General features: G+C 72.2%; 56 protein-coding genes (1 of these 56 cut by a window edge). 33 read left to right on the top strand and 23 right to left on the bottom strand.

Going from position 1 to position 55,147, the window contains the following annotated elements:
* Together ACFVU9_RS18815 and ACFVU9_RS18810 are read right to left on the bottom strand one after the other, a co-directional pair.
* Positions 1-585, bottom strand: partial view of a pyridoxal phosphate-dependent decarboxylase family protein gene (locus ACFVU9_RS18815; protein ID WP_380437659.1) — the beginning only. Its footprint begins 783 nt before the window's first position; 585 of the gene's 1,368 nt are visible here — the first part of the coding sequence; it begins with the start codon at positions 583-585; its stop codon lies beyond the left edge, outside the window.
* A gap of 195 nt (positions 586-780) precedes the next feature.
* Positions 781-1,245, bottom strand: a complete 465-nt coding sequence (locus tag ACFVU9_RS18810) for an Lrp/AsnC family transcriptional regulator (protein WP_359967830.1) — start codon at positions 1,243-1,245, stop codon at positions 781-783.
* Between the two features lie 389 nt (positions 1,246-1,634).
* On the opposite strand from ACFVU9_RS18810, the gene nadA reads away from it, so the two are divergent.
* Complete coding sequence (gene nadA / locus ACFVU9_RS18805) at positions 1,635-2,819, top strand: quinolinate synthase NadA (RefSeq protein WP_380437657.1); 1,185 nt, start codon at positions 1,635-1,637, stop codon at positions 2,817-2,819.
* Between the two features lie 98 nt (positions 2,820-2,917).
* Here the strand turns inward: nadA and ACFVU9_RS18800 are convergent, their stop codons facing one another.
* Together ACFVU9_RS18800 and ACFVU9_RS18795 are read right to left on the bottom strand one after the other, a co-directional pair.
* Entirely contained in the window at positions 2,918-3,211 is a 294-nt protein-coding gene (locus tag ACFVU9_RS18800; RefSeq protein ID WP_380502926.1) for a hypothetical protein, read from the bottom strand.
* A 36-nt stretch (positions 3,212-3,247) separates the two neighbouring features.
* Positions 3,248-4,054: a PspA/IM30 family protein gene (locus tag ACFVU9_RS18795; protein WP_380437655.1), complete on the bottom strand. Its 807-nt coding sequence runs from the start codon at positions 4,052-4,054 to the stop codon at positions 3,248-3,250.
* 300 nt (positions 4,055-4,354) lie between these two features.
* On the opposite strand from ACFVU9_RS18795, the gene ACFVU9_RS18790 reads away from it, so the two are divergent.
* Together ACFVU9_RS18790 and ACFVU9_RS18785 are read left to right on the top strand one after the other, a co-directional pair.
* Positions 4,355-4,951, top strand: a complete 597-nt coding sequence (locus ACFVU9_RS18790) for a DUF3043 domain-containing protein (RefSeq protein ID WP_380437654.1) — start codon at positions 4,355-4,357, stop codon at positions 4,949-4,951.
* A gap of 218 nt (positions 4,952-5,169) precedes the next feature.
* On the top strand, positions 5,170-5,880 hold the full coding sequence (locus ACFVU9_RS18785; RefSeq protein ID WP_380437764.1) for a class I SAM-dependent methyltransferase: 711 nt from the start codon (positions 5,170-5,172) through the stop codon (positions 5,878-5,880).
* Between the two features lie 26 nt (positions 5,881-5,906).
* Here the strand turns inward: ACFVU9_RS18785 and ACFVU9_RS18780 are convergent, their stop codons facing one another.
* Positions 5,907-6,107, bottom strand: coding sequence for a hypothetical protein (locus tag ACFVU9_RS18780; RefSeq protein ID WP_359967816.1), 201 nt, complete (start codon positions 6,105-6,107; stop codon positions 5,907-5,909).
* A gap of 96 nt (positions 6,108-6,203) precedes the next feature.
* Between ACFVU9_RS18780 and cobU the strand changes: the two genes are divergently transcribed.
* The 7 genes from cobU to ACFVU9_RS18745 all read left to right on the top strand — a co-directional run bounded on the left by cobU (position 6,204) and on the right by ACFVU9_RS18745 (position 14,861).
* The gene (gene cobU, locus ACFVU9_RS18775; protein ID WP_380437652.1) at positions 6,204-6,776 is read left to right on the top strand and encodes a bifunctional adenosylcobinamide kinase/adenosylcobinamide-phosphate guanylyltransferase; all 573 of its coding nucleotides are present in this window, start codon (positions 6,204-6,206) and stop codon (positions 6,774-6,776) included.
* A 28-nt stretch (positions 6,777-6,804) separates the two neighbouring features.
* Positions 6,805-7,920 (top strand): nicotinate-nucleotide--dimethylbenzimidazole phosphoribosyltransferase, encoded by a 1,116-nt coding sequence (locus tag ACFVU9_RS18770; RefSeq protein WP_380437650.1) that lies wholly within the window; start codon positions 6,805-6,807, stop codon positions 7,918-7,920.
* Positions 7,921-8,004: 84 nt separating this feature from the next.
* Complete coding sequence (locus tag ACFVU9_RS18765) at positions 8,005-8,784, top strand: adenosylcobinamide-GDP ribazoletransferase (protein ID WP_387594498.1); 780 nt, start codon at positions 8,005-8,007, stop codon at positions 8,782-8,784.
* 261 nt (positions 8,785-9,045) lie between these two features.
* On the top strand, positions 9,046-10,545 hold the full coding sequence (locus ACFVU9_RS18760) for a leucyl aminopeptidase (protein ID WP_380437646.1): 1,500 nt from the start codon (positions 9,046-9,048) through the stop codon (positions 10,543-10,545).
* A 401-nt stretch (positions 10,546-10,946) separates the two neighbouring features.
* Entirely contained in the window at positions 10,947-12,335 is a 1,389-nt protein-coding gene (gene lpdA, locus ACFVU9_RS18755) for a dihydrolipoyl dehydrogenase (protein WP_380437644.1), read from the top strand.
* Positions 12,336-12,414: 79 nt separating this feature from the next.
* Positions 12,415-14,187: a 2-oxoglutarate dehydrogenase, E2 component, dihydrolipoamide succinyltransferase gene (gene sucB / locus ACFVU9_RS18750; RefSeq protein ID WP_387594495.1), complete on the top strand. Its 1,773-nt coding sequence runs from the start codon at positions 12,415-12,417 to the stop codon at positions 14,185-14,187.
* A gap of 158 nt (positions 14,188-14,345) precedes the next feature.
* Entirely contained in the window at positions 14,346-14,861 is a 516-nt protein-coding gene (locus ACFVU9_RS18745) for a DUF4240 domain-containing protein (RefSeq protein ID WP_380437640.1), read from the top strand.
* A gap of 19 nt (positions 14,862-14,880) precedes the next feature.
* On the opposite strand, the gene ACFVU9_RS18740 is transcribed toward ACFVU9_RS18745, so the two are convergent.
* Positions 14,881-16,014 carry a DUF2510 domain-containing protein gene (locus ACFVU9_RS18740; RefSeq protein ID WP_387594493.1) on the bottom strand — a complete coding sequence of 378 codons (1,134 nt, stop codon included), beginning with the start codon at positions 16,012-16,014 and terminating at the stop codon, positions 14,881-14,883.
* Positions 16,015-16,133: 119 nt separating this feature from the next.
* Entirely contained in the window at positions 16,134-16,631 is a 498-nt protein-coding gene (locus tag ACFVU9_RS18735; RefSeq protein WP_380437636.1) for a GNAT family N-acetyltransferase, read from the bottom strand.
* Between the two features lie 55 nt (positions 16,632-16,686).
* On the opposite strand from ACFVU9_RS18735, the gene ACFVU9_RS18730 reads away from it, so the two are divergent.
* The 3 genes from ACFVU9_RS18730 to ACFVU9_RS18720 all read left to right on the top strand — a co-directional run bounded on the left by ACFVU9_RS18730 (position 16,687) and on the right by ACFVU9_RS18720 (position 20,795).
* Positions 16,687-17,601 carry a TIGR01777 family oxidoreductase gene (locus ACFVU9_RS18730; protein WP_380437634.1) on the top strand — a complete coding sequence of 305 codons (915 nt, stop codon included), beginning with the start codon at positions 16,687-16,689 and terminating at the stop codon, positions 17,599-17,601.
* Between the two features lie 484 nt (positions 17,602-18,085).
* On the top strand, positions 18,086-19,417 hold the full coding sequence (locus ACFVU9_RS18725) for an NAD(P)/FAD-dependent oxidoreductase (RefSeq protein WP_387594491.1): 1,332 nt from the start codon (positions 18,086-18,088) through the stop codon (positions 19,415-19,417).
* A 154-nt stretch (positions 19,418-19,571) separates the two neighbouring features.
* The gene (locus ACFVU9_RS18720; protein ID WP_387594489.1) at positions 19,572-20,795 is read left to right on the top strand and encodes a cation:proton antiporter; all 1,224 of its coding nucleotides are present in this window, start codon (positions 19,572-19,574) and stop codon (positions 20,793-20,795) included.
* 217 nt (positions 20,796-21,012) lie between these two features.
* Here ACFVU9_RS18720 and ACFVU9_RS18715 read toward each other — a convergent pair whose 3' ends face one another.
* On the bottom strand, positions 21,013-22,905 hold the full coding sequence (locus ACFVU9_RS18715) for a regulator (protein ID WP_387594487.1): 1,893 nt from the start codon (positions 22,903-22,905) through the stop codon (positions 21,013-21,015).
* A gap of 309 nt (positions 22,906-23,214) precedes the next feature.
* Between ACFVU9_RS18715 and ACFVU9_RS18710 the strand changes: the two genes are divergently transcribed.
* Entirely contained in the window at positions 23,215-23,976 is a 762-nt protein-coding gene (locus tag ACFVU9_RS18710; RefSeq protein WP_387594486.1) for a 3-hydroxybutyrate dehydrogenase, read from the top strand.
* Between the two features lie 478 nt (positions 23,977-24,454).
* Here the strand turns inward: ACFVU9_RS18710 and ACFVU9_RS18705 are convergent, their stop codons facing one another.
* From ACFVU9_RS18705 to ACFVU9_RS18690, 4 genes are all read right to left on the bottom strand, one after another.
* Positions 24,455-25,306, bottom strand: coding sequence for a hypothetical protein (locus tag ACFVU9_RS18705; protein WP_387594484.1), 852 nt, complete (start codon positions 25,304-25,306; stop codon positions 24,455-24,457).
* Between the two features lie 146 nt (positions 25,307-25,452).
* A complete protein-coding gene (locus ACFVU9_RS18700) occupies positions 25,453-25,686 on the bottom strand; it encodes a DUF397 domain-containing protein (protein ID WP_387594520.1) in 234 nt (77 codons plus the stop codon).
* A gap of 67 nt (positions 25,687-25,753) precedes the next feature.
* Positions 25,754-25,936: a DUF397 domain-containing protein gene (locus ACFVU9_RS18695; protein WP_387594518.1), complete on the bottom strand. Its 183-nt coding sequence runs from the start codon at positions 25,934-25,936 to the stop codon at positions 25,754-25,756.
* Between the two features lie 13 nt (positions 25,937-25,949).
* On the bottom strand, positions 25,950-26,783 hold the full coding sequence (locus ACFVU9_RS18690) for a Scr1 family TA system antitoxin-like transcriptional regulator (RefSeq protein WP_387594482.1): 834 nt from the start codon (positions 26,781-26,783) through the stop codon (positions 25,950-25,952).
* Between the two features lie 128 nt (positions 26,784-26,911).
* Here ACFVU9_RS18690 and ACFVU9_RS18685 point away from each other — a divergent pair, with 128 nt between their 5' ends.
* The 6 genes from ACFVU9_RS18685 to ACFVU9_RS18660 all read left to right on the top strand — a co-directional run bounded on the left by ACFVU9_RS18685 (position 26,912) and on the right by ACFVU9_RS18660 (position 30,348).
* Positions 26,912-27,151 (top strand): hypothetical protein, encoded by a 240-nt coding sequence (locus tag ACFVU9_RS18685; protein WP_387594480.1) that lies wholly within the window; start codon positions 26,912-26,914, stop codon positions 27,149-27,151.
* 202 nt (positions 27,152-27,353) lie between these two features.
* Complete coding sequence (locus ACFVU9_RS18680) at positions 27,354-27,857, top strand: NUDIX domain-containing protein (protein WP_387594478.1); 504 nt, start codon at positions 27,354-27,356, stop codon at positions 27,855-27,857.
* Between the two features lie 127 nt (positions 27,858-27,984).
* Positions 27,985-28,221 carry a DUF397 domain-containing protein gene (locus ACFVU9_RS18675; RefSeq protein ID WP_380437614.1) on the top strand — a complete coding sequence of 79 codons (237 nt, stop codon included), beginning with the start codon at positions 27,985-27,987 and terminating at the stop codon, positions 28,219-28,221.
* A gap of 294 nt (positions 28,222-28,515) precedes the next feature.
* Positions 28,516-28,821 carry a hypothetical protein gene (locus tag ACFVU9_RS18670; RefSeq protein WP_387594476.1) on the top strand — a complete coding sequence of 102 codons (306 nt, stop codon included), beginning with the start codon at positions 28,516-28,518 and terminating at the stop codon, positions 28,819-28,821.
* A gap of 10 nt (positions 28,822-28,831) precedes the next feature.
* Positions 28,832-29,713: a JmjC domain-containing protein gene (locus tag ACFVU9_RS18665; protein WP_387594474.1), complete on the top strand. Its 882-nt coding sequence runs from the start codon at positions 28,832-28,834 to the stop codon at positions 29,711-29,713.
* Positions 29,714-30,051: 338 nt separating this feature from the next.
* Positions 30,052-30,348: a putative quinol monooxygenase gene (locus tag ACFVU9_RS18660; protein WP_387594472.1), complete on the top strand. Its 297-nt coding sequence runs from the start codon at positions 30,052-30,054 to the stop codon at positions 30,346-30,348.
* Between the two features lie 492 nt (positions 30,349-30,840).
* Here ACFVU9_RS18660 and ACFVU9_RS18655 read toward each other — a convergent pair whose 3' ends face one another.
* Positions 30,841-31,056: an e9imm peptide gene (locus ACFVU9_RS18655; protein WP_387594517.1), complete on the bottom strand. Its 216-nt coding sequence runs from the start codon at positions 31,054-31,056 to the stop codon at positions 30,841-30,843.
* Positions 31,057-32,052: 996 nt separating this feature from the next.
* Here ACFVU9_RS18655 and ACFVU9_RS18650 point away from each other — a divergent pair.
* The 6 genes from ACFVU9_RS18650 to ACFVU9_RS18625 all read left to right on the top strand — a co-directional run bounded on the left by ACFVU9_RS18650 (position 32,053) and on the right by ACFVU9_RS18625 (position 38,649).
* A complete protein-coding gene (locus ACFVU9_RS18650; RefSeq protein WP_387594470.1) occupies positions 32,053-33,420 on the top strand; it encodes an MFS transporter in 1,368 nt (455 codons plus the stop codon).
* A gap of 55 nt (positions 33,421-33,475) precedes the next feature.
* Positions 33,476-35,404, top strand: a complete 1,929-nt coding sequence (locus ACFVU9_RS18645; RefSeq protein ID WP_387594468.1) for a helix-turn-helix domain-containing protein — start codon at positions 33,476-33,478, stop codon at positions 35,402-35,404.
* A gap of 102 nt (positions 35,405-35,506) precedes the next feature.
* On the top strand, positions 35,507-36,304 hold the full coding sequence (gene lipB, locus ACFVU9_RS18640; protein ID WP_380446950.1) for a lipoyl(octanoyl) transferase LipB: 798 nt from the start codon (positions 35,507-35,509) through the stop codon (positions 36,302-36,304).
* Positions 36,305-36,469: 165 nt separating this feature from the next.
* Positions 36,470-37,423 carry a lipoyl synthase gene (lipA, locus tag ACFVU9_RS18635; protein WP_363655648.1) on the top strand — a complete coding sequence of 318 codons (954 nt, stop codon included), beginning with the start codon at positions 36,470-36,472 and terminating at the stop codon, positions 37,421-37,423.
* A 227-nt stretch (positions 37,424-37,650) separates the two neighbouring features.
* Positions 37,651-37,842, top strand: a complete 192-nt coding sequence (locus ACFVU9_RS18630; protein WP_380446952.1) for a hypothetical protein — start codon at positions 37,651-37,653, stop codon at positions 37,840-37,842.
* 108 nt (positions 37,843-37,950) lie between these two features.
* Positions 37,951-38,649: a DUF4191 domain-containing protein gene (locus ACFVU9_RS18625; protein WP_380446955.1), complete on the top strand. Its 699-nt coding sequence runs from the start codon at positions 37,951-37,953 to the stop codon at positions 38,647-38,649.
* Between the two features lie 127 nt (positions 38,650-38,776).
* On the opposite strand, the gene ACFVU9_RS18620 is transcribed toward ACFVU9_RS18625, so the two are convergent.
* On the bottom strand, positions 38,777-39,244 hold the full coding sequence (locus ACFVU9_RS18620; protein ID WP_380446957.1) for an RDD family protein: 468 nt from the start codon (positions 39,242-39,244) through the stop codon (positions 38,777-38,779).
* Between the two features lie 275 nt (positions 39,245-39,519).
* On the opposite strand from ACFVU9_RS18620, the gene glnA reads away from it, so the two are divergent.
* Positions 39,520-40,932: a type I glutamate--ammonia ligase gene (gene glnA, locus ACFVU9_RS18615; RefSeq protein WP_380446960.1), complete on the top strand. Its 1,413-nt coding sequence runs from the start codon at positions 39,520-39,522 to the stop codon at positions 40,930-40,932.
* A gap of 108 nt (positions 40,933-41,040) precedes the next feature.
* Here glnA and ACFVU9_RS18610 read toward each other — a convergent pair whose 3' ends face one another.
* From ACFVU9_RS18610 to ACFVU9_RS18600, 3 genes are all read right to left on the bottom strand, one after another.
* Positions 41,041-42,405 carry a hypothetical protein gene (locus tag ACFVU9_RS18610; protein ID WP_387594465.1) on the bottom strand — a complete coding sequence of 455 codons (1,365 nt, stop codon included), beginning with the start codon at positions 42,403-42,405 and terminating at the stop codon, positions 41,041-41,043.
* 265 nt (positions 42,406-42,670) lie between these two features.
* On the bottom strand, positions 42,671-43,708 hold the full coding sequence (locus ACFVU9_RS18605; RefSeq protein ID WP_387594463.1) for a PP2C family protein-serine/threonine phosphatase: 1,038 nt from the start codon (positions 43,706-43,708) through the stop codon (positions 42,671-42,673).
* Positions 43,709-43,945: 237 nt separating this feature from the next.
* Positions 43,946-45,163, bottom strand: coding sequence for a cytochrome P450 (locus ACFVU9_RS18600; RefSeq protein ID WP_387594461.1), 1,218 nt, complete (start codon positions 45,161-45,163; stop codon positions 43,946-43,948).
* A gap of 229 nt (positions 45,164-45,392) precedes the next feature.
* Here ACFVU9_RS18600 and ACFVU9_RS18595 point away from each other — a divergent pair, with 229 nt between their 5' ends.
* A complete protein-coding gene (locus ACFVU9_RS18595; RefSeq protein WP_380446968.1) occupies positions 45,393-45,749 on the top strand; it encodes an arsenate reductase family protein in 357 nt (118 codons plus the stop codon).
* Positions 45,750-45,771: 22 nt separating this feature from the next.
* Here ACFVU9_RS18595 and ACFVU9_RS18590 read toward each other — a convergent pair whose 3' ends face one another.
* Entirely contained in the window at positions 45,772-46,242 is a 471-nt protein-coding gene (locus ACFVU9_RS18590) for a pyridoxamine 5'-phosphate oxidase family protein (protein WP_380446970.1), read from the bottom strand.
* 95 nt (positions 46,243-46,337) lie between these two features.
* Between ACFVU9_RS18590 and ACFVU9_RS18585 the strand changes: the two genes are divergently transcribed.
* The 3 genes from ACFVU9_RS18585 (at position 46,338) to ACFVU9_RS18575 (ending at position 47,754) form a co-directional block, all read left to right on the top strand.
* The gene (locus tag ACFVU9_RS18585) at positions 46,338-46,886 is read left to right on the top strand and encodes a DUF1697 domain-containing protein (protein ID WP_380446972.1); all 549 of its coding nucleotides are present in this window, start codon (positions 46,338-46,340) and stop codon (positions 46,884-46,886) included.
* A 120-nt stretch (positions 46,887-47,006) separates the two neighbouring features.
* On the top strand, positions 47,007-47,552 hold the full coding sequence (locus tag ACFVU9_RS18580; protein ID WP_380446975.1) for an FHA domain-containing protein: 546 nt from the start codon (positions 47,007-47,009) through the stop codon (positions 47,550-47,552).
* Positions 47,485-47,754, top strand: coding sequence for a PT domain-containing protein (locus ACFVU9_RS18575; protein WP_387594458.1), 270 nt, complete (start codon positions 47,485-47,487; stop codon positions 47,752-47,754). Before ACFVU9_RS18580 ends, ACFVU9_RS18575 begins: the two co-directional genes overlap by 68 nt.
* Here ACFVU9_RS18575 and ACFVU9_RS18570 read toward each other — a convergent pair.
* Positions 47,643-48,605, bottom strand: a complete 963-nt coding sequence (locus ACFVU9_RS18570; protein WP_387594456.1) for a DUF1152 domain-containing protein — start codon at positions 48,603-48,605, stop codon at positions 47,643-47,645. The genes ACFVU9_RS18575 and ACFVU9_RS18570 overlap by 112 nt on opposite strands.
* A 64-nt stretch (positions 48,606-48,669) precedes the next feature.
* Here ACFVU9_RS18570 and ACFVU9_RS18565 point away from each other — a divergent pair, with 64 nt between their 5' ends.
* Entirely contained in the window at positions 48,670-49,287 is a 618-nt protein-coding gene (locus ACFVU9_RS18565) for a DUF6891 domain-containing protein (protein ID WP_380496949.1), read from the top strand.
* A gap of 183 nt (positions 49,288-49,470) precedes the next feature.
* Here the strand turns inward: ACFVU9_RS18565 and ACFVU9_RS18560 are convergent, their stop codons facing one another.
* Both ACFVU9_RS18560 and ACFVU9_RS18555 read right to left on the bottom strand, forming a co-directional pair.
* On the bottom strand, positions 49,471-50,205 hold the full coding sequence (locus tag ACFVU9_RS18560) for a hemerythrin domain-containing protein (RefSeq protein WP_387594454.1): 735 nt from the start codon (positions 50,203-50,205) through the stop codon (positions 49,471-49,473).
* 241 nt (positions 50,206-50,446) lie between these two features.
* The gene (locus ACFVU9_RS18555) at positions 50,447-51,505 is read right to left on the bottom strand and encodes an alpha/beta hydrolase (protein ID WP_380446984.1); all 1,059 of its coding nucleotides are present in this window, start codon (positions 51,503-51,505) and stop codon (positions 50,447-50,449) included.
* A 379-nt stretch (positions 51,506-51,884) separates the two neighbouring features.
* Here ACFVU9_RS18555 and ACFVU9_RS18550 point away from each other — a divergent pair, with 379 nt between their 5' ends.
* Positions 51,885-52,700: an SDR family oxidoreductase gene (locus ACFVU9_RS18550; RefSeq protein WP_387594452.1), complete on the top strand. Its 816-nt coding sequence runs from the start codon at positions 51,885-51,887 to the stop codon at positions 52,698-52,700.
* Positions 52,701-52,729: 29 nt separating this feature from the next.
* On the opposite strand, the gene ACFVU9_RS18545 is transcribed toward ACFVU9_RS18550, so the two are convergent.
* Together ACFVU9_RS18545 and ACFVU9_RS18540 are read right to left on the bottom strand one after the other, a co-directional pair.
* Positions 52,730-52,951 (bottom strand): hypothetical protein, encoded by a 222-nt coding sequence (locus ACFVU9_RS18545; RefSeq protein WP_380446987.1) that lies wholly within the window; start codon positions 52,949-52,951, stop codon positions 52,730-52,732.
* 114 nt (positions 52,952-53,065) lie between these two features.
* Positions 53,066-54,829 carry a carbohydrate-binding module family 20 domain-containing protein gene (locus ACFVU9_RS18540; protein WP_387594450.1) on the bottom strand — a complete coding sequence of 588 codons (1,764 nt, stop codon included), beginning with the start codon at positions 54,827-54,829 and terminating at the stop codon, positions 53,066-53,068.
* Positions 54,830-55,147 lie beyond the last annotated feature (318 nt).

Here is a 55,147-nt window from a genome sequence, read left to right as displayed (position 1 = left end):
GGCCTCGACGCCGATGATGTTGAAGGTGTTCTTGACCGAGGAGTGCACCTGGTCGGCGACGGCTATGCGCAGGCGTGCCTCCGGCCCGACGCCCAGCTTGCGGCGCGCGGTGTCGCGGGCCACGACCAGGGCGGACAGGTTGCCCGCCGAGCCGCCGGAGACGAAGCAGCCGCCGGCCGTCTCGGGCAGGCCCGCGCGGTCGGCGATCAGCCGCAGCACCTGGTTCTCGGCGGCGATCGCGCCGGCCGCCTCCAGCCAGGAGATGCCCTGGAGGGAGGCGCAGGAGACGACCATGTCGAACAGCAGCGCGGCCTTGGTGGGGGCGCACGGGATGAAGGACAGGTAGCGCGGGCTGTCGGCGGAGATGACGGCGCGGGACAGCTCGTGGTCGTAGAGCTTGAGCACGTCGGCCGGGCTGTTGCCCTCGGGGTTCAGCAGGCCGGCCAGCTGGGCGCGCAGGTGCTCGCCGTCGCCGGGGTGGTCGAGCGGGACGGGGTCGTACTGCAGCCGCTCCCGCATGTAGTCGAATACCAGGTCGACCAGGTCGTTGTCGGGCCGGTGCATGCGGTCGGGTGCTGCGGACACGGCTGTCCCTCTCGGCTGTGGGGTCGGGGGATCCGGCCGGGCGGGGAGCGTTCACCGCGCTGACCGGACGTGATCAGCGTAGGCAGCGAAGGGGGTGGGCCGCGCGTCGGAACGCGGCTGGTCAGGCAGGTTTCGAGCGTCTTCGGGCCGGTCCGCGCAGGATTCCTGCGTACGCCCCGGAGAGGGCCGTCCGGGTCAGCCGATCAGCTGGGACAGGACGACGGAGGAGCGGCTGCGCTGGACCCCGGGCTCGCGGCGGATGCGCTCGATGACGGCCTCCAGGTGGCGCATGTCGGCGGCGCGCAGGTGGACCAGGGCGTCCGGGTCGCCGGTGACCGTCCAGGCGGCGACCACCTCGGGGAACTGGCGCAGGCTCGCGAGGATCTCCTCGGGGGCGGTCCGCTCGCGGCAGTACACCTCGACGAAGGCCTCGGTCTGCCAGCCGAGCACGGCCGGGTCGAGCACCACGGTGAAGCCGCGGACCACCCCGCGCGCCCGCAGCCGGTCGATCCGGCGGCGGACGGCGGTGGCGGAGAGGTTCACCTGGAGGCCGATCTCGGCGTAGGAGGCACGGCCGTCGCTGCCGAGCCGGGCGAGGAGCAGCCGGTCGGTCTCGTCCAGGTCCGCCCCGGTCACCTCGTGCGCTCGGCTGCTGCTCATCGGTGCGGGGCTCCACGGGTCGTGCGGGGATCGGCGGACGGGACGGCAGTGGCCGGTCTGCCGAAACGGTTCGGCATCCATTCTGGCGGATGACATGAGCGAGTTCACCGCTGACAGATGACCGGGAGGCGTACACCAGGGCGCCACTCGTGGTTCAGGTCACCGGCAGCACGATCTTCTCGCGAGTGCGGCCCCCGGCGCTCGGCGCACACCCGGAGCCGCCCGGATACCGATTCGGCCACGCCAGGAAGCATCCGATCCGGCAAGCGGTTCTCGTCACATCGACAGGATGGCCATCGTCACTCTGACGCTAACCGGTTATCATAGATAGTGTCAGATAGACGAAAAGGCTTCACCGCTTGATCGGCCGCACAGAAGGGCACCCGCCCGTGACCACCACCATCACCGAGACCTACGGCGTCGACCCCACTCCGACGCCGCTCGCTCTGCTGCTGCTCGGCCGGGAGGCCGACCCGAACAGCGAGCGCGGCGTCGAGTGCCCCGGTGACCTCCCCCCGGCCTCCGACCCGAACCTCGTCGAGCGCGCCCGGGCGGCCAAGGCCGCGCTGGGCGAGCGCGTCTTCATCCTCGGGCACCACTACCAGCGCGACGAGGTGATCGAGTTCGCCGACGTCACCGGCGACTCGTTCAAGCTCGCCCGGGACGCGGCGGCCCGCCCGGAGGCCGAGTTCATCGTCTTCTGCGGCGTGCACTTCATGGCCGAGTCCGCGGACATCCTCACCGGCGACGACCAGAAGGTCGTCCTGCCCGACCTCGCGGCCGGCTGCTCGATGGCCGACATGGCCACCGCCGAGCAGGTCGCCGAGTGCTGGGACGTGCTGACCGACGCCGGCATAGCCGACGTGACCGTCCCGGTCTCGTACATGAACTCCTCCGCCGACATCAAGGCCTTCACCGGCAAGCACGGCGGCACCATCTGCACCTCCTCCAACGCCAAGCGCGCCCTGGAGTGGGCCTTCGAGCAGGGGCAGAAGGTCCTGTTCCTGCCCGACCAGCACCTCGGCCGCAACACCGCGGTGCGCGACATGGGCTTCTCGCTGGACGACTGCGTCCTGTACAACCCCCACAAGCCGAACGGCGGCCTGACCGCCGAGCAGCTGCGCGACGCCAAGATGATCCTCTGGCGCGGCCACTGCTCGGTGCACGGCCGGTTCAGCCTGGACTCGGTGAACGACGTCCGCGAGCGCATCCCCGGCGTCACCGTCCTGGTGCACCCGGAGTGCAAGCACGAGGTCGTCGCCGCCGCGGACATGGTCGGCTCGACGGAGTACATCATCAAGGCGCTCGACGCCGCCGAGCCCGGCTCCAAGTGGGCCATCGGCACCGAGCTGAACCTCGTCCGCCGCCTCGCCAAGGCGCACCCGGACAAGGAGATCGTCTTCCTGGACCGCGCGGTCTGCTTCTGCTCCACCATGAACCGGATCGACCTGCCGCACCTCGTCTGGGCGCTGGAGTCGCTGGTCGAGGGCCGGGTGCCGAACGTGATCACCGTCGACCCGGAGACCGAGCGGTACGCCAAGGCGGCGCTGGACCGGATGCTCGCCCTGCCGTAACACTCGCCCTGCCGCAACAGCGGCGGACGCACGAAGGGCGGGCCCCCTCCGAGTGGAGGGGGCCCGCCCTTTCGTCTGGCGCCGAGCGGTGCGGAAGGCTACTCCGGGTACCCGGGGATGACGCCCTCGTCATCGGCCATCAGCAGCGCGCGGACCTCGTCGATCGTCGCCTCCGCGGCCGGCAGGATCAGCTCGGACGGCTCCAGCGAGTCGTCCGGCAGCCTGGTGCCGTACTGCTTCACGGCGTCCAGCAGCTTGCCGTACGCCGAGCGGAAGAGCTCCTCGTCGCCCGAGTCGACCGCGGTGACGAGCTCCGCGTCGAGCTCGTTGAGCAGGTTGAGGTGGGCCTCGCCGACCTCGTACTGCCCCTCACCCATGACCCTCATGATCATGCCGTGCGTCTCCCTGGTTCGTGGGTGGAGCTCAGCTCACTTGTTGTAGTTGATGCGCGGGGTGTCCTGCGGCGCATCGTGCGGCTGCTGCTGCGGCTTGCCCTGCTCGATCGCGGCCGGACCGGCAGCCGGACCGCCCGACAGCTCGGCCTTCATGCGGGCCAGCTCCAGCTCGACGTCCGAACCGCCGGCGACGCGCTCCAGCTCCGCCTCGATGTCGTCCTTGCGGCCGAGACCGCTCGCGTCGTCGAGCGCGCCGGAGGCCAGCAGCTCGTCGATCGCGCCGGCCCGCGCCTGCATCTGCGCGGTCTTGTCCTCGGCGCGCTGGATCGCCAGGCCGACGTCGCCCATCTCCTCCGAGATCCCGGAGAAGGACTCGGCGATGCGGGTCTGCGCCTGGGCCGCGGTGTAGGTGGCCTTGATGGTCTCCTTCTTGGTGCGGAAGGCGTCCACCTTCGCCTGCAGCCGCTGGGAGGCGAGCGTGAGCTTCTCCTCCTCGGCCTGGAGCGCCTGGTACTGCGCCTCCAGGTCGTTGATCTGGGACTGCATGTTGGCCTTGCGGGTCAGCGCCTCGCGCGCGAGGTCCTCGCGGCCGAGCGACAGCGCCTTGCGGCCCTGGTCCTCGTACTTCGCGGACTGCTGCTGGAGCTGGGTCAGCTGGAGTTCCAGGCGCTTGCGCGAGGTCGCGACGTCCGCGACGCCACGCCGTACCTTCTGCAGCAGTTCGAGCTGCTTCTGGTAGGAGTAGTCGAGCGTCTCACGGGGATCCTCCGCCCGGTCCAAGGCCTTGTTCGCCTTGGAGCGGAAGATCAACCCCATACGCTTCATGATTCCGTCGCTCATGGGCCTCGGGTGCCCCCTTCTCCGGCCTGCGGTCTCTATCTCGTTACCAGACACGACGAGTGTATGTGCAGCGAGCCCGTCGCCGCAGTGCACCTGCCTGCAACAAGACTGCTACAGCGCCGGGTGCCTCTTCCTCATCCCCCGGGTGGATCCCATTCTCATCCCCCCAATCCTCCACCCGACTGATCCCCTACGGGAAGGGGCCGGAAAACCCCGGGCGGGTTCCCACCTCGCGGATCGATACGCGTTTGCGTCCGAGGCCGCCCCGAGAAGCGCCGCCGCACCCCGTACGCTGGTGGTGTGTTCCGACGCCGTTCAGATGATGCCGCTGCCTCCACCGTGCTGGAGAAGCAGGACGAGACGACCCAGGCCCGCGACCCGCAGGCCAAGAAGGGCCGGCCCACGCCCAAGCGCAGTGAGGCCGAGGCCAACCGGCGTACCCGGGTGGTCGTGCCCAAGGACCGCAAGGAGGCCGCCAAGCAGGCCCGCGACCGGATGCGGGTCGAGCGCGAGAAGCAGCGCCAGGCGCTCATGGACGGTGACGAGCGCCACCTGCCCGCGCGCGACAAGGGCGCGGTGCGCAAGTTCGCCCGCGACTACGTGGACGCCCGCTGGTCGCTGGCCGAGTTCTTCCTCCCCGCGGCCGTGCTCATCCTGGTCCTCAGCATCGTCAAGGTGCCGGCCCTGCAGCTGCTGTCCACCCTGCTGTTCCTGCTGTTCTTCGTGCTGGTCGCGCTGGACTTCGTCCGCCTCGGCCTCGGCCTGCGCAAGCAGCTCGGCGAGCGCTTCGCGGGCCAGAACACCCGCGGAACGGTCGCCTACGGCCTGATGCGCATCCTGCAGATGCGCCGGCTGCGGCTGCCCAAGCCGCAGGTCCGTCGCGGGGAGCGGCCCTGACCGCCGAACCGGTGGACTCCGGCTGGGCCCCGCCGTCCTGGGAGGGGCCCGGCCTCTACGCGCTGCCGGGCCAGGGCGACGGCGGGCACGACCGGCTCGGCCAGGAGCGCGCGGGCCAGGAGCGGGCCGGCCAGGAGCGCCGGCTGCCCTCCCGCAGCGGCTCCTTCGCCGGCGGCACCGCCGCGTGGCTGGACCGGCTCGGCGGACTGCGCAACTTCGTGCGCCAGGAGCTCGTCAGCCGGCAGCTCGCCGACCAGCTGGCCGGCCGCACCGCGCAGCGCGTCCTCGACATCGGCTGCGGCCAGGGCACCCAGGCGCTGCGCCTGGCCCGGGCCGGCCACTACGTCACCGGCATCGACTCCGACCCGGTCGCGCTCGGCGTCGCCCAGGGGGCGCTCGCCGAGGAGGCGCCCGAGGTCCGCGGGCGGATCCAGCTGCTCAGCGGCGACGGCCACCAGTGCGGGCGCTGGTTCGGCCCGCGCAGCTTCGACGTCGTGCTCTGCCACGGCGTCCTGATGTACCTGCCCGACCCGGACCCGATGATCGCCTCGCTGGCCCGGCTGCTCGCGCCCGGCGGACTGCTCTCGCTGCTCGTCCGCAACCGCGACGCGCTCGCCCTGCGGCCCGCCGCCGCCGGGGACTGGCGGGCCGCCCTGCACGCGTTCGAGAGCGACCGCTACTACAACCGGCTCGGACTGGCCGCCCGCGCCGACCGGCTCGCCGACCTGTCCGTCACGCTCTCCGAGGTGTCGGTGCCGCTCAAGCACTGGTACGGCGTGCGGGTCTTCACCGACAACGCCCCCGACGACGCGGCCCCGCCGGTGGACGGGCGCCAGCTGGCCCAGCTGCTGGAGGCCGAGGACCGCGCCGGGCGCACCGACCCCTACCGGCAGGTGGCCGCGCTGCTGCACGTCATCGGGGCCAAGTAGCGCCCCCTGACGGGCGGTTGCGCCGGTCAGTCCTCGTGCAGGCTCATCGAGTAGACGACCCGGTCGTCGTCCAGCAGGACGGCGTTGTCGACACCGTCCTCGGCGAGCTGCTTCCAGGTCTCGCCGATCCAGGTCTCGGCGTCGCCCTGGCCGGCGAACTCCTCGTGCCCGACGCCCGGCGCCACCTCGGTGCCGTCCGCCTTCTCGTACCGCCACGTCCAGACCATGCCCGGCTCCTCCCGCCGACGACCCTGCCAGTGTGCTGCGCACCTTAGCCTGCCCGGCACGATCTTCCGTATGCCCGGTCCGGCAGGATGGGAACCATGGCGACCCACCCCGAACCCTCCCGCACGCTCCTCCTCGGCGGTGCGCGCTCCGGCAAGTCCACCAAGGCCGAACTGCTCCTCGCCGACCGGGCGGACGTCCTGTACGTCGCCACCGGCGGCACCCGGGACGGCGACGCCGAGTGGGCCCAGCGGGTCGCCCTGCACCGCGAGCGGCGCCCGGCGAGCTGGCGCACCGCCGAGACCTGCGACCTGGAGGCGGTCCTCGCGGACACCGCCGATCCGGCCCCGGTGCTCGTCGACTGCCTTGCGCTGTGGCTGACTTCGGTGATGGACGAGTGCGGCGCCTGGGACGACGCGGCCTGGGCCGGCGGCGCCGAGGCCGCCGTGCAGCGGCGGTGCGACGCCCTCGCACGGGCCTGGGCGGCGACCGGGCGGCACGTCGTCGCCGTGAGCAACGAGGTCGGCATGGGCGTCGTCCCGGCGACCGCGGCCGGCCGCCGCTTCCGCGACACCCTGGGACGGCTCAACATGGCCGTGGCGGACGCCTCGCAGCGTGTGCTGCTGGTCGTGGCCGGGCAGGTTCTGACGGTCAAGCCAGCCGCAGCGTGAACACCTGCGGCGTGTAGCCTCTCGGACGATGGACACGACCGTGGATCTCGATACGTTCTCCTCGCTCGTCGAGCGCCCCGACGAGAGCGCCCGGCGGGCCGCCGACGAACGCTGGCAGGCGGCCGACCGGCCGCGCGGCGGGCTCGGCAAGCTGGAGGAGCTGGGCAGCTGGCTGTCGTCCGTGCAGGGGCGCTCCCCGGTGCGGCCGGTCTCGGCGCCCAAGGTGCTGCTGTTCGCCGCCGACCACGGCGTGGCCGCGCTCGGGGTGTCCCGGCTGCCCGCCGCGGGCGGCACCGCGGCCCGGGTGCGGGCCGTGCTCGACGGCACCGCGCCGGTCGCCCGGCTGGCCTCCCGGTACGGCGCCGACGTACGGATCGTCGACGTCGCGGTGGACACCGACCCGGCGGACTTCCCGGACGAGGTGGTCGGCCACCGGATCCGGCGCGGCTCCGGGCGGATCGACATCGAGGACGCCCTCACGCCCGAGGAGACCGTCCGGGCCTTCCGGGCCGGCATGGCCGTCGCCGACGAGGAGGCCGACGCCGGGACGGACCTGGTGCTCCTCGGCGACCTCGGGGTCGGCTCGACGACCGTCGCCGGGGTGCTGATCGGCGCCCTGTGCGGGACGGACGCCGCCGCGGTGACCGGGCGCGGCTCGGGCATCGACGACCGCGTCTGGATGGTCAAGTGCGCGACCATCCGGGACTCGCTGCGGCGGGCCCGGCCGGTCCTCGGCGACCAGCTGGCGCTGCTCGGCGCCACCGGCGGCGCGGACTTCGCGGCCATCACCGGCTTCCTGCTCCAGGCCGCCGTGCGCAAGCTGCCGGTCGTGCTGGACGGGGTCGTCTCGGCGGCCTGCGCGCTGGTCGCGCAGCGGATCGCGTTCCGGGCGCCGGAGTGGTGGCGCGCCGGGCAGTCCAGCGGGGAGCCGGCCCAGGCCAAGGCGTACGACCGCCTGACGCTGACGCCGATGCAGGAGCAGGGGATCACGATGGGCGAGGGCGTCGGCGCGCTGCTGGCGCTGCCGCTGCTCCAGGCCGCCGGGGACGCGCTCGCGGACGAGGCGCCGCGCGCGTACGTGCCGGCGGCACCCAAGGAGCAGCCGAGGCTGCCGTCGGCGGCGGACCTGCTGCGGCGGCTGTAGGCGCGCACCGGTACGGACAACCGGCGGACGGCGGCTCGGGTTTCGGGCCGCCGTCCGCCGTCTCACACAGTTAGGAAGTGCGGCGTGGAGCGGGCCGGCTGGGGCGACGGGCTGCGGTTCGCGTTCGGGACGCTGTCGGTCCTGCGGGTGCGGGTCGAGCGGTGGGACCGGGCGGCCGGGGGGCGGGCCATGGTGCTGGCGCCGGCCGTGGGACTCGTGCTGGGCGGGATCGCGGCCGGGGCCGGGGCACTCGTCGCCTGGCGGGCGGGCGGGCTGCTCGGGGCGGTCACGGCGGTGGGCGTGCTCGCGGCGCTCACCCGGGGGCTGCACCTGGACGGGCTCGCGGACGTCGCGGACGGACTGGGCAGCGGGAAGCCCGCCGAGGACGCGCTGCGCATCATGAAGCAGTCCGATATCGGGCCCTTCGGCGTACTTGTGCTGCTTCTCGCCCTGTTCGCCCAGATCGCCGCATTGGCCGGACAGTTCGGGCACTCGCCGCTGCGCGGGGCGCTGGCGGTCCTGTGCTCCGCGGTGGCCGCGCGGTGCGCGCTCGCATGGGGCTGCCTGCGGTCGGTTCCGCCCGCGCGGCCGGGCGGACTCGGGGCGATGGTGGCGAGCACCGTCGCTCCCCCGGCCGCCCTGGCCGCGACGGCCGCGACGGCGCTCCTTCTGGCCATTCTCGGCCTGTTTGACGGCTCGTCATCCGTCCGCCTCCCCCTGGCCCTCGCCCTCGGGGTCGGCTGCGCGTGGCTGCTGCTCCGCCGCTGCGTACGGCGCTTCGGCGGCATCACCGGGGACGTGCTCGGCGCCGCGGCGGAGACCGCCGCGACCGGCTCGTTGTTCGCCCTGGCGTTGCTGGCCTGACACCGGGCGGCGCGTGATCCCACCATGCGGACTACCATGCGGGGAGCACCGCAGCCCTGCACCGTCGCAGGTCCTGCCCGCCCGGCGCCGAGCGTGGAGCCGGGGCCTCTGGTGTGCGTGTCCGCGAACGGCGGGTGCGCGTAGCCAGGGGACCCGGACCCGGACCGCGCCGGAGGGACACCCGCGACGCCCGCCGGGCTGCGCCGGTGCGGCAGCCTCGCCGCACCCGGCCGTGGACCGCGAAAGAACAGGACGCATTACGTGACTGCATTGTCTGTGAGCACCTCCGCCGCCGCCTCGCTGCGTGCGGACGCGCTGGTGGTCGGTGTCGCGAAGGGCCCCAAGGGCATCGTGCTGGCCGCCGGCACCGACGCCGTGAACGAGGCGTTCGAGGGCAAGCTGGCCGAGGTCCTCACCACCCTGGGCGCGACCGGCGCCGAGGGCGAGGCCGTCAAGGTCCCCGCTCCCGCCGGGCTGAAGGCCGCGCTCGTGCTCGCGGTCGGCCTCGGCGAGGCGGCCGAGGAGGGCTACGGCCTGGAGACGCTGCGCCGCGCCGCCGGTGTCGCCGCCCGCACCCTGGCCGGCGCCAAGAAGGCCGCGCTGGCCCTGCCCGCCGAGTCCGCGGACGAGGTCGAGGCCGTCGCCCTCGGCGGTCTGCTCGGCTCGTACGCCTTCGGCACCTACAAGGGCGAGGGCGGCAAGGAGCCGGTCGGCGAGCTCGTCGTGCTGGCCCCGCGCAAGGGCAGCAAGGACTCCAAGGCCGCCGTGGAGCGCGCCGCCGCGATCGGCGAGGAGATGAACCGGGCCCGCGACCTGGTCAACACCGCCCCGAACGACCTGAACCCGAAGAGCTTCGCCGCGATCGTCCAGGCCGCCGGCAAGGAGCACGGCCTCAAGGTCGAGGTGCTGGACGAGAAGGCGCTCACCAAGGGCGGCTTCGGCGGCCTGCTGGGCGTCGGCAACGGCTCGGCGAACCCGCCCCGGCTGGTGAAGGTGGCCTACACCCACCCGAAGGCCAAGGCCACGCTCGCCTTCGTCGGCAAGGGCATCACCTACGACTCGGGCGGCATCTCGCTGAAGCCGGCCGGCCACAACGAGACCATGAAGTGCGACATGGCCGGCGCCGCCGCCGTGTTCGCCACCGTGGTCGCGGCCAAGCGCCTCGGCCTGGCCGTCAACGTCACCGGCTGGCTCGCGCTGGCCGAGAACATGCCGTCCGGCTCCGCCACCCGCCCGGGCGACGTGCTGCGCATGTACGGCGGCAAGACCGTCGAGGTGCTGAACACCGACGCCGAGGGCCGCCTGGTGCTGGCCGACGCGATCGTGCGCGCCGGCGAGGAGAACCCGGACGCCATCGTCGACGTGGCCACCCTGACCGGCGCCATGGTGCTGGCCCTGGGCAACCGCACCTTCGGCGTGATGTCCAACAACGACGAGCTGCGCGAGACCCTGCACACCGTCGCGGGCGAGGTCGGCGAGCAGTCCTGGCCGATGCCGCTGCCGGCCGAGCTGCGCAAGGGCATGACCGAGTCGACCATCGCCGACCTGGCCAACATGGGCGAGCGCATGGGCGGCGGCCTGGTGGCCGGTCTGTTCCTGAAGGAGTTCGTGGCCGAGGGCACCGACTGGGCGCACCTGGACATCGCCGGCCCGGCGTTCCACGAGGGCGCGCCGTTCGGCTACACCCCGAAGGGCGGCACCGCGAGCGCGGTGCGCACCCTGCTCGCCTACGCCGAGCGGACGGCGGCGGCGAAGGCCTGACCCGGCCCACCCGTTCGGAGGGGGCCCGGCGCACGTGCGCCGGGCCCCCTCCGGCGTTCCGGACGGGTTACCCGCAGGTAGGCCGCCACCCGGCCCCGCACCCCTGTTCGCTGCGGGCGAAACTTTGTTCCGCAGTGCGGAAGCAGCGGCGCCCGAAGGCCGTCACAGCGCCCGCCCGGTGGCTGTCAACCCGGCGTTGAGCTGCAATGATGCCCTTCCGTCGGGGGTGTTCCCACCCCCGTGACCACCCGGTGGGACACCCGCGGGGCGGACCCGGACATCAGCCGCCGTGAACAAGTGCGAAGATGTATTTCCGGCACGACTGGGCGCCCCACAAAGGCTTCCGACCCACCGGACCGCGACCGGCCCGGCGACCCACCCCATTGCATGGAGGACGTGACGTGGCGAACGACGCCAGCACCGTTTTCGACGTAGTCATTCTCGGAGGCGGAAGCGGCGGTTACGCCGCGGCGCTCCGCGCCGCTCAGCTGGGCCTGAGCGTCGCCCTGGTCGAGAAGGGTGAGCTGGGCGGCACCTGCCTGCACCGCGGCTGCATTCCGACCAAGGCGCTGCTGCACGCGGCCGAGATCGCCGACGAGACGAAGGAGGCCGCCGAGTTCGGCGTGCTGGCCACCTTCCAGGGCATCGACATCAACGGCGTCCACAAGTACAAGGACGACGTCATCGCCGGCCTGTACAAGGGCCTCCAGGGCCTGGTCGCCTCCCGCAAGGTGACCTTCATCCAGGGCGCGGGCAAGCTCTCCTCGCAGACCTCGGTGGACGTCAACGGCCAGCGCATCGAGGGCCGCCACATCGTCCTCGCCACCGGCTCCGTGCCGCGCTCGATCCCGGGCCTGGAGATCGACGGCGACCGCGTCATCTCCTCCGACCACGCGCTCAAGCTCGACCGCATCCCGAAGTCGGCCGTCATCCTCGGCGGCGGCGTCATCGGCGTCGAGTTCGCCTCGGTCTGGAAGTCCTTCGGCGTCGAGGTCACCATCGTCGAGGCGCTGCCGCACCTCGTCCCGCTGGAGGACGAGAACTCCTCGAAGCTGCTGGAGCGCGCGTTCCGCAAGCGCGGCATCAAGTTCGAGCTGAAGGCCCGCTTCTCGGGCGTCGAGTACACCGAGGCCGGTGTCCGCGTCTCCACCGAGAACGGCAAGCAGATCGACGCCGACCTGCTGCTCGTCGCCATCGGCCGCGGCCCGGTCTCGGCCGGCCTCGGCTACGAGGAGAACGGCGTCGCGATGGACCGCGGCTACGTCCTCGTCGACGAGTACATGCGCACCAACGTGCCCACCATCTCGGCCGTCGGTGACCTCGCCCCGACCCTGCAGCTCGCCCACGTGGGCTTCGCCGAGGGCATCCTGGTCGCCGAGCGGCTGGCCGGCCTGAAGCCGATGCCGATCGACTACGACGGCGTCCCGCGCGTGACGTACTCCAACCCCGAGGTGGCCTCTGTCGGCATCTCCGAGGCCAAGGCCGTCGAGCTGTACGGCAAGGACAAGGTCGTCACCCTCAAGTACAACCTGGCCGGCAACGGCAAGAGCAAGATCCTGAAGACCGCCGGCGAGATCAAGCTCGTCCAGGTCAAGGACGGCGCCGTGGTCGGCGTCCACATGGTCGGCGCCCGCATGGGCGAGCAGGTCGGCGAAGCCCAGCTGATCTACAACTGGGAGGCCCTGCCGGCCGAGGTCGCGCAGCTGATCCACGCGCACCCGACCCAGTCCGAGGCCCTGGGCGAGGCGCACCTGGCGCTGGCCGGCAAGCCGCTGCACGCGCACGACTGATCACGCCCCCACCCCCGTTCCGGTACTTCCGTACTTCCCGTACTCCCGTACGCAAGACTTGATAGGAGTCGCTGAAACCATGGCGGTCTCAGTAACACTGCCCGCGCTGGGCGAGAGCGTTTCCGAGGGCACCGTCACCCGCTGGCTGAAGGCCGAGGGTGAGCGTGTCGAGGTCGACGAGCCGCTGCTCGAGGTCTCGACCGACAAGGTCGACACCGAGATCCCGGCGCCGGCCTCCGGCATCCTGGCCTCGATCAAGGTCGGCGAGGACGAGACCGTCGAGGTGGGCGCCGAGCTGGCGATCATCGACGACGGCTCCGGCGCCCCGGTCCCCGCCGCTGCTCCGGCCGCCGCGGCCGCGCCCGCCGCCGCCCCGGCCCCGGTCGCCGCTCCGGCTCCCGTCGCCGCTCCGGCTCCGGTTGCCGCTCCGGCCCCCGTTGCCGCTCCGGCCGCTCCGGCCGGCGACGCCACCCCGGTCGTGCTGCCCGCGCTGGGCGAGTCGGTCACCGAGGGCACCGTCACCCGCTGGCTGAAGGCCGAGGGTGAGACCGTCGAGGTCGACGAGCCGCTGCTCGAGGTCTCCACGGACAAGGTCGACACCGAGATCCCGTCGCCGGTCGCCGGCGTCGTCGTCAAGATCCTGGTCGGCGAGGACGAGACCGCCGAGGTCGGCGCTCAGCTCGCGCTGATCGGCGCCCCGGGTGCGGCTACTGCCGCCCCGGCTCCGGTTGCCGCCCCGGCTCCGGTCGCTGCTCCGGCTGCCCCGGCTCCGGTCGCCGCTCCGGCTGCTCCGGCCCCGGTCGCCGCCCCGGCTCCCGTTGCCGCTCCGGCTCCCGTTGCCGCTCCGGCTGCCCCGGCTCCGGTCGCCGCCCCGGCCCCCGTTGCCGCCCCGGCTCCGGTCGCCCCGGCCGCCCCGGTGGCCGACGCCGGTGACGCCTACGTCACCCCGCTGGTGCGCAAGCTCGCCGCCGAGCACGGTGTCGCGCTGTCCGCCGTCACCGGTACCGGTGTCGGCGGCCGCATCCGCAAGCAGGACGTCATCGCCGCCGCCGAGGCCGCCAAGGCCGCGCCGGCTCCGGTCGCCGCTGCCGCCCCGGCCGCCGCGCCGAAGGCCGCCGCCGCTCCGTCCGCCCTGCGCGGCCAGACGGTCAAGATGACCCGCATGCGCAAGGTCATCGGCGACAACATGCTGAAGGCCCTGCACGAGCAGGCCCAGCTGACCAGCGTGGTCGAGGTGGACGTCACCAAGATCATGTCGCTGCGCGGCAAGGCCAAGGACTCCTTCCTCGCCCGCGAGGGCGTCAAGCTGTCCCCGATGCCGTTCTTCGTCAAGGCCGCCGCCCAGGCGCTGAAGGCCCACGCGGCCATCAACGCCCGGATCAACGAGGCCGAGGGCACCATCACCTACTTCGACACCGAGAACATCGGTATCGCGGTGGACTCCGAGAAGGGTCTGATGACCCCGGTCATCAAGGGTGCGGGCGACCTCAACATCGCCGGCATCTCGAAGAAGACCGCCGAGCTGGCCACCAAGGTCCGCGACAGCAAGATCACCCCGGACGAGCTGTCCGGTGCGACCTTCACCATCAGCAACACCGGCTCGCGCGGTGCGCTGTTCGACACCGTGATCGTGCCGCCGAACCAGGTCGCCATCCTGGGCATCGGCGCCACCGTCAAGCGCCCGGTCGTCATCGAGGCCGACGGCGGCACCGCCATCGGCATCCGCGACATGACCTACCTGTCGCTCTCCTACGACCACCGCCTGGTGGACGGCGCCGACGCCGCCCGCTACCTGGTCGCGGTCAAGGAGATCCTGGAGGCCGGCGAGTTCGAGGTCGAGCTCGGCCTCTGACCCCCCGTGGTCCCCGCGGAACCCCGCACCGTCCCCGGACGGCGCGGGGTTCCGCCGTTCCCGGCCCGGCCGCCGACGAACGTTCCGCCGGGCGTCACCAGCGTTTCGCCGGGCCATGGCATGCGCGGAGGCGGGCGAACGGGGATGCTGGAGCGGTGATGGACGAGACCGACTTCTGGCAGATCATCGACGAGACCCGGGAGGCCGCCGACGGCGACCCCGACGAGCAGGCCGACCGGCTGGTGGAGCACCTCGTCCAGCTGACCCCGGACGACGTCATCGACTTCGGCCGGCTCTTCGAGGCCCGCTTCCAGCGCGCCTACCGGTACGACCTGTGGGGCGCCGCCCACCTGCTGCTCGACGGCGCCTCCGAGGACACCTTCGACTTCTTCCGCTGCTGGCTGATCGGCCAGGGCCGGGACGTCTTCGAGGGCGGGCTGCACGAGCCGGACGACCTGGCCGACCTCCTGCCCGAGTTCGACGAGGAGGAGGACGGCGAGGCCGAGGACCTCGGCTACGCCGCCGACGAGGCCTACGAGCAGCTCACCGGCCTGCCGCTGCCCGAGGTGGGCGGGCGGCAGGCGGGCCGCCCGGCGGGGACGCCGCTGGACTTCGAGGACCCGGACGCGATGGCGAAACGCTTTCCCAAGCTCTGGGAGCGCTACGGGGATTAGAGCGCCGTCCTCCGGGGGGTCAGGTGGTGCTGCCCGTGCCGGCGCTGCCGTCCTGCTTGATGCCCCGGAGGATCTGGTCCAGGACGGAGGCGTCCGGCGCGGCCGGGTCGTCGTCCACGCCGCCCTCGAACACGACGAACCCGCCACCCTTGGCCGGGACAGTGGCCAGCAGGACGTAGCCCTGGGTGCCGTCCGAGGTGCGCACGTGCCAGCGGGAGGCGTAGCCGAGCACCCCGGCGACGGTGACGTAGGCCGAGCCCGAGTCGGTGTGCGAGGTGATCCCGGTGAAGATCGCGGCCGCGTAGTCGGGCATCGCGGCCTCGGCGGCGGCCTTGGCGGTGGCGCCCTGGACGGTGTCCTTCTGGATCGCGAACTGGCCGCGGATGCAGGTGTTGTTCCCGTCCGGGCAGGTGTAGCGGCCGGAGCCGAGGTAGACCGTCGACTTGGTGTTGTTGGTCTGCGCCTCCCAGCCGTCGAACAGCGGGACGGTGATGGCGTGCTGGGCGTCCGGCACGGTGCCCTTGAGGACGGGCGCGGGCTTGGGCGCCTGCTGCGTCTGCGTCGGGGTCGGCACGGTGGTGGGGAGCGTGTAGGTCGGGCTGGGGGCCGGGTCCTGGCTCCGGGTGACGGTGACCGTCGGGTTCGGGGTCGGGTCGGCCGACGGGGAGCCGCCGGCGAGCGTCAGGCCGGCGATCACCGCACCGACGACGAGGACCGCGACGGCGATGCCGATGACGACGCCCGGCTTCACGCCTCCGCCGCGGGCCGGCGGCGGGTAGCCGTAGCCGGGCGGCTGGGCGCCGGGGTAGGCCGGGCCGTACTCCTGGTTCCCGTAGCCCTGGCCGTACTCGGGGGCGCCGTAGCCCTGGCCCGGGTAGCCGTAGCCGGGGGCCTGGCCGCCGGGGTAGCCGTAGCCGGGCGGCGGCGCGTCCTGCGGGGCCGGGGCTGGGGCGCCGTAGCCGTACCCGGCGGCCGGGGCCGAGGGCCCCGGCGGCTGCCAGCCCTGGGTCGGCGCGTCGGCGACCTGGGCGGCGCCGCCCTGGAGCGGGCGCACCTCGGAGGTCCAGGCGTTGCCGTCCCACCAGCGCTCCTGACCGGGCGCGCCGTCCGCACCGGGTACCGGGTACCACCCGGGAGGCGTCGAGTTGCTCACGGGCGTACCGTACCCGGCACGACGGCGGTCGAGACAGCGCGGGTCGGTCACGACTCTGCACCACTCGTTCACAACTGACACACCGTCAGGAGTGGTGGACGAACGACCGGCCGGGGCGCTCAGCCGGTGAGGCGGCGGGCCATCCAGATGTCGTCCACGTACGAGCCGTCGATCAGGAACTCCTCGGCGAGCGAGCCCTCGACGACGAAGCCGCAGCTCTCGTAGAGGCGCCGGGCCGGGGTGTTCCAGCCGAGGACGCGCAGCGTCATCTTGCGCGCGCCCTCGGCGTGCGCCGCGGCGCACGCGGCCTCGACCAGCTTCCGGCCGACGCCCCGGCCGCGCACGGAGGCGTCGACGGCCAGGCCCTGGATCTGCCGGACGTGCCGGTTGCTGGCGAGCGGGGTGGCCGGGACCGGGCGGATGTAGCCGACGATCCGGCCGTCGAGGAGGGCGAGCAGGTACTGCTCCGGGGCGTGCCGCTCGTCGAAGACGCCGTCCTCCTCGGGCGGCTGCGGGGCGACCTCGGACAGGGGGGACCACGCGGCGCGGTTGAGGGCGGCGAGTTCGCGCTCGTCCTCCGGCCTGGCCGGTCGGATGATCAGATCGTCATCGTGCATGCGTGTCAGCCTAATGAGGGGTGTCCAAACTTCCCACGGGTTAAGAGCTGGGAGGATGGGGCCCATGCGCATCGCTGTCACAGGCTCCACGGGTTTGATCGGTTCGGCGCTCGTCCGCTCCCTGACGGCGGACGGCCACGAGGTGGTCCGGCTGGTCCGGCACCGCTCCAGGACGGGTCCGCAGCCCGACGGCACCACGGCCATCGGCTGGAACCCGCTGCTCGGCCAGGTGGACCGGGACGGACTGGCCGGCGTCGACGCCGTCGTGCACCTGGCGGGCGCCGGGGTCGGCGACCACCGCTGGACGGACGCCTACAAGCGGGAGATCCGGGAGAGCCGGGTGCTCGGCACCGAGACGCTCGCCGTCGCGCTGGCCGAGCTCGAGGAAGCGCCGAAGGTCTTCGTCAGCGCCTCCGCGGTCGGCGTGTACGGGCAGACCGGCGACCGGGTGATCGACGAGGACTCCCCCCTCGGCGACGACTTCCTCGCCGAGGTGTGCGTGGAGTGGGAGGCCGCCGCGCGGCCCGCCGAGCGCGCCGGGATCCGGGTCGTCCACCCGCGCACCGGGCTCGTGCTGTCCGCGGCCGGCGGGGCCGGCGGGCGGCTGTTCCCGCTGTTCAAGCTCGGCCTGGGCGGGCGGCTCGGCGACGGGCGGCAGTACTGGAGCTACATCTCGCTGGCCGACGAGGTCGCCGCGCTGCGCTTCCTGATCGACCGGGAGGACCTGTCGGGTGCCTTCAACCTCACCGCACCGGAGCCGGTGACCAACGCCGAGCTGACCGCGGCCCTCGGGCGCGTGCTCAGCCGGCCGACGCTGTTCCCGGTGCCGGAGGCGGTGCTGAAGGCGGTGCTCGGGGAGCTCGCGATCGAGGTCGTCGGCAGCCACCGGGTGGTGCCCCGGCGACTGCTCGACGCCGGCTTCGAGTTCACGCACACGGACGTCGACGCGGCGGTGCGGGCGGCCCTCTGACGGCCCTCCGTCCCGGGGCCGGGCGTGCGTGCCCGGGGCCGGGAAACGTACCGGGGCCCGGCGTGCGTGCCCGGGGCCCGGAAACGTACCGGGGCCCGGCGTGCGTGCCCGGGGCCCGGAAACGTACCGGGGCCGGGCGTGCGTTCCCGGGGCCCGGAAACGTACCGGGCGTACGGCATTCGTGCTGGCCACGGGCATATGCCGAGCGGGGGTCGGACGGGGCTCCGGCAGGGGGCGCACGGGAGCACGCGGTGGGCGCGTTGCACGCCCCCGGTGACCGTGCGCGCCCGCCGACCCCCGAACCCGGCCGCCACGGCGCACAGTCCGTGACCGCGCCCCCGCCCACGCCCTTCCCGGCACCCGATCCGGCCCGATGCGCTTGTCTGACGCTCACACTGACTGGGCATCACATCGTCGGACCGTGTCCCGGCACCCCGCTGCCTGCGTCGGCCGGAGCCCCGGGAACCAGGGAGGGAGCACGCCCGTGCCCACGTACGACTTCACCCGCCGCGCCCGCCGACCGTCCGACCCGGACGTCGTCGTGGTGGGCGGCGGCCTCGCGGGCCTGACCGCCGCCCGCGCGCTCACCGGCCAGGGCCTCACCGTTCAGCTCCTCGAACGCGCCGACCGGATCGGCGGCCGCATGGCCACCCGCGAGCTGGACGGATTCCGGCTCGACGACGGCAGCCACCTGCTCAACACCGCGTTCCCCGAACTGCGCCGCGCGCTCGACGTCGACCGCCTGGAACTGCGCCCGCTCGCGCCCGGCGTACTCGTGCACAGCGCCGGCCGCCGCTACCGCGCCGGGGACCCTCAGCTCACCGCCGCCCGGCAGGCCGCCGTCCGGGCCCCGCTCGGCAGCCCGTTGGACAAGGCCCGCCTCGGCAGCTACCTGGCCCGGCTCGCCGCCACCCCGGCCGGGCGGATCCACGCCCGCCCCGAGACCACCGCCGCCCGCGCGTTCACCGGCCACGGGCTCGCCCCGCGCACCGTCGACGGCTTCCTGCGGCCGCTGCTCAGCGCCCTGCTCAGCGACCCGGCGCTCGGGACCAGCAGCCGGATCGCCGAACTGGTCCTGCGCTCCTACGCCCGCGGGCGGCTCTGTCTGCCCGCCGGCGGCATCGCGACCGTGCCGGCCCAGCTGGCCGCCGCGCTGCCCGCCGGCACCGTGCGCACCGGGATCGAGGTCACCGGGATCGCGGCCGACGGCGTCGAGACCGCCGCGCACGGCCGGATCGGCGCGCAGGCCGTCGTCATCGCCACCGACGCCCGCTCCGCCGTCGAGCTCATGCCCGGACTGCGGCTGCCGGACTTCCACCCCGTCACGACCTTCTTCCACGCCGCCGACCGGTCCCCGGTGAACGAACCCGTCCTCCTCCTGGACGCCGACCGGCCCGGCGGCCAGCCGCCGCTCGTCTCGCACTCGCTGGTGCTCAGCGAACTGGACCCCTCGTACGCCCCGGCCGGTCAGGCGCTCGTCGCGACCACCGTGCTCGGGCGGCGCGCCTTCGACGCGGGCGGCCCGGCCGGGCTCGAACCGGCCGTCCGGGCCCGGCTCGCGGAGCTGTACGGGACGTCGACCCGGGGCTGGCAGTTCCTCAGCGTCCGGCACCTGCCCGACGCGCTGCCCGCCATGCCGCCGCCGCACAACCCGCAGCGGCCGGTCCGGGTGCTCGCCGGGCTGTACGTCGCCGGGGACCACCGGGACACCAGCTCCGTGCAGGGCGCCCTGGTCTCCGGACGGCGGGCGGCGCGGGCCGTGCTGCGCGACCTCGGGCTGCCGGCCTCGGCGCGGGAGGCGGAGGCCGCGGCCTGACGGCGGTCACGGCTGCCCGGAACACGCGGACAGCCTGCCGGGACGGCGGACCGGCATCGTGCCAGGATGCCGCTATGCCCGCTATGACTGCTATTCGTGGGGTTTCGCCCGTTGCGGCGCCCGCCGCCGCCCGGGCCCTGCGGCCGGTCGCGCGGTGAGCGCCGCCGTCCACCCGCTCACGCTGATCCTGATCCCCGCCGCCGCGGTGGCCGCGCCGCTGCTCGCCGACCGGCTGCTGCGGTGGATCGCCGTCCCGACCGTCGTGTTCGAGATCGTGCTCGGCGTCCTGATCGGACCGGACGTCCTGGACTGGGCGCGCGTCGACGACCTCGTCACCGCGCTCTCCCAGTTCGGCCTCGCGATGCTGATGTTCCTGGCCGGGTACGAGATCGACTTCGCCAAGCTGCGCGGCGGCCCGCTGAAACGGGCGGGCACCGCGTGGCTGGCGACGGTCGTCCTCGGCCTCGGGGTGGGCGCGCTGGTCAACCCGAACCCGCTGGACGGCGCCTTCGCCGGGTTGGTGCTCACCACCACCGCACTCGGCACGATCCTGCCGATCCTCCGCGACTCGGGCGAACTCCCCACCCCCTTCGGCTCGTTGGTGATGGCCACCGGCGCCGTCGGCGAGTTCGGGCCGATCATCGCGATCGCGGTCCTGCTCAGCGGCAACTCCCCCGCCCGGACCGCCGTCATCCTCGGCGCCTTCGCCGTCATCACCGCCTTCGCGGTCCTCGGCGCGCAGCGGCCCCGGCCGGACTGGGTCACCCGGCTGATCGAGCGCACCCTGCGCACGTCCGGGCAGTTCGCGATCCGCGCGGTGATCCTGGTGCTCGCGGTGATGGTCGCCGCGGCGATCTGGCTCGACCTCGACATGCTGCTCGGCGCGTTCACCGCCGGGATCGTCTCCCGAATGCTGCTCTCCGGCGTCCGGGCGCACGAGGAGGAGGTGATCGAGGCGAAGCTGGAGAGCATCGGCTTCGGCTTCCTGGTACCGGTGTTCTTCGTGGTCAGCGGGATGAACTTCGACCTGGACGCGCTGCTGGACGACCCCGGCACGCTGCTGCTCGTCCCGGTGTTCCTGGTGCTGCTGCTCGCGGTGCGCGGGGCGCCTGCCGCGCTGCTCGCCCCGGCCGGGCTCGGGCAGCGCGACCGCGGCGCGCTCGGGCTGTACGCCGCGACGGCGCTGCCGCTGGTCGTGGTGATCACGACGATCGAGGTCGAGGCCGGGCACATGCCGTCCTCGACGGCCGCCGCGCTGGTCGGCGCGGGGATGCTCTCGGTGCTCGTCTTCCCGCTCGCCGCGCAGCGACTGCGCGGCGACGTCCGGCCGCTGGCGCCGGAGGCGGGGCGACCGCGGGTGCGCGCCGAGAGCTGGTGAGGCTGGGGCGTCTTTCGTCTTTGGAGTCGGGCCGGGTCAGGCGTCTTTCGGGTCGGGCCGGGTCAGGCGTCTTTGGGGCCGGGCCGGGTCAGGCGTCTTTCGGGTCGGGCCGGGTCAGGCGTCTTTCGGGTCGGGCCGGGCCGGGCCGGTGCGGGCCGGGCGTCGTCGTGCGCCCGGCCCTAGCATCCGTCGGCCTCCGTTGTCCGGCCTGCTGGGGTCAGATCACCCCCGCCTGGCGGGCCGTCTCCTCGAACGCCCGCGCCACCGGGCTGCCCCGGTAGGGCGTGAGGCGGCGGTGGAAGTCCCGGACGTACTCCAGCGAGCGGGCCGAGCGCATCTCCCCCGCCGCCCGCAGCGCGTCGGTGGCCATCGTGCAGGCCTCGTCGAGGTCGCCCATGCCGAGCCGCGCGGTGGCGAGCACCAGCCGGCAGAAGATCCGGCTGCGGGCGTACGCGGGCGAGCGCAGCCGCAGCGACTTCTCGGCGTGCTGCGCGGAGGTGCGCCACTGCTGGAGGTCGCGGTAGCAGTGGGCGAACTCGTCGGAGAGCTGAGCCTCGTCGAAGTACCGTGCCCAGGAGGGCAGTTCATCGCCGGGCCGGGCCGCGGCCAGCGAGCGCTCGGACCGTACGAGCGCCGTGGTGCACGCCCGGACGTCGCCCAGCAGGCCGTGCCCGCGCGCCTCGGCGGCGTGCAGCAGCGACTGGACGACGGGCGGCACCGCGGTGCCCACGCCCTGCTGGGCGACCCGGGCCAGCTGGACCGCCTCCCGGCCGTGGCCGAGGTGGACGGCCTGCTGGCTCATCGTCACCAGCACGTAGCCGCCGAGGGCGCGGTCGCCCGCGGCCTGGGACAGGCGCAGCGCCTGGACGAAGTAGCGCTGGGCGAGGCCGTGGGCGGCGATGTCGAAGGACGTCCAGCCGGCCAGCCTGGTGAGGTCGGCGACCGCGCCGAACAGGGCGCGGCCGATCTGCTCGCCGTAGCGGCCGCGCAGCATCGGCTCGGCCTCGCTCTCCAGGTAGCGCACCAGCGCCTGGCGGGCGTGGCCGCCGCCGTAGGCGTGGTCGAGCGCGCGGAAGAGGTCGCCGACGGCCCGGATGGCGGCGATGTCGCCGCGGCCGACGCGCAGGGCGGGGCGCTGCTCGCGGGCCGGGTCGGCGTACGGGGGCTCGACGGCCGCGGGCGGGCGGCGGCTCTGGGTGGGGACGCGGCTGAGCGCGGCGGCCGTGGCAGCCGGGCGCGGGCCTGGGCCGCCGGGGACCGGTCCGCGTGCCGGGCCCAGGGCCGCCGCACCGGGCGCGTTGGCCGTCGGCGGGCCCGCGGGCGGTGGGCCGGTGGCGGCGTCCGGGCGGGCCAGCGTGGAGCCGTCCCGGGCGACGCGCTCGTCGGTGCGGCCGATCAGCCAGTCCCGGCTGGGGACGACCAGGCCGGCCGGGGTGAAGGCGATCCGGCGCAGCTCGGACTGCGGGCCGTTGTCCTTGCGCCACATGCTCGCCACGATGTCCACCGCCTCCTGCGGTGTCTCGGCGAACTCCAGGCCCGCGTAGACCGGGGCGCAGGCGTCCAGACCGAGGTCCTGGGCGGTCAGGCGGCGGCCGAGGCGGCGGGTGAAGACCTCGGCGATCAACGCGGGCGTGGCGCCGCGCGGCTGCTGGCCGCGCAGCCAGCGGGTGACCGAGGTCTTGTCATAGCGCAGGTCGAGGCCGTGCTCCAGGCCGAGCTGGTCGACCCGGCGGGCCAGGCCGGCGTGCGAGAAGCCGGCCTCCTCGATCAGCGCCGCCAGGTGGCCGTTCTGCGGGGCCGGACCGGAGTGGCCCGCGTGGCCGCCAGGGTGGCCGGCGGCGGGTGCCGGGGGCGCGGCGGTCGCGGTGGCCGTGGCGGCCGCGGTGGCCGTGGCGGTCGCCGTCGCGGTGCCCGCGACGGCCGTGGGTGTCGCGGGCTGGTGCCGGTCGGGCATGGCCTGCTCGGGCAGCCGCAGCTCGTCGGCGGCCGGGGCGTGGGCGGTCAGGGCGTCAGGGGCGTCCGGAAGGGCCCGGCCGACCGGACCGCGGTGCTGGTCGAGCGGGTCGAGCGGTCCGTACGCCGGGCTGTCGGTTGCAGGCCGTTGGGGCATATCAGTCAACACCTCTCGGACGCCGCACCGGGCTCTACCAGCGCTTCGGCTGCCTGTGGCGGCGCCCCCTGTCGGGAATCGGCGTGAATGTAGCGAGCATTCGGGCGCTATGGGTGGATCTGACCGAGCAATCCTCCGAACGGGTGAAGCAACCGCGCCCATTGTGGGGAAGCCGGGACAGGATGGGTTTGGACTTCCAGGGTCGAACCGTCGATCGACCGTCATAGTGGTGACCACCACCGTCCATCAGCATGCTGTAGTGCCCCGGCACATGGGAGGCGAGCCGCCGGATTCCTACCGTTCTGGCCCATGGACACCACTACAGCCCGCCCGCTCGACGGCCGCACGGCCCTGGTCACCGGCGCCGCCTCGGGCATCGGCCGGGCCTGCGCCGAGGCCCTCGCCGGGGCCGGCGCCCGGGTCTACGTCGTCGACCTGGCGGCCGAACCGGCCCGGGAGCTCGCGGCCCGGATCGGCGGACACGCCGTCGTCGCGGACCTCGCCGACCCGCAGGCGGTCGACGCCCTGCCGGCCGACGCCGACATCGTGGTCAACAACGCCGGCCTCCAACACGTCGCCCCCGTCCACGAGTTCCCGCCCGAGCGCTTCTCCCTCATCCAACGCGTGATGGTGGAGGCCCCGTTCCGCATCCTGCGGCGCACCCTGCCCCACATGTACGAGCGGGGGTGGGGCCGCGTCGTGAACGTGTCGTCCGTCCACGGCCTGCGGGCCAGCGCGTTCAAGTCCGCGTACGTGACGGCGAAGCACGGGTTGGAGGGGCTCAGCAAGACGGTCGCGCTGGAGGCGGCGTCGTACGGGGTCACGAGCAACTGCATCAACCCGGGGTACGTCCGGACTCCGTTGGTGGAGAAGCAGATCGCGGCCCAGGCAGAGGCACATGGCATCCCGGAGGAGGAGGTGGTCGAGCGGATCATGCTCGACCGCACGGCCGTCAAGCGGCTCATCGAGCCCTCCGAAGTAGCCGCGCTGGCCCTCTGGCTCTGCACGCCGGCTGCTTCCTACATCACGGGCGCGAGCCTGCCGGTGGACGGCGGCTGGACGGCGCACTGAGCGCGGCGGCGCTCCCGCTGCACAGGAAGTCCAGAAACGAAGGCCAGTCCTCGCCCTCCCACCCGCCACCTCCACCACAGACGCGAGCCCGCCGGCCGACGGAAGCTGGGCGGGACACTGAACGCAGCGGCACCCCCACAGCACAGGAAGTCGATCGGACCGACTTCCTGCGCGGAAGGGAACTCAGCGGCCGCCCGCCACCCCCGCCTCCATCACGCACGCGAGCCCGCCCGCCGACAGCGGCCGGACGGCGCACTGAGCGCGGCCGCACCCCCACAGCACAGGAAGTCGACCGAGCCGACTTCCCACGCAGAAACGAAGGCCAGTCCTCGCCCTCCCACCCGCCACCTCCATCACGCACGCGAGCCCGCCCGCCAACAACGGCCGGACGGCGCACTGAGCGCGGCCGCACCCCCACAGCACAGGAAGTCGACCGAGCCGACTTCCCACGCAGAAACGGAGTCGGCGGTCGCCCGCATCACGGACGCGAGCCCGCCGGCCGACGGGGGCTGGGCGGCGCGCTGGGGGCGCTTCTCGGTGCCGTACGGGCACGAGTGGCGCCGACGCTATGGCTGACGGCGACCGCTCGAAGGCCGCTACAGGTGCGGCAGAGGCCCGGGCGGGGGACGGGGTCGCGGCATTCCGCGCACTCGGCGTACCGGGGTGCTGGCGGGCGTTCCGGGGCGCGGCAGGGCGGCATCTTGTGCTCCAGGCGGTAGCGGAGCACGGCTGCGGCGGAGTGGATCGGGTTCGGCAGGCCGGGGAGGAGGGCTTGGGCGAGGTCGCTCGGAGTGCTGCCGCACTCCAGCCACTGGGCGACGAGGGGTGCGAGCATCTCCGCTTCGGCCTGGCCGAGGCGCAGGCGAGGCTCGGGGCGGATCGCCCGGAACAGGGCGGCCACTGCCTGTCGGGTCTGCTCGTCGGCAGCCGGGCTCGCGGGGAGGGTGGGTTCTTGCTGCCGGTCCTTTACGGGAGGGCTGCCTGTGCGACCGACAACCGGGCCACCGGGCGCCGGACGGGTGGCACCCGGACGGGAAGGCCAGGGGGTGTCGTAGACGTGGGACTCGCTGCGGAGGGTGCCGTCGGGCAGGCGGATCGTCTCGACGCGGTAGAAGCCGGCGTCGGTGAGCTCCTTGAGGGCTTTGCGGACGGCGCCGCGGCCTTGGGGACTGGTGGCGGCCATGTGGCGGCCGTCCTCGCGCCAGCCGTCGGGGCGGGAGAGGAGGTCCGCGAGGAGGCCGCGGGCGGTGTAGCTGAGCTTGCGGTACTGGAGGACGGCGTTGGGAAGCACGGTGAAGTGCCGTACCTGTTCGGTACGATGGATGCGCATGGGAGCTTCGACTCCTGGTGCCGGACCCCGGAGCGTTGGCGCGCTGCCGGGGTCACCTGTTTGCTGTTTGGTTCGGAACGTAACACGCGGGGTGGTCGGTCAACTGCCCATCACCGGAAGGGTGCTTATCGCACTAACCCTCCGCATCAGACCTCGCCGAACTCCCCCGAGTGGAGAGCGATGAGGAAGGCCGACCAGGCCTCGGCAGGGAAGGCCAGCACGGGACCGTCAGGGTCCTTGGAGTCACGAACGGGAACAGTGCGAACGCAGTTGGCCGCGACCTCGATGCACTCGCCGCCGTTGCTGCTGTAGCTGGACTTGAACCATTCGAGGGGCGTCACAGTTGCCTCCGTAGCTCGCGGATCACCACCAACAAGCATCAGGCTGCAGCAGCCAAGCAGCAAGAAGCCCCTACCCGATTAGGTAGGGGCTCGGCAACGCGGAGCGTCAGACCTCGCCGAACTCGCCAGAGCGAACGGCAGCGACGAAGGCAGCCCAGGCCTCGGCTGGGAAAGCCAGTGCAGGCCCCTCGGGGTCCTTGGAGTCACGGACGGGGATGGCGCCATGGAGGCCACGGGCCACCTCAACGCAATTTCCTGCCTGGGCGCTGTAGCTACTCGTATGCCACATGGCACTGCGCAGGTCATCCATGCTCAAAACCCTTCCGCACTTCTCGGATGAACTCGATGCTCTCCGCCCGGGACAACGCCTCAACCTGGAGATAATCGTACTCGCGAGTCAACGCGGCCAGCGTCTCCGGATCGCGCTCGAGGAAGCCGCGTTGCTCCGTCTCGCCGTATCCCACGACGGACCCGTTCGGCATGGTCAGCAACGTCAGCGGATGCTGGAACGGTCGAGTGGCTCCGAGGGAGAACGGGCTGACCTGCAGGAGGATCCGGGGCTGAGCTGCGAGAGCTTCCAGGTACTGCAGTTGTTCAACCATGACGGCGCGATCACCCATGGTCCGCCGCAGCGCTCCTTCATCTATGACCGCATGAACATGCGGCGCCGGATCGCGAGTTAGGCACCGCTGCCTGCGTTGGCGCAGTTCGGCTCGCTCATCAGCCTGCTGTGGCGTCGCGAACCCGCGAAGCACTGGCGCCTCCTGGTGAACACGGATGTACGCAGGCGTTTGGAACAAGCTCGGAACGATGTTGACCTCGAACAACCGAATGAGTACGGCCTTCGATTCGCAGCGCACGTACTCGTCGAACCCCTCGAACAAAGTGCGCTGGCCCGTGCCGTCCCATTCCCGAAGAAACTGGTCACCGGAGCCAAACACCCTGTCAAGTCGAGCAACAAACGGTTGACTTGGTTTCCTTCGGCCGCATTCGATGGCCGAGATGTACGACGACGTGCAGCCAAGCAGCTCCGCCAGGTGCTCCTGCGTCCAGCCGCGCTGCTCCCGTGACGTGCGAAGTAGCACCCCGAACTCGGCGGCGGGTGAGGACTCGGGGTCAAGTTCCTTTTTGTTCAAGGCGATTCATCCCACCAAACGAACGGCGCTGGACAAGTTGAACTACTCCAGAGCGTAGAGGACATTGAGCACTCCCGGTAGTCGTCGCACTACGAATCGGAGCCATCGCCATGAACAAGAGCACCCCCATGTCCGAAGTCCCCCTCCCCCACGAAGTGGTCATCGACCGCGGGCACCTCGACGACGGCCGGCCTCGCGAGGGGGTCTTCATGGAGCAGTGCGGCGGCATCATGTACCTCCGTCCGGTCGGCGGCGGCATCGAATGGACCACCCGGGCCGACCAGGTCAGCGTCCTCAACCCCCGCCAGATCGCCCCCGGCTCCGGTGCCCGCTCCCACCGTCGACTGCTCCAGGAAGAGCCGCCGTGAGCCCGAGCAGCCTCCTACTGCTCGCCACGCTCCACCTAACTTCCCTGGCCGCCGCCGGATTTGCTGCCGCAGAACGCGCAGCGCGAAGACGGCTCCAAGGGCGCGTTGGCGTACAGCCCTTGTCGAGCCGAACCGCTCCCCGCCGGCAGCCTCCTCCGGCGGGGAGCACCCAACTCCTCAACTCCTCTCCCAAGGAGCAACGTTGAACGACGACATCATGCGGAAGCCGCCCGCCCGACGCCTGGGCCAGCAGGCCTTCGTCCTCCGCCACAGCCCCGACGGACAGGACGAACTCCACGTCCTCCTCGTCGACCCCGTCTACCGGGACGGCTACACGCTCCCCGGCGGCAGCGCCGAGGCCGACGAGCTACCTCACCTCGCCGCCCGCCGCCACCTGGAGACCGAGACCGGGCTCGCCCTGCCCCTGCGAACGATCCTCACCGTCGACTACATGGCCCGGCACCAATACCCCGAGGGAATCAACTTCGTCTACGCGGGCGGCGTCGTAACCCCCAGGCAAGCCAAAGCCGTCAACCTGCACCGCCCGCCGCCGAACATCCGTGCCCTGCACTGGATCCCCCGCCACCTCCTGGACACCGTGATGCCCTCCAACCAGGCCCTCCGCGTCCACGACGCCTGGGACGCCTGGGAACACGGCGCCGGCCGCCCCCTCCTCCTCCGCGGCACCCCCGTCCCGGTCCGCTGATCACACACCACCGGCCTCCCGCCCAAGACTTCCGGGCAGCCTCAGCGGCCCGGCAGCGGGTGGCCGCGCGCTCTCTGCGTGGCTACTCGACATCATCCCGAGGGAACCTCAACGATATGGAGGAACCATGACCAAGAACCTCTACGAGCTGGCGCTGGGCGGCGAGTTGGCCGCCCAGTGCGGCGGCAACCTCGACAGCGAGGCCGAGTCGTGCGTCAGCGTCGCGCCGCTCACGGGCGTCGCCGATGCGTTCGCGCTCGGCGACACCAAGCCCGAGGGCGCCGGCCTCCAGCTGCGCTACACCGGCACCGAGCTCGACACCTTCGTCGTCCAGTGGGCGCAGAGCCGAGGCCTCACCATCTGATCGATCCGATCGCCTGGACGATCAACTCGCAACGCACAGCCGGGTGGCCGTTCCCACCCTAATTGGGAGCGGCCACCCAGTCCTTGGAGGATACCCATGACTCCCGAGGCATTCGCCGAACGCGATGGACACTGGCACGGCTATGGCCCATGGGTCGGATCCCGCAGGCTCATGGAGCTGGAATACCTGCGCCGACCCGCATCACTGGACATGAATCTCCTGCGCGTCCCCAGCGGAATGAACGCACACCCGCAGGAGACCTTTCTGCCCTTCGCCCAACGCACCATTCCGCCCATGATGACCGGCCACTACCTCCTGCGCCGTCCCGAAGGCCTCGACCAGCGCACCTGGACCACCGCGCCCCCGGCCGTCGACTGGCTCACCAGCGTCTACAAGCAATTCCCGCCCCTGCGGCGCTCCGATGGAAAACAGGCCTACGCGTCGCTGGAGTGGTACCAGGAGTGCGCTCACCGCACCCTGCTCCACGGCTCGGACGTCGTGTGGTCGCACTACCTCGAAGACCTGCGGTTCATGAGCTCCGCCGTGATCTGCTGCCCGTCCCTGCCGTTCCACCCCGACATCAAGTGCCCATTGTCCTGAGGAGACGACGTTGTCTCTGCACGAGCTTCTCGGCACCCACGCCGGTGACCTGCTCGCCGCCTGCCCCACTGAACCACGCCTCTACCGTCGCCAACACACGGCACTCGACCAGGCCATCACCTTGGACCTGATGAACTCGTACATCGACCACGGTCTCACCGCCCCCTCGCGTACTGCGGCAGTCAAGAACGGCCGGGCCGTTCACCCCGGACGCTTCTCCGAGAACGGCCAGATGCGTCGCGGAAAGCTGCGCGGCCTCATCGAGGAGGGGCACACGGTGAACCTCCGCGAACTTCAGCGGAACGCACCGTTCCTGGCCGAGTTCTGTGCCCGGGTCCAGGCCGAGACCGGTTACACCCTGTACGTCTCCGCGATCATCACGCCCGCCGGGGAGACCGGCCTGACCCACCACTGGGACCAGGCCACCGTCCTGGTCGCCCAAATGTCCGGGCGAAAGCGCTGGCCGCTGTGGGCTCCGACCGTGCAGCACCCGATGGACGACCACCTCGGCTCCCCGACCCGATGGACGCGGGAGATGCAGCGGATCTGGGACACCACCGACCCGTTCGCCACCTACACCCTGGAGCCCGGCTCCACCCTCGTGATCCCAAGGGGATGGGTCCACGCCCCCGTCTGCGCCGGCGAGGAGCCGAGCTTCCACCTGACCTTCGCCCTACGCGAGCGGACCCCGCTCGACCTCGCCCACCAACTGATCGCCTCCGCACTCGACCACGACACCTTCCGCGAGGGCCTCGCCCCGGCTCAGCTGCGCGCCGACAACCTCGGCAGCACCTTGGGCAACGTGCGCGAGATGGTCACCGACTACCTGGCCGGCCTCGACCTGGACCGCCTCGCCGACCGCATCGCCCCGCAACTGACCGGCACGCCCTGACCATCCCGCCGAAACGCTCTCCTCCCCCCTGCGCAGGAAGTCGGCCTGCCCGACTTCCTGCGACTACGCCATGGCGGATCTCTGCCCCCTGCCGCGAGCGTCGGCAGGGGACAGAGGCACATGTCCGCGTAGGAAGTCGGCCTGGCCGATTTCCCACGCGCAGCGCACCCCATCGGCCCACGCCATGAACGCCGCGAGTGAAGCGAATTGGAGCCGGGCCGGCCATGGACACGGCCGCGTCGCCGATGGTGCGCAGCCGGGAACAATCCGGGTGGAGCCGATGTTCGGCGATCTTGGAAGTCAGCGGCAGTGCGACTGCAGAGAACGGGTGGACGGTCATGTCGAGCAGCATCAGCGTCATAGTGACGATGAAGGCCAAGCCCGGTCAGGAGGCCGAGATGCGCGCACAGGCACGCTCGATGATCGAGCCGAGCCGGGCCGAGCCCGGGTGTCTCTCGTACAACAACTACGTGGACCCGGAGGATCCGTACTCCTGGGTGGTCATCGAGGAGTGGGCCTCCCACGCGGCGTTCGAGACGCACATGGCCAGCCCGCACCTGGCGGACTCGCTGGCGAAGGTCGGCGATCTGCTGGCCGAGCCCCCGTCGGTTCGGATCCTCAGCACGGCGAACTGAACGAGTCCGGCGCCCCCGCGCAACTGCGGGCCGACAACCTCGGCAACATCCCGGGCGCCGCGCGCGAGATGGTCACCGGCTACCCGGCCACCGACTACATCACCCCGCACAGGAAGTCGGCGTGGTCGACTTCCTGTGCGGCTGAGCGATGACGGATCTCTGCCCCCGGCCGCGTTCGCCGGCAGGGGGTAGACGCGTATGTCCGCGTGGGAAGTCGGCGTGACCGACTTCCCACGCAGAGAGACACTGAGGGCGGACACCACCCTGGTGCCGCTTCGGCCCTGCCGAAGCGGCACCGGAACGAATTTCTCGCCGCTTTGGGGCTTCCCCTCAACGCGCAACCTCTTCTTCCACATGGGAAGTCGGCTCCGCCGACTTCCTGCGCAGAAGGGGCGAACACCACCCGGTGCCGAGGTAGATGTATCCGCGTTTCTTGTATCGCGCTGAGACCGCTCCGGCGCGCGCTTGCGCTCGGCGGAGCGGTCGTCATTCTCACAGTGCGAACGGCCTGTAGGCGAGGGCTAATTCGACAACCTCAGCCGCTGTCGGCTCCGGCACGTCGGGCCAGTAGATCAAGTTGCTGACATAGCCACTCGGACAGCCAAGACCCCTGTCCAGCGCCTCAAGTGCGCGGTCGATCTCGGCGTCGTCGGCGCAGTCCCCATCCATGATCTTCTGCACCATCGCAACGGCCGACTCACGAGTCATCACCGCTCCAGCCACCCCCTCCAGGATAGTGAGACCTTAGCGAGCTATGTGATCGACCGGACAAGCCCCGAACCATGCTCGCCGCCTCCCCCAAGTGCGCAACTCCCCATTCCGCGCAGGAAGTCGGCTGGGCCGACTTCCTGCGCAGAGCGCGAGGCATCGACGTGAACGTCTACTTGAGGCTGGGCCTGCGCTTCACGCGCGGGCCCAGATCGTTTTTGGCCAGCAACGGCGCTGCTTCGGTCCTGCCGAAGCGGCGCCGAGACAAGGCGACAGAAGTAGGAAGACGGGCTGGTGAGCTCAAGTCCGAACCTCTGCGCAGGAAGTCGACCAGTCCGACCTCCTACGCAGAAAGGGCGGACACCCACCGGTGCCACTTCGGCGAAGCGACACTGGCACGAACCGCGCCTCGCCCGTCTGAGGCTTCCCTTCAACGCGCAGCCTCTTCTTCCGCATGGGAAGTCGGCTCCGCCGACTTCTTGCGCAACATCATGAGTAGATCGAAAACGGTCTGGGCCTACGCGGGAAGCGCAGGCCCAGACCGTTTCTGGTCGGCAACGAGACAAGGCAGCCGGGCAGGAGTAGCGGGAAGGCTGGTGAACGTCCTCTTGGCGGACAGCACTAAGCCAGCACCGCCCTTCGGGCTCAGACCCCTTTCTGCATGGGAAGTCGGCTGGGCCGACTTCCTGCGCGCAGCGTGGGCCGTCGGCCCGGCCCGATCTTCGTCGGCAACCTCGCTGGAACGTTTCTTCTCCTCCCGGCCCTGCGACTTCCGGTGCTGCTTCGGCGGGCACCGAAGCAGCACCGGAACGGGCAACAGGAGCGGGAGCAGGGGGTGGGGCGAGGGGTGGGCAGCGGTCCTCTCGGGCTGGGCTGGTTATGGGGTGGAGGGCTGCAAGATGCCGGTGGACTATGTGGGTTGGGCACATGGGCCTCGGGCGCCGGGCTTCCTACGTTGTGGCGACATCGTCGTCCCCGGACCGGAAGTGGTGACCCATGGCAGCATCGGTTGAGAGGCGCTCACTCCCTCGGGTAGTGGCGGCGAGTCTGATCGGGACCACCATTGAGTGGTACGACTACTTCCTGTACGGAACAGCGGCTGCGCTCGTGTTCGGGAAGGTGTTCTTCCCCAACAGCGATCCGCTGACAGGCACGCTCCTCGCGTTCCTCACGTACGCGATCGGGTTCGCCGCGCGGCCGCTCGGGGCGCTGGTGTTCGGGCACTTCGGGGACCGGGTCGGGCGCAAGCGGCTCCTCGTCGTGAGCCTTCTGCTCATGGGCGGATCCACCACCCTCATCGGGGTGCTGCCCACGTACAGCAGCATCGGTGCCGCCGCGCCCGTGCTGCTGACGGTGCTTCGGCTGGTGCAGGGGTTCGCCCTCGGCGGGGAGTGGGGCGGGGCCGTCCTGCTGGTGTCGGAGCACGGGGACCAGCGCCGGCGCGGCTTCTGGGCCTCGTGGCCGCAGGGCGGCGCGCCGGCCGGAAACCTGCTGGCGGCCGGGGTGCTGTCGCTGATGACGGCGGTGCAGTCGGACGCCGCGTTCCTCGCCTGGGGTTGGCGGGTGCCGTTCCTGCTGTCGGCCGTGCTGGTGGGCGTGGGCATGTGGATCCGGCTCGCGGTCGACGAATCACCGCTCTTCCAGGCCGCGTTGGCCGCGCAGAAGAACCGCAAGACCGTCGAACAGCCGCCGCTGGTCGCCGTCCTGCGGCACCACTGGCGGGAGGTCCTCGTCGCGATGGGGGCTCGCATGGCGGAGAACATCTCGTACTACGTCATGACCACCTTCGTCCTCGCCTACGCCGTCAGCCACGCGCACTTCTCCAAGCAGACCGCGCTCAACGCCGTACTGATCGGCTCGGCCATCCAGTTCGCCCTGATCCCGCTGTTCGGCGCGCTGTCGGACCGCGTCGGCCGCAAGCCGGTGTACCTGGTGGGTGCGGTCGGCGTCGGGGTCTGGGCGTTCGTCTTCTTCGGCCTGGTGGACACGAAGTCGTTCCCCGCCCTCGTCGTAGCCGTCACGGTCGGCCTGGTCTTCCACAGCGCGATGTACGCGCCCCAGGCCGCCTTCTTCTCCGAAATGTTCGCCACCCGGATGCGCTACTCGGGCGCCTCGATCGGGGCCCAGTTCTCGTCCGTCGCCGCAGGGGCGCCGGCTCCCCTCATCGCCACCGCGCTCCTCAAGGACTACGGCACCCCCACACCGATCGCGGTGTACGTGGCTGCGGCGGCGGCGCTCACGGTGCTCGCCGTCCTCTGCGCACGCGAGACGAAGGGACAGGACTTGGCAGAGACCGACGCCGAGACCGACGCCGAGGCCCCGGCGGCCGATACCACCCCGGTCGGCAAGCCCGCCACCGCGTGACGGCCCAGCCGCTACTATCGCGCTCCCGCCCCACTGCCGATTGGCGGCACGCACCATGAACGACCCCCAGACCGGCGCCGCGCCCGCCCTGCGGCAGCTGCTCGACCTGCTCGGATCCGGCGCCGCCACCGAGGACTTCGCCGAGGTGCTGGCCGACGCCCGCCGCCGGGGGGCGCCGGCCGCGGTGCTGCAGGAGATCGACGACGCCACCTGGCAGGCCCTACGGGTGCACCGCACGCTGCGCCAGCACCGGCGCCGCGAGGCCGAGTTGACGGCTCTGTTCGACACCGCCGGCGACCTCGCGGCGTCCCGCGACCTGGACACCGTGCTGCAGGCGATCGTCCGCCGCGCCCGCCTCCTGCTCGGCACCGACACCGCCTACCTGACCCTCCCGGACGAGGCCGCCGGCGACACCTACATGCGCGTCACCGACGGCTCGGTGTCCGTCCTCTTCCAGACCCTGCGGCTCAGCCTCGGCGACGGCCTCGGCGGCCTGGTCGCGCAGACCGCCCGCCCGTACGCGACCCCCGACTACCGCACCGACGACCGCTTCCACCACACCGGCACCATCGACGCGGGCGTGCTCGACGAGGGCCTGGTCGCGATCATCGGTGTGCCGCTGCTGCTCGGCGGGCAGGTCATCGGCGTCCTCTTCGCCGCCGACCGCTCGCCGCGCGCCTTCTCCCCCGACGAGGTCGCGCTGCTCTGCTCGCTGGCCGCGCACGCCGCGATCGCCCTGGACACCGCCAAGTCGCTGGCCGACACCCGCGCCGCGCTCGCCGAACTGGGCGCCGCCAACGAACTCGTCCGCGCCCACTCCGCCGCCGTCCAGCGCGCCGAACAGGCCCACGACCGGCTCACCGACCTCGTCCTGCGCGGCGCCGAGGTGCCGGACGTCGCCGCCGCCGTCGCGGCCCTGCTGGACGGCGAGATAGCGGTCCTGGACGCCGAGGGCGAGCCGCTGGCCGGCCGCGTCGCGTCCGCCGCCGGGCTGGCCGAGGCGGTCGCGGCCTCGCGCGCCGAGGGCCGGTCCGTCCGCCACGGCGGCCTGTGGGTGTGCGCCGTCCTCGCCGGGCAGGACGCGCTCGGCGCGATGGTCCTGCGCGGCCGGCCCGGCCTCGACGACGCCGACCGCCGGCTGTTCGAGCGGGCCGGCGTGGTCACCGCGCTCCTCCTGCTGCTGCGCCGCTCCGTCGCCGAGACCGAGAACCGCGTCCGCGGCGAACTGCTCACCGACCTCCTGACCGCCCCCGACCGCGACCCCGCCGGGCTCACCGCGCGCGGCCGGCGGCTCGGCGTCGACCTCGGCCGCCCGCACCTCGTCCTGGTCGCCGAACCCGCCGAACCCGCCAGGGCCGCCGGAGCCGCCGGGAGCGCCGCCACCACCGACCGCGGCCGGCTCGCGGGCGCGGCCGGGCGCTACCTGTTCGGTTCCCGGGGCATCGCCGCCGAGCACGGCGAGACCGTCGTCCTGCTGGTGCCCGACGGCGGCGACCCCGAGGAGACCGCCCGGCAGGCCGCCGAACGGCTGGCCCGGCTGGCCGGCTTCCCGGTGACCGTCGGCGCGGGCCGCCCGGCCGCGGGCCCGCCGGCGATCGCCGCCTCGTACGCCGAGGGCCTGCGCTGCCTGCGGGCGCTGCGGGTGCTCGGCCGCGCGGGCGAGGGCGCGTCGGCGCGGGCGCTCGGCTTCCTCGGGGTGCTGCTCGGCGACGGGCACGACGTGGACGGCTTCGTCGGCGCGACGCTCGGCCCGCTGCTCGACTACGACGCCCGGCGCGGCACCGAGCTGGTCCGCACCCTCCGCGCGTACTTCGACTGCGGGGGCAGCCTGACGCGGGCCAAGGACGAGCTGCACGTCCACGTGAACACGGTGGTCCAGCGGCTGGACCGGGTCGAGGCGCTGCTCGGGCGGGACTGGAACGTGCCGGAGCGGTCGCTGGAGCTGCAGTTGGCGCTGCGGCTGCAACTGCTGGCGGAGGCGTGAGTCCACGGTGAGGGGTGGGGGGCGGACGGCTGACAGGTCCGATCGGGCTTGGGCGTACAGTGGCGAGGTTGGTCTCGAACGCCCGGCAAGGAGCGGCAAACGGTGAGCGAGAACGTACGTTTCGTTTCGTTGGGCATAGGCGAGCGCACGGTGCCCTACCAGGAAGCCTGGGAGGAGCAGCAGCGCCTGCACGCGCTGCGGGTCGCGGACGAGATCCCCGACACCGTGCTGCTGCTGGAGCACCAGTCCGTCTACACGATGGGCAAGCGCACCAACCCGGCCGACCTCCCGCTGGACGGCACGCCGGTGGTCGAGGTCAACCGGGGCGGGGAGATCACCTGGCACGGCCCCGGCCAGCTGGTCGGCTACCCGATCGTCAAGCTGCCCGACCCGATCGACGTCATCGCGTACGTCCGCCGGCTGGAGGAGGCGCTGATCCGCGCCGCCGCCGAGTTCGGCGTGGGGACCACCCGGGTCGAGGGCCGCAGCGGCGTCTGGGTGCTCGGCGACACCATCCCGGACGCGGTCGTGGACCCGTCCCAGGTGGTCGACATCGGCAAGCTCACCCTGCGGCTGGGCCTGCCGCTGGGCATCGACCCGCGGCTGGCCGGCCCCGAGTACGCGCCGTCCAACGCCGGGCAGCGCGGCGACGACCGCAAGCTCGCCGCGATCGGCGTGCGCGTCGCGCGCGGCGTCACGATGCACGGCTTCTCGCTGAACTGCGCCCAGGACATGACCTTCTTCGACAAGATCGTGCCGTGCGGCATCCGGGACGCGGGTGTGACCTCGCTCTCCAACGAGCTCGGCCGCGAGCTGTCCGTCGGCGCGGCGCTGCCGGTGGTCCAGCGGCACCTGGCGGACGTGCTCGCCGAGCTGCCGGAGCCCGCGCTCAGTCGCTGAGGCTCCCGGCCACGGCCCCCGACGACCCGGGACGACCGGTGATCGCCGGGGAATCTACTGGCCGGTAGCTCTGTTGCCCTGCGATTGCAGGGCGGCACGCCCGGCGAAGCCCGTACAACCACAGGCGTACCCTGGGGGTACCCCGTCTAGTTCTAGGAGTCGCACGTGTCCGCTGTCGCACCCGACGGCAGGAAGCTGCTCCGCCTGGAGGTCCGCAACAGCGAGACCCCCATCGAGCGGAAGCCCGAGTGGATCAAGACCCGCGCGAAGATGGGCCCGGAGTACAACGCCCTCCAGTCGCTGGTGAAGAAGGAGGGGCTGCACACGGTCTGCCAGGAGGCCGGCTGCCCCAACATCTTCGAGTGCTGGGAGGACCGCGAGGCGACCTTCCTCATCGGCGGTGACCAGTGCACCCGCCGCTGCGACTTCTGCCAGATCGACACCGGCAAGCCCGCCGAGTTCGACCGGGACGAGCCGCGCCGCGTCGCCGAGTCCATCGTCACCATGGACCTCAACTACGCGACCATCACCGGCGTCGCCCGCGACGACCTGGAGGACGGCGGCGCCTGGCTGTACGCCGAGACCGTGCGCCAGGTGCACGCGATGACCGCCGACCGCGAGGCCGGCCGCACCGGCGTCGAGCTGCTGATCCCCGACTTCAACGCGGTGCCCGAGCAGCTGGCCGAGGTCTTCTCCTCCCGCCCCGAGGTGCTCGCGCACAACGTCGAGACGGTCCCGCGCATCTTCAAGCGGATCCGCCCGGCGTTCCGCTACGAGCGCTCGCTGGACGTCATCACCCAGGCCCGCGCGGCCGGGCTGGTGACCAAGTCCAACCTGATCCTGGGCATGGGCGAGACCCGCGAGGAGGTCAGCCAGGCGCTGGCCGACCTGGTCGGCGCCGGGTGCGAGCTGATCACCATCACCCAGTACCTGCGGCCCTCGCTGCGCCACCACCCGGTCGAGCGCTGGGTGAAGCCGCACGAGTTCGTCGAGCTCCAGCAGGAGGCCGAGGAGCTGGGCTTCGCCGGGGTCATGTCGGGCCCGCTGGTGCGCTCCTCGTACCGGGCCGGCCGGCTGTACCGGCAGGCGCTGGAGCGGCGCGAGCAGGCGTCGGTCTGAGAGCAGTCCTGAGCAGTCCTGAGCCATCGGAAGGGCGGAGCTTCGGCTCCGCCCTTCCGTTTTCACCAGGTTTTGACCGCCGGATCACGGACTGGTAACACGGGGTGGTGACGATGGACCCGACGAGGCCGTTCGGTCCTTCGTCGTTCGGTCCTTGGCCGTTCGGTCCGTCGTCGTTCGGTCCTTCGTCGTTCGGTCCTTCTCAGCCACGAGGGGAGTTGCCCGGGATGCGCATGCGGATCCGGTCGGTCGGAGTAGCGGTGCGGTTCGCCGAGAGCGTCCTGATGGCCGGCGGGCAGCAGCACGCCCGGCGCAACGCCTGGGCGGCGGTCTGCGAGAACCGCCGGCACGCGGCGGACCGGCACCACGACGCCGCGGCGCCCGCGGGTGGTGCGGCGGCGCAGCCGGCCCGGAGCTGACGGAAGCGGGCGTTTCGTCGCTGTCAGCGACGACTGCCCGGCACACGGGTCACGGTTCGGTGCGAACGGGTACCCGGGCTTGGAGTTCCCGTACCCGTGGCACGTACCATGAGCGTTATGGCGAGGGAAACATCCGAGAACCCCGGGCGGCTGAAGCAGATCCGCCAGGCGTACATCATGACCAAGAAGGTCGACACCAAGATCGGCCTGATCATCGCCGGCGTCGGCCTGCTGACCTTCGGCGTGTTCCTCGCCATCGGCTTCGCAATCGACCACCCCGTCTATCTGGGCATCCTGGGCTTCATCGTGGCCTTCCTGGCCATGGCGATCGTCTTCGGGCGCCGGGCCGAGCGCGCCGCGTTCGGGCAGATGGAGGGGCAGCCGGGCGCCGTCGCGGCGGTGCTGAACAACATCAAGCGTGGCTGGAGCTCCAACTCCACCCCGGTTGCCGTCACCCGCAACCAGGACGCGGTCTACCGCGCCGTGGGCCGGGCCGGCATCGCGCTGATCGGCGAGGGCAACCCGAACCGGGTCCGCCAGCTGCTGGCGTCCGAGAAGAAGAAGATGGCCCGTGTCGTCGGCGACGTGCCGGTGCACGACATCGTCGTGGGCAACGGCGAGGGTGAGATCCCGCTGAAGAAGCTGCAGATCCACCTCATGCGCCTGCCCCGCGCCATCACCCCGGCCCAGGTCACCGAGACCAACGACCGCCTGCGCGCGCTGGGCGACCTGCTCTCCAAGGCGCCGATCCCCAAGGGCCCGATGCCCAAGGGCGCCCGGATGCCCAAGGGCGGCCAGGTCCGCTGATCCCCTCCCCCGTCGACACGAACGGCCCCGCCACTCCTCTGGAGCGGCGGGGCCGTTCGGCGTTCGCGGGCCTCGGCGAGATCCGGGCCTCGGCGAGATCCGGGCCTCGGCTAGATCCGGACCTCGGCTAGATCCGGACCTCGATGGTGCCGACCGCCTTGTCGTGCAGGCCGCGGGTGTCGCGGTCCCACACCAGCGGCGGCACCAGGAGGCAGAGCAGCAGCGTGCGCAGCAGCACCTGCGGGATCGTCGCGCGGCGGCCGTCCTGCCGGACCACCCGCAGACCGAACAGCCGCTTGCCGACCGTCGTGCCGGAGGTGGCGAGCAGCAGTGCGGTGACGCCGAAGAACAGCGGCGTCGTCCACAGGTTGGCCGAGGACGCGGTGCCCTTGCCGAGCAGTCCGTAGGCGACCAAGGAGACCAGCCAGCCGTCCACGAACAGGGCGCCGATCCGGCGGCCGGGGCCGGCGATCGAGCCGGGGCCCTCCTTGGGCAGTCCGAGGCGCTCGCCGCGGTAGCCGAAGTCGGCGCCCATCTTCTCGGCGGCCGCCTTCGGGCCGTCGATCCACGATCCCAACGCTTCTCTGGTGTCCACGAATCCACACTAACCGGGCGGTCGCCGCGCGCCGCCACCGGCTCCCCTGTCGTCCGCGAGCCTTCCCCGACCGAGTGAATCCCGGTGACCGGGCTTACCGAATGGTCCAGACCACTTATCGGAAGACCTGCAGGCCGGTGGGGTGTTTTGCCCTGGACCGTACGACTTTGCCGCCCGTTCGGCGGGTGTGGTTAACATCTAGGAAACGAGCGGGTCACCGGTCGGAAACGGACCGTTCCTAGGGTGAGCCGCATTCGCACGCCGAGGAGGATGCTTTGTTCAACAACGCCGCCGAAGTGAAGCAGTTCATCCAGGACAACGACGTCAAGTTCGTCGATGTCCGCTTCTGCGACCTGCCGGGCGTCATGCAGCACTTCTCCGTACCTGCGGCGACCTTCGACCCGTCCGAGACCCTGATGTTCGACGGTTCGTCGATCCGCGGCTTCCAGGCCATCCACGAGTCCGACATGGCCCTCGTCGCGGACCTCGCCACGGCCAGGCTCGACCCGTTCCGGGCCGAGAAGCACCTCAACATCAACTTCTTCATCCAGGACCCGGTCACCGGCGAGGCCTACAGCCGCGACCCGCGCAACGTCGCCAAGAAGGCGGAGGCCTACCTCGCCTCCTCCGGCATCGCCGACACCGCGTTCTTCGGGCCCGAGGCCGAGTTCTACGTCTTCGACTCGGTGCGGTTCGACACCAGCGCGAACGCGTCCTTCTACCACATCGACTCCGAGGCCGGCGCCTGGAACACCGGTGCGGCCGAGGGCGACGTGCGCGGCTACAAGGTCAAGTACAAGGGCGGCTACTTCCCCACCCCGCCGGTCGACCACTTCGCCGACCTGCGCGCCGAGATGTCGCTGGAGCTGGCCAAGTCCGGCCTGGAGGTCGAGCGCCAGCACCACGAGGTCGGCACCGCCGGCCAGGCCGAGATCAACTACAAGTTCAACACCCTGCTGCACGCGGCCGACGACCTGATGCTGTTCAAGTACATCATCAAGAACGTCGCGTGGCGCAACGGCAAGACGGCCACCTTCATGCCGAAGCCGATCTTCGGCGACAACGGCTCGGGCATGCACGTCCACCAGTCGCTGTGGACCGAGGGCTCGCCGCTCTTCTACGACGAGCAGGGCTACGCCGGACTCTCCGACACCGCCCGCTACTACATCGGCGGCCTGCTGCGGCACGCGCCGTCGCTGCTGGCGTTCACCAACCCCTCGGTGAACTCCTACCACCGCCTCGTCCCGGGCTTCGAGGCGCCGGTCAACCTGGTCTACTCCCAGCGCAACCGCTCGGCCGCGATCCGCATCCCGATCACCGGCTCCAACGCCAAGGCCAAGCGCATCGAGTTCCGCGCGCCTGACCCGTCCTCCAACCCGTACCTGGCCTTCTCGGCGATGCTGATGGCCGGCCTCGACGGCATCCGCAACAAGATCGAGCCGCTGGAGCCCGTCGACAAGGACCTCTACGAGCTCGCCCCCGAGGAGCACGCGAACGTCCCTCAGGTGCCCTCCTCCCTCCCGGCGGTCCTGGAGGCCCTGGAAGCCGACCACGAGTACCTCCTCGCGGGCAACGTCTTCACGCCCGACCTGATCGAGACGTGGATCGACTTCAAGCGCACCAACGAGATCGCCCCGATCGCCCTCCGCCCGCACCCGCACGAGTTCGAGCTGTACTACGACCTGTAAGAGGCACGTCCCGCCCGCGGAATCGCGGGTGGATCCACTCCCGTATGTGCAGGCCGGCGATCCGTCGGCCTGCACATACGTCGTTCCGGGGTCCGGCGGCGGGGCGGTTCAGACCTTCCTGCCCAGCGTGTCGGTCTCGGCCAGGATCGTTCCGGTGACGGCGAGGTTGCCCTTGATCGTCATCCCGCCCATACCCGTGCCCGCCGAGACGTAGTTGAGCTCGTCGATGTGGACGTAGATGCCGTTGTGGAGCTCGAGTACGCCCTCGATGTCGCCGCCTCCGGAAACCGACAGCCCGTTGTACACCTGAACCCCGCTGTCGGTGGCTTCCAGCGCGCGCTCGCCTTCGTCGCTGACCTCCAAGCCCCCTTGGACGACGAGGCGGCCCTTCACCCGTCCCTCGCCTGCGAGCAGGTCGTCCAGGTCGGCCTTCCCGGCCTTGACGGTGCCCAGGTCGTTCTGTCCGTCCCGGACCCGGATTCCGGCCTTCGGGAAGTCGATCCAGCCGTCGTCGGAATCGCGGCCGTGCACCGACCCGGTGTTCACGCGCTCCACGTCCGCCGTACCGGCCGTGACGGTCCCCCGAGCGCCGGTCCCGTTTCGGATCTCCACCCCTTCCGGGGAGAAGTCGACGCGGCTCCTGCTCGGCGTCCCCTCGACCCACGGAGTGCGCGTCCCGCTGTCGAACTCGGGGACGAGCGCATGGACCGTGGTGGTGAGGAAGTAGCCCTGCGACTGTTGCCCCGCACCGGCCGTCCCGGCGATGAGGACGTAGGTGGTGCCTCGCTTCGGCGGGGTGGGCGGCGACCAGGTGTAGGACTGCTGAGTCACCTGCGGTCCCTTGGCCGCCGACTGGACGGGCAGCTCGTTCCCCTGCGGATCGCGGATCCAGTAGTCGAGGTTGTCCGGCCCGTCCCACCGCAGAACGACGTTCCGGCCCGCGTCCACGTCCACCAAGGAGTTGCTCTCCGGGCGGAAGTTGCGCGGGATCCTCGGAGCCTGCTTCACCACTCCGAGAGTGGTGGTGAAATTCGCCCGCCGGATGGGGATGTTGTCGTCACCGCCGCCGGACCGCTCGTGGATCTTCAGGCGGACCGGTCCCGCCAGGTCGGAAACGGGGATGTTCTCCAGGACCAGGACCAGCGACTCCTCGTCGGGCAGGGTCAGCCTCCCCCCGGAGGGGGCATGCGCTCTGAAGCGGCCGAGGGTGCCGTCCCAGCCGAAGGTCGGGTCTTCCTCCCGCCAGACCGTGTAGTCCTTCTCGATGCTCGCACTGATAGCCGTCGGATCACCCGTCAGGTCGTCGCGGCCGCTGCCCACCGGTATCTCCACGTCGATGAACTCCCACTTCACCTCGGACTGGTGGGTGTTGGAGACGATCACGTACACCGTTCCCACCGACGGTGCCCCCGGCAGCGACGCCTGCAGCGAGGTCGGATCCGTGACGACGGCGTAGTGCAGCAAAGAGGGCACGATGAGGACTCCCTACCTCGGCGTTTCACACGATGCGGACGGAAGACACGCAGTGGAGGCTCGGTATTGGCGGGTGCACGATCGGTGCGGTGACAGCATCGGGCGGGACGCTGGAAGTTCCGGGGCAGGCGCACGGCGCCGACACCAACAGGATTGTACGGATGGGCAGTTGAGGATCCACGATCCTGCATGACTGGCTCGAACACGGCCTCTGGTGACCGAAAGCCGAAGCAGAGGACACGCGCGGTACGGAGCCCGGCCCGGGTCAGGTGGGCTCGGGGGTGAGGGCCAGGAGGGCGAGGTCGTCGGCGAGGAGGCCGGCGTACTCGTGGACGTCCTGGGCGAGGAAGGCGACCACGCGGTCCGGGGACGTCGTGCCGAGGGCGGCGAGGCGTGGGGCCAGGGGGTAGAACGTGCCGGTGGCGTCGCGGGCCTCGCTGACGCCGTCGGTGTAGAGCAGGACGGTGCTGCCCGGTGGCAGGGCCACGGCGGTGGGCTTGCCGTGCTCGTCGGCGGGCGCCAGGTTGCCGAGGCCGAGCGGGAGTTCGTCGGGGCAGGCGATCGGGGTGATGGTGCGGCCGGCAAGCAGCAGCGGGGTGGTGTGGCCGCGGTTGACGATCTCCACGCAGTCGGAGCCCGGGCGGTACTGCAGCAGGACGGCGGTGGCGAACAGTTCGTCGTCGCCGCGGTCGGCGGCGTCACGGAGCACCGCGCGGTCCAGCTGGTCGGCGATCTCCACCAGGTCGGGGGTGTCGTGCGCGGTGGCCCGGAAGGCGCCCAGCACGTCCGCCACCGTCCGTACCGCGCCGAGGCCCTTGCCGCGGACGTCGCCGAGCAGCACCCGCACGCCGAAGCGGGTGTCGCACACCTCGTACAGGTCGCCGCCGACCAGCACCTCGGCCTGGGCCGGGCGGTAGAGGCCGGCCACCCGCAGGCCGCCGGCGCGCTCCGGGACCGGGCGCAGCACGGTGCGCTGGAGCGTCTCGGCGACGGTGCGGGCGTGCAGCAGGCTGCGGTTCTGCCGGATCCGCTGCCAGGACAGGGCGGTGCCCATCACTCCGGAGAGCAGCGTCGCGATGTACACCCAGACGTGGTGCTGCTCGTCGATGTGGCCGGCCCGCAGGGCGAGGACGAGCTGGAGGGCGACCGAGCCGACGGTGGTCGCGGCGGTCACCGCCGGGCCGTAGCTGAACGCCGCGACGACGGGCAGCGCGGTGAGCAGGAACCCGGCGGCGACGGCGTCCGGGACGATCGCCTCGGTGAGGAGGTCCAGGACGAGCAGCAGGACGGGTAGCCAGGGCACCCAACGCGGCACCCTGGATTCCACGGCCGCCCGGAACGGCGGGCGGGGCGCTGCGGGCACGGCGGGAACCTCCTGGACCACCGGGCGGAATGACCCGGTTCGTCCCTCCATGCTCCACCACGGTGGACCCCGCCACGAATGGTCGAACGTCCCGGATGCGTGCGGTCAGGGGCGGGCGGCGGAGGGTGACGGGCGCAGGGCCGGTCAGTGGCGGAGGGTGACCGGCCCCGGCGGGGGTCAGCGGACGGTGACCGGGAGCGTCTCGTAGCCGCGCAGGACCAGGCGGTCCCGGCGGGTGGGCACGCCACCCTGGGCGAGCCGGGGGAAGCGGTCGAGCACGGCCGCGACCGCGATCTCGGACTCCAGGCGGGCCAGCCGGGAGCCCAGGCAGAAGTGCGGCCCGGCGCCGAAGCTGAGCGGCTGGCTGCCGGTGCGGGTCGGGTCGAAGACCTCGGGGCGGTCGTAGCGGGCCGGGTCGTGGTTGGCGGCGCCGATCATGACGAGCACCGTGCTGCCGGGCGGCGCGGGCAGGTCGTCGACGGTGAGGCCCTCGGCGAGCGCGATCCGCGAGGTCAGCTGGACCGGTGCGTCGTAGCGCAGCACCTCCTCGGTGAAGGCGGCCGGGGAGAGCGCGCCGGTCCGCAGGGCGGCGGCCGTGCCGGGGTGGCGGAAGAGCAGGGCGAGGCCGTTGCCGAGCAGGTTGGTGGTGGTCTCGAAGCCGGCCACCAGGAGGAGCACCAGGTTGGCCAGCAGCTCGCGGCCGGTGAGGCGCTCGGGGTCGTCCGCGGCGATCCGGGCGAGGTCGGTGACGAGGTCGTCCTGGGGGTGGCGCAGGCGCTCGGCGACCAGTCCGGTGAAGTACCCGGCCAGCTCGTCGGCGGCCTCGTCGGCGACGTCGAGCTCGGCCGGGTCCTGGACGAACTCCAGGGCGACGGTGAGGTCCGCGGCGAGGCCGCGGAAGAGGTGGCGGTCGCCCTCGGGAACGCCGAGCAGCTCGCAGATCACGCCGACCGGGAGCCGGTGGGCGAAGGCGTCCATGAAGTCGACCGGTGAGCCGTCCGCACCGGCCCCGGCCATCTCCTCGAGCAGCCCGGCGACCGCGGCCTCGACGGCCGGCCGCAGCGCGGCGACCCGGCGGGCGGTGAACACCGAGGCGATCAGCGAGCGGACCCGCGCGTGGTCGGGCGCCTCGCGCTCCAGGATCGAGCGGCCGAACAGGTCCAGCGAGGAGTGCTCGGCGAACTCGGGGGCCAGGCCGGCCTGCATCTCGGGCGTGGCGACGCCGAAGCCGGGGGTGCGCAGCACCCGGTCGGCGGTGCCGTGGCCGAGCGCCAGCAGGAATCCGGGCCCGGCCGGGGCGGCACCGCCCAGCTCGTGCGCCCGCGCGTACAGCGGGTACGGATCGGCCCTGCCCTCGCTGGTCAGAAGGTGCTCGACGATCGCCGCGCCGTCCATCCGCTGCTCCCCTCCCGGCCGGTGTCCCGGGCCCGGACCGCTGTTTCCGGTTCCTGAACCACCGGCGGGCGCCCGGGAGTTCCCGGAGCACGGCAGGTTCGGGTCCGCGGCCCGGACCGGGAGCGCGGCCGGGTCGGGTCCGCTGTCCGGGCGCGCGGCCGGTTCGGGTCCGCTGTCCGGGCCGGAGCGCAGTCCGTCGGGCACGGCGGCGCTCGGTAGGGTGGGCGGCATGGAGATCTGGATCAACCCCCGCTGCGGCAAGTGCCGGTCGGCGCTGACCGAGCTGGAGGCCGCCGGGGCCAAGTACACCGTGCGGCGCTACCTGGAGGACCCGCCGAGCGCGGCCGAGCTGGAGGCGGTGCTGGAGCGGCTCGGCCTGGAGCCGTGGGACATCACGCGCATCGACGAGCAGGTCGCCAAGGACCTCGGGATGAAGCAGTGGACCAAGGAGCCCGGCGACCGGGCGCGCTGGATCGCGGCGATGGCCGAGCACCCGATCCTCATCCAGCGCCCGATCATCACCGCGGACGACGGCCACGCCGTCGTGGCCCGGACCCCCGAGGCGGTCAAGTCCGTCCTGCCGTAGCGCGGCCCGGCGCCCGGGCCGGTCAGTGGAGCATGGTGCGCTCCACCGGCCGGCCGGGGTGCCAGCTGAAGACCCACAGGTGGCCGTCGGCCAGGCCGGTGTGCACCACCTGCTCCAGGTCGAGCCGGAACGCGTGGAACGGGCCGGGCGGCGGCTCGGGCAGATCGGCGACGTAGGCGGTGAGCTCGGCCTCGTCGGTCAGCTCCACGGCGCGGCCGGACAGCTTGGAGTCGCCGCCCGCCATGGTCTCGTCGCCCGGGTGCGAGTGCAGCGCGAAGCGGCCGTCGCGCTGGAGGTCGCGGGCCTTCATCGAGCCGTACATCGACCCGAGCATCGCGTCGGCGCCGATGAAGTCGACCTCGCTGCCGCTCACCCGGGGCGATCCGTCCTTGCGCAGCGTCGCCAGGACGTGGTGCTTGTTGGCCTCGAACCGGGCCCGTACCAGGGGCGCGATGTCGGGGGCCTCCTGCTCGAAATCCTGCCAGGTAGCCATGGCGCCAGTCTGGCACCGGGTACCGACGACCGCCCCGCCCCCCGCCCGCCGCCCGCCGCGAAGGCCTTGTCGGTGGGCGGTGCCAGACTGGCCGGGTGACCACCACGACCACGTACATCGCGTTCCTGCGGGCCATCAACGTCGGCGGCCGCACCGTGAAGATGGAGCGGCTGCGGGCGCTCTTCACCGAGCTCGGGCTGGCCGGCGTCCGCTCGTACATCCAGACCGGCAACGTGTTCTTCACGACGGACGAGCCGGACCGCGCCGCCCTCACCCGGCGCATCGAGCGGCACCTGGCGGAGTCGCTCGGCTACCCCGTCCCGGTGATGCTGCGCACGGTCGACGAGGTGGCCGCCCTGCTGGCGGCCGAGCCGTTCCGGGGCGTCGAGGTGACGCCGGACGTCCGGCTGGTGATCGCCTTCCTCTCCGAGCCGCTGCCCGCGGACCTCGCCGCGCCGCACACCTCGCCGAAGGGCGACTACGACGTGCTCGGGGCGGACGCCGGCGCCGCGTACGTCGTGGTGCACCTGAAGGACGGCAGGTGGGTCACCAACGACCTGTTCGACAAGCGCTACCAGGGCTCGGTCACCTCCCGCTTCCTGCACACCACGGAGAAGATCCTGGCCGCCGCCAGGAAATCCTGACCGGACCGCGGAACCGCCGGCCGCCCGGTGGTGTCCTGCTTCCCGGGGGGAGGCGGGAACACCGGGCGGCTGGCGGCCGGAACCTGGACAGCCGGGCACGGCGCCGCCGACAATCGGGACATGACGCAGCCTGAGATCCGGACGCACGCCGTCCGGCCGTCCGAGGACGAACGGGACCGGGCCCTCGGGGTGCTGCGCGACGGCGCGGGCAGCGGCCGGCTCTCGCACGACACCTTCCTCGGCCGGATGGAGGTCGTCCTCCAGGCCACCAGCCGCGCCGAGTTGGACGCCGTGATGGCCGACCTGCCCACCGGCGGCCCGGTGGAGCGGTTCGTGCTGCGGACGGTGGGCCGGATCTCCGCGTTCGGCGAGCGGATCGGCCGGGCCTGGCGCATCGAGAGGCTGCCCGGACTGAACCTCCCGCAGGCCGGCGCGACGCAGTTGACGATCGGTCGGATCCCCGGCTCCGGGCTGCGGCTGCACGACGCCTCGGTCTCCCGCCACCACGCCGAACTGCGGCACGAGGGCGGCGGCTGGGTGCTGTACGACCTCGGCTCGACCAACGGCACCCACGTGAACGGGCACCGCATCGCGGGCGGTGTCCGGGTGCGCCCGGGCGACCAGGTCCGGTTCGGCAACCTGGAGTTCCGCCTCGCGAACGGCTGAGCCCACGGATGAGCCCACGGATGAGCCCACGGATGAGCGAACAGCTGAGCCCACGGATGGCCGCACGGCGGGGCCGGCGAGCCGCAGCGGTCAGTGCGGGAACTGCCGGGGCGGGCGCAGCTTCGGCAGCTCGTCCTGGAACTCTTCGACGACGGTGCTGATCTGCCGCGTCAGCACGGTGCGTTCGAGCCGGTCCAGGTAGCGGTGCTCGGCGGCCAGGGCCTCGACCGTGACCCCGAAGTAGATCGCCATCAGCGGGTTCACGAAGAGCTCGCCGTCCTTGGTGCGGTCGGTGAAGCGGACGTCGCCGAACTCGCCGCGCAGCGCCGCCGCCACCGAGCCGTTGACGATGCTGGGGTGCTCGGGGAACGCGGCCCTGGCGTGCTCGACGGCGTCCAGGTAGAGCGCGCCCTCGCGGCTGTCGCGGGGGACGGAGAAGGCGCCGAGGTAGCCGCCGGCCCGGTCGAGGGCGGCGAGGTTCTCCAGCACCAGCGAGTGGTTGACGCCGTGGTAGGCGTCGACGCCGAAGCCCAGGCAGGCGACCAGGCGCTCCGGCACCTCGGTGAGGCCGGCCACCGCGCCGAGGCTGGCCATGTCCTCCTCGGGGGTGCCGAGCCCGGCCTCGTCGCCGCGCATCAGGATGTCGGTGCCGCCGTCGACGAGGAGGACCGCGTCGACGCCCAGGTGGCCGATGAGCAGCCGATAGGCGTCGCGCAGCGGTTGGACGCCGACCGAGGGGAACGCCCAGACGGTGTCGGGCATGCCGTGCAGGTGCAGCCAGCGGGCGAGGGTGCGCTCCGGGAAGTAGCCCTCGGGGGCCGCGGTGTCCGGGCCGATCCTGGCCACGTCGGGCTCGAACCACACCTCGCCGGGCAGGCCGTAGAGGTGGGTGAAGGAGAGGTTGGCCAGGTGCACCTCCTTGCCGGCGGCGCGCAGGGCGAGCGCGATGGGGAGGCCGGCGTAGACGTCGAAGCCGCCGCCGGCGCCCGCGACGAGGATGCGGTCGGCGGCCAGCAGGCGGGTGATCAGCGGGGGTTGCAGCAGCGAGGTCACCGCCGGGACGGTAGCAGGCCCGTGCGACCGGGGCGCTGTCGGTGGCGGGTGCGAGGATGCGGGCATGACGCAGGAGACGCCGATGCCCGAGCTCGACCCCGAGGTGCTCAGCGAAGCCCGTGACCGGGCCCGCGAGTTGATCCGGTGCGGCTTCCAGGAGCCGGACGAGATAGCCGGGTCCCTGGCCGAACTCCTCGACGACCAGGGGCTGACGGAGGAGGAGGCGGAGCTGATCGTGGCTCCGCTCTGGGAGGAGCGGCTGGCCGAGCAGGCCGGCTGGCCCGAGGTCACCGACGTGGACCGGCTGGGCGCGGCCTTCGACGCTCTGGAGGGGGAGGGCGTCGTCGCGGCGATGGACTTCACCTGCTGCGCGAGCTGCGGCTACGCGGAGATCGGCGACGAGGCCGACGAGGACTCGCGCGGTTTCGTGTTCTTCCACCAGCAGGACACCGAACGCGCCGCCGCCGGGCAGGGTCTGATGCTGCGCTACGGCGGATTCCGGGCGGCCGGCGGGCCGGACGGGGAGGGCTCGGCGGACGCGGCGGCGCTCCGGACGGTGGGGATCGGGCGGGAGGTGGTGGCCGCGCTGACGGCGGAGGGCCTGTCGGTGGAGTGGGACGGCTCGCCGGACAGGGCGATCCTGGTCGCCCCGCTGGAGTGGCTGAACCGCCTGCCGGAGTAGCCGCCCACGCGTGCCCCGCATGCCCGCGCCTGCCCAGGCGTGCCCCGCATGCCCACGCGTGCCCCGCCTACCCCCGCCTGCCCACGCGTGCCCCGCCTGCGCCGGGGCCCGCACGCGGGTCACCGCATATGCCCGTGACACTGCCACGCGCGTAGATCGACGGCCTGCGAAAGGGCCCCGGGCTCAGTCGGGAAGGATCCCCCAGTCGCCCACCGGCCCCCACAGCGGCGAGGTGCAGCGCTCGTAGGTCGCCCGCCAGTGCGGCCAGGAGCGGGCCACGTCGTCGTCGCACTCGGCCAGCAGCCGGTCGACGACGGACGGCTCCACGCCCTCCAGCAGCCAGGCCAGCGCGTCGGCCGAGCCCGGGCCGTCGGCCGAGCGCAGCAGGTCCAGCAGCTCGGGCAGGCCGCCGACCCGCGAGTTGTCGGCGAACACCCCGGCCATCCGCGGGAGCAGCTGGCGCTCCTCGATCCGCAGGTGCGTCTCCAGCCGGGCCGCCAGGTCCTCGATCGCGTACGCCACCGGCCAGACGCTCCCGGTGTCCCGGCTGGCGATCCGGACCAGCGTGGTGACCCGGGTGAACGAGTGGTCGAGGTTGTGGTGGTCCGCCTCCAGCCAGTTGAGCAGCAGCCGCAGCTCGGGCGCGAAGCGGCGCACGATCGGCCAGATCCGGGTGTCCTGCTGCTCGTGGTGGCAGGTCAGCATCGCCGTCACGAAGTCCCAGTGCCGCAGCAGCGCCTCGCCCTTGGTGTCCTCGCCGGGCTGCAGCAGCCGCAGCGCGTTGGGCAGGCGGGCGAGGTCGCGGCGCAGCGCGGCGTGCACCAACCGCAGCCCGGCGAAGCGGACCGCCTGTGGCTCCTCGTCCTCGGTCCGCTCGGGTGCGGTGGCGGACGGCGGCGGCAGCAGGTGGATCGGCATGGCACTCTCTTCACGAATCGGCGGGTCGTGCGGATCACGGCCCCCGGAAGGCGGCCCCGTTCACTGTGCGTGCAGTCGATCAGAGGTGAATCAATGTCCGATTGACGCGCAGGTCACAGCCTTTTGCGCGGCCCGGCCGACGGCGGTGCCGCACGGCCGGGGAGAGTGCCGGATGAAAAGAACCGCCGGTGCCGGGGATCGCTCCCCCGCACCGGCGGTCGGTGTGTCCGCACGGACGGCGTCAGTCGGCCGCCGGGCCCGCCAGGTTCTTGGTGAGCCACTGCAGCGTGTCCGGGATCATCTTCTTGAAGTCCGAGGTCAGGTGCTTGCCGCCGGGCTGCTCGTAGTACTCGATGGCGACCGGCGGGGCGGCCTTGGCCACCCAGCTCTTGACCACGCCCTTCTCGTAACCGTTGGCGCCGCCGGCGGTGACCAGCATCTTCACGTCGGCCTTGCCCTGGGTGACCAGTACGTCGGGGTTGTTGGCCATCCGCTCGGCGTCGTGGCCCTTCCACAGGTGGGAGTCCGGGATGAAGTAGCCGTCGATCGGGACGGCGGCCTTGTACACGTCGGGGTACTGGAGCGAGAGCTTGGCGCTGCAGAACCCGCCGGTGGAGGCGCCCATGATGCCCCAGCTGTCGCGGCCCTTCAGGGTGCGGAAGTTGGCGCGGACCCAGTCCGGGATGTCCTGGGCCATCCAGGTCGCCATCTTGGGCTGGCCGGGGATGTCGGAGCAGTCCAGCGCGTTGTTCTCGTCGCTGTTGAAGTTCTGCACCGGCATGATCATGATGAACGGATGGGCCTTGCCGGCCTTGACCAGCTGCTCGTCCTCCTCCTGGATCGGCAGCTGGTTGTCCGTCCAGGTGTTGTAGCCGTTGCTCTGGCCGCCCGCGTAGAGGGTGAGCACCGGGAAACCGGTCTTCGCGTACTTGGGGTCGTTGTACTCGGGCGGCAGCCAGACCCACACCTGACCGGTGACGCCGGACTTCGGGCCGGCCAGCTTGGTCATCATGATCGGGCCGGCGGCGGTGTCGCGGACCTTGGTCAGCGAGGGCTGGCCGGTCGGCATCTGGACCTTGCCGCCCGAGGCCGGGGCCGCGCCGGTCGGCGCGGGGGCGCCGGTGGCGGCGGCCGGGTCGCCGGGGACCGAGCTCGTGCCGGCCGCGCTCGGGGTGCCGGCCGCCTTGGCACTGTCCCCCTTCCCGCCACCGGAGCTCCCGCAGGCGGCGAGCGAGGCAGCCAGGGTGAGCACGGCGGCACCGGTCAGGACGGCGCGGGAACGGGACGACTGCCTAAGCACGGTGAGGACTCTCCGACCGATGACGCGCCCGGGCCGGCTGGCCGGGCGGCGGCCCCCGGGTGGGGCCGGACAGGCCCGGGGGCGCCTCGGCGCGGCCCCCGGAAGTGCGGCTCGCCGCAGCGCGCCGTCCTGCGATCTTATGACGTGGGCCGGGGCGGGCCGGTTGCGCGTCGGCCACCGGAAATCCAATGTTTGTTCGCGATCAGGTAAAACCCCTCACATGTCCCGTGCGGCCCCCGCCGGACGGCGGGGTACACAGCGGACAATGCGCCGGGCGACGCGATCTTTGGGTCCTTGCACCAGTGACGGCGGCCCCGCCGATCGGCGACGATCGGCTCAGAACCGAGCCGGCTCGGACCCGAGAACGAGGAGCGCCGCCATGTCCCAGCAGACCGCCGCCGACACCGGAACCGCCGCCGGCACCGGGACCGCCGCCGACACCGGAACCGCCGCCGGCACCGGGACCGCCGTCGTCACCGGAGCCGGCAGCGGGGTCGGCCGGGCCGTCGCGGTCGAGCTGGGCGCTGCCGGCTGGCGGCTGGTCCTGGCCGGGCGCCGCGAGGAGCCGCTGCGGGAGACCGCCCTGCTGGCCGGCGGCCCGGCCGCCGTCGTGCCGACCGACGTCACCGACCCGGCGGCGGTGGACGCGCTGTTCGCGGCCGCCGCCGAGCGCTTCGGCCGGGTGGACCTGCTGTTCAACAACGCGGGCGGCTTCGGCCCGGCCGTCCCGGTGGACGAACTGGCGGTGGACGCCTGGCGCGCGGTCGTCGACCTCAACCTGACCGGCGCCTTCCTCTGCGCCCGGGCCGCCTTCCGGCAGATGAAGGCCCAGGACCCGCAGGGCGGCCGGATCATCAACAACGGCTCGATCTCCGCGCACGTCCCGCGCCCGCACTCGATCGCGTACACCGCGACCAAGCACGCCGTCACCGGGCTGACCAAGTCGCTCTCGCTGGACGGCCGCCCGTACCGGATCGCCTGCGGGCAGATCGACATCGGCAACGCGGCCACCGACATGACGGCGGCGATGAGCGCCGGGGTGCGGCAGGCGGACGGGCGGATCGCGCCGGAGCCGACGATGGACGTGGCCGACGTCGCGCGCACGGTGCGGCACATGGCGGCGCTGCCGCTGGAGGCGAACGTGCAGTTCGCGACGGTGATGGCGACCGCGATGCCGTACATCGGACGCGGCTGACCCACCACTGTCACGTCACGCGTCACTCGTCACTCGTCGTGCGAGTGGCGGTAGCGCAGCTCCCCGCCCTCCCCGCCCAGCCGGTAGACGCTGGTGGTGGGCCAGTACTCGCCGCTCTCGGCGCTGGGCAGCCGGACCCGCAGGAGCATGCGCAGCGAGGGCGGCGGGGCGGCGGCGTTGACGCGTTTGCGGTGGCCGTCCCAACGCCCGCCGCAGAGTTCGACGTCGAGGACGACGGGGGTGGTGCTCATCCCGCGATGGTGCCAGCGCTTTCGCCCGAAACGGGGGTTTGAAACAGTCGGTCCACCCGCAGGAGGGATCCCCGTCACACCGCGCTGACGCGGCCGACGGGGATCCCCGACCCGCTACGGCCGCCAGGTGTCGTTCAGCGCGACCGTCCCCGAGGAGGGCACCGTCGCCGTCCGGTTGGCGCCGGACTCCCAGGTCACCGCCCCGCTCGCGTCCTTGCGGACGTACTTGTACTGGAAGGACGTGCCGGCCGGCAGGGACAGCGCCAGCGACCAGACCGGGTAGCCGGAGGACGAGAGCGGCAGCGCTTTGGCCGGGTCCCAGGCGCCCAGCGCCGGGTTGTCGCCGACGACGTAGACGTTCTGGCCGTACGAGGTCGTCGCGTTGACGTTGAACGACGCGCCGGAGGCGTTCGTCCCGGGCTGGACGTACAGCGCGACCGCGTCGCCCGCGCCGACCGTCGCGGTGAACTGCCCGTTCGCGCCGACCTGGTAGGTCGGGCCGGTGCAGCCGCCGCCCGGCTGCGGGTCGCCGTGCTGGACGTCGCAGTAGGTGCCGGCGGGCAGGCCGGTCTGGAAGGTCTGGGTGATCGCGCCGGTCTCGTGGTTGATCGCGACGTAGCCCCGGTTGCCGCGGCCGAAGGCGATCGCGTTGTTGCCGTTGGACCACCAGTCGGTGACGCCGGTGCCGGCGACGGCGTTGCGGAAGCCGACCATGTTGGCGATCTGCCGCCAGGCGTGGGTGCAGTTCCAGCCGTCCTGGTAGCAGGCGTTCACGGTGCCGCCGTTGGGCGGGCCGTCGTCGTTGTTGGTGAACGCGTAGCCGGAGTAGACGTTGGGCGAGCCGTAGGTCGAGGCGAGCAGGAACACGTTGGCCAGCGTGTAGGTGTTCCCGTAGGTGTAGTTGAGGGTCGAACCGTTGCGCTCGGTGTCCCAGTTGTCGATGAAGCTGCGCGCCTGGCCGCTCGGCAGGTAGCCCCAGGAGGCGCCCCAGCCGTTGAGGTTGGCGAGCTTGTCACCGGTGAAGACGCGCTTGAGGTCGGTGCCGACGCGGAACTCGTCGACGTCGCCGTTGCCGGTGTACTCGGACGGCTGGATCGGCTCGCCCGCGCCGTAGATCACCTCCTGCACCCAGAAGGCGTTGGGGTTGGCCATCTTGGCCTTGATCGCGGCCAGGTCGGAGGCGGCGATGTGCTTGGCGGCGTCGATCCGGTAGCCGTCGACGCCGAGCGAGGCCAGGTCGTCCATGTAGTGCGCGATGGTCTGCTGGACGTACGCGCTGCCGGTGTCCAGGTCGGCGAGGTTGACCAGCTCGCAGTCCTGCACGTTGGCGCGGTCCTGGTAGTTGCTGACCGGCTGGCGGCAGGTGTGGAAGTCCTGGTCCTGGTAGACGCCGGGGTAGGTGTACTTGGTGTAGGCGGTGCCGCCGGTGCCGGTGCCCGAGCCGGCCGTCATGTGGTTGATCACCGTGTCGGCGACGACCTTGACGCCGGCCGCGTGGCAGGTGTCGACCATGTTCTTGAACGAGGTCCGGTCGCCGAGCCGTCCGGCGATCCGGTAGCTGACCGGCTGGTAGGAGGTCCACCACTGGGGGCCCTGGATGTGCTCCTGGGGCGGTGAGACCTCGACGAACCCGTAGCCCTTCGGGCCGAGGGTGCTGGTGCAGGCCTGGGCGACGGAGTCGAAGCGCCACTCGAAGAGGGTCGCGGTGACGTCCTTGCCGTTGTCGGCGGGCGGGGCGGCCTGGGCGGTGGGGGCGCCGAGGCCCGCGGTGAACGAGAGCGCCAGCGCCGCCGAGGCGGCGAGCGCTCCGGCCGCGCGGGCGGGCCGGCGGGTCCTCCCGGCCGAAGGCCGGGGGAGGGTGGGGGCGGTGGTGACCACGTCGTCTCCAAGGGGGGCGGCTGGGGTGGGGCAGCCAAGGTGCAGGAAGTTTCTGTAACTTGCCGGAAACTTGCAGCGAACTTAGAGCCGCCGGGAGACACCGTCAAGGCACGGGACGAAACGTTTCCGCATCAGTAGCCGCAGCCGTCGGAGAACCGGGACACGACGAGGCCCGGCAGCCGCCTCGGCTGCCGGGCCCCGCCTACCGACCGAAGGTCAGCCGGTCTGGATGGAGGTGTCGTCGATCACGAAGCTCGTCTGCAGCGAGGCGTCCTCGGTGCCGGTGAACTTCAGCGTGACGCTCTTGCCCGCGTACGC

Origin of the sequence: Kitasatospora sp. NPDC057936 (assembly GCF_042887525.1) — a bacterium.
In the GTDB taxonomy this organism is placed as follows: domain Bacteria; phylum Actinomycetota; class Actinomycetes; order Streptomycetales; family Streptomycetaceae; genus Kitasatospora.
The sequence above is the reverse complement of the archived record's forward strand: the minus strand, read 5'-3'. Positions and strand labels throughout refer to the sequence as shown.

What these genes read in the sequence shown, in the direction of transcription:
- ACFVU9_RS18810 (WP_359967830.1), bottom strand. Translation starts at nt 1,245, where the DNA reads ATGAGCAGCAGCCGAGCGCACGAGGTGACCGGGGCGGACCTGGACGAG.
- ACFVU9_RS18800 (WP_380502926.1), bottom strand. Translation starts at nt 3,211, where the DNA reads ATGATCATGAGGGTCATGGGTGAGGGGCAGTACGAGGTCGGCGAGGCC.
- ACFVU9_RS18795 (WP_380437655.1), bottom strand. Translation starts at nt 4,054, where the DNA reads ATGAGCGACGGAATCATGAAGCGTATGGGGTTGATCTTCCGCTCCAAG.
- ACFVU9_RS18780 (WP_359967816.1), bottom strand. Translation starts at nt 6,107, where the DNA reads ATGGTCTGGACGTGGCGGTACGAGAAGGCGGACGGCACCGAGGTGGCG.
- cobU (WP_380437652.1), top strand. Translation starts at nt 6,204, where the DNA reads ATGGCGACCCACCCCGAACCCTCCCGCACGCTCCTCCTCGGCGGTGCG.
- ACFVU9_RS18770 (WP_380437650.1), top strand. Translation starts at nt 6,805, where the DNA reads ATGGACACGACCGTGGATCTCGATACGTTCTCCTCGCTCGTCGAGCGC.
- sucB (WP_387594495.1), top strand. Translation starts at nt 12,415, where the DNA reads ATGGCGGTCTCAGTAACACTGCCCGCGCTGGGCGAGAGCGTTTCCGAG.
- ACFVU9_RS18745 (WP_380437640.1), top strand. Translation starts at nt 14,346, where the DNA reads ATGGACGAGACCGACTTCTGGCAGATCATCGACGAGACCCGGGAGGCC.
- ACFVU9_RS18735 (WP_380437636.1), bottom strand. Translation starts at nt 16,631, where the DNA reads ATGCACGATGACGATCTGATCATCCGACCGGCCAGGCCGGAGGACGAG.
- ACFVU9_RS18730 (WP_380437634.1), top strand. Translation starts at nt 16,687, where the DNA reads ATGGGGCCCATGCGCATCGCTGTCACAGGCTCCACGGGTTTGATCGGT.
- ACFVU9_RS18715 (WP_387594487.1), bottom strand. Translation starts at nt 22,905, where the DNA reads ATGCCCCAACGGCCTGCAACCGACAGCCCGGCGTACGGACCGCTCGAC.
- ACFVU9_RS18710 (WP_387594486.1), top strand. Translation starts at nt 23,215, where the DNA reads ATGGACACCACTACAGCCCGCCCGCTCGACGGCCGCACGGCCCTGGTC.
- ACFVU9_RS18705 (WP_387594484.1), bottom strand. Translation starts at nt 25,306, where the DNA reads ATGCGCATCCATCGTACCGAACAGGTACGGCACTTCACCGTGCTTCCC.
- ACFVU9_RS18700 (WP_387594520.1), bottom strand. Translation starts at nt 25,686, where the DNA reads ATGCTTGTTGGTGGTGATCCGCGAGCTACGGAGGCAACTGTGACGCCC.
- ACFVU9_RS18695 (WP_387594518.1), bottom strand. Translation starts at nt 25,936, where the DNA reads ATGTGGCATACGAGTAGCTACAGCGCCCAGGCAGGAAATTGCGTTGAG.
- ACFVU9_RS18685 (WP_387594480.1), top strand. Translation starts at nt 26,912, where the DNA reads ATGTCCGAAGTCCCCCTCCCCCACGAAGTGGTCATCGACCGCGGGCAC.
- ACFVU9_RS18675 (WP_380437614.1), top strand. Translation starts at nt 27,985, where the DNA reads ATGACCAAGAACCTCTACGAGCTGGCGCTGGGCGGCGAGTTGGCCGCC.
- ACFVU9_RS18670 (WP_387594476.1), top strand. Translation starts at nt 28,516, where the DNA reads ATGATGACCGGCCACTACCTCCTGCGCCGTCCCGAAGGCCTCGACCAG.
- ACFVU9_RS18660 (WP_387594472.1), top strand. Translation starts at nt 30,052, where the DNA reads ATGTCGAGCAGCATCAGCGTCATAGTGACGATGAAGGCCAAGCCCGGT.
- ACFVU9_RS18655 (WP_387594517.1), bottom strand. Translation starts at nt 31,056, where the DNA reads ATGACTCGTGAGTCGGCCGTTGCGATGGTGCAGAAGATCATGGATGGG.
- ACFVU9_RS18650 (WP_387594470.1), top strand. Translation starts at nt 32,053, where the DNA reads ATGGCAGCATCGGTTGAGAGGCGCTCACTCCCTCGGGTAGTGGCGGCG.
- ACFVU9_RS18645 (WP_387594468.1), top strand. Translation starts at nt 33,476, where the DNA reads ATGAACGACCCCCAGACCGGCGCCGCGCCCGCCCTGCGGCAGCTGCTC.
- ACFVU9_RS18630 (WP_380446952.1), top strand. Translation starts at nt 37,651, where the DNA reads ATGCGCATGCGGATCCGGTCGGTCGGAGTAGCGGTGCGGTTCGCCGAG.
- ACFVU9_RS18625 (WP_380446955.1), top strand. Translation starts at nt 37,951, where the DNA reads ATGAGCGTTATGGCGAGGGAAACATCCGAGAACCCCGGGCGGCTGAAG.
- ACFVU9_RS18600 (WP_387594461.1), bottom strand. Translation starts at nt 45,163, where the DNA reads ATGGACGGCGCGGCGATCGTCGAGCACCTTCTGACCAGCGAGGGCAGG.
- ACFVU9_RS18595 (WP_380446968.1), top strand. Translation starts at nt 45,393, where the DNA reads ATGGAGATCTGGATCAACCCCCGCTGCGGCAAGTGCCGGTCGGCGCTG.
- ACFVU9_RS18590 (WP_380446970.1), bottom strand. Translation starts at nt 46,242, where the DNA reads ATGGCTACCTGGCAGGATTTCGAGCAGGAGGCCCCCGACATCGCGCCC.
- ACFVU9_RS18580 (WP_380446975.1), top strand. Translation starts at nt 47,007, where the DNA reads ATGACGCAGCCTGAGATCCGGACGCACGCCGTCCGGCCGTCCGAGGAC.
- ACFVU9_RS18565 (WP_380496949.1), top strand. Translation starts at nt 48,670, where the DNA reads ATGACGCAGGAGACGCCGATGCCCGAGCTCGACCCCGAGGTGCTCAGC.
- ACFVU9_RS18560 (WP_387594454.1), bottom strand. Translation starts at nt 50,205, where the DNA reads ATGCCGATCCACCTGCTGCCGCCGCCGTCCGCCACCGCACCCGAGCGG.
- ACFVU9_RS18550 (WP_387594452.1), top strand. Translation starts at nt 51,885, where the DNA reads ATGTCCCAGCAGACCGCCGCCGACACCGGAACCGCCGCCGGCACCGGG.
- ACFVU9_RS18545 (WP_380446987.1), bottom strand. Translation starts at nt 52,951, where the DNA reads ATGAGCACCACCCCCGTCGTCCTCGACGTCGAACTCTGCGGCGGGCGT.